The sequence below is a fragment of the Cupriavidus sp. HMR-1 genome (assembly GCF_000319775.1).
GTDB lineage: Bacteria > Pseudomonadota > Gammaproteobacteria > Burkholderiales > Burkholderiaceae > Cupriavidus > Cupriavidus metallidurans.
On record NZ_ANKP01000097.1, the window covers coordinates 1 to 49,970 of the forward strand.

General features: G+C 64.0%; 42 protein-coding genes and 4 pseudogenes. 25 read left to right on the forward strand and 21 right to left on the reverse strand.

The genetic code is table 11. The features are described 5' to 3' along the window. The 4 genes and pseudogenes from D769_RS13895 to D769_RS13910 form a co-directional block, all read right to left on the reverse strand. A pseudogene (locus tag D769_RS13895) lies at nt 1-1,402 on the reverse strand (hypothetical protein); the annotation flags it as partial. Between the two features lie 29 nt (nt 1,403-1,431). Further along, nucleotides 1,432-5,586 (reverse strand): hypothetical protein, encoded by a 4,155-nt coding sequence (locus D769_RS13900; RefSeq protein WP_008646069.1) that lies wholly within the window; start codon nt 5,584-5,586, stop codon nt 1,432-1,434. A gap of 168 nt (nt 5,587-5,754) precedes the next feature. Continuing rightward, a complete protein-coding gene (locus D769_RS13905) occupies nt 5,755-6,396 on the reverse strand; it encodes a DUF1109 domain-containing protein (RefSeq protein WP_008646070.1) in 642 nt (213 codons plus the stop codon). Continuing rightward, a complete protein-coding gene (locus tag D769_RS13910) occupies nt 6,393-6,950 on the reverse strand; it encodes a sigma-70 family RNA polymerase sigma factor (protein WP_234818967.1) in 558 nt (185 codons plus the stop codon). The genes D769_RS13905 and D769_RS13910 overlap by 4 nt, the downstream gene beginning before the upstream one ends. Before the next feature lie 353 nt (nt 6,951-7,303). On the opposite strand from D769_RS13910, the gene D769_RS13915 reads away from it, so the two are divergent. From D769_RS13915 to D769_RS31045, 11 genes are all read left to right on the forward strand, one after another. Then, on the forward strand, nt 7,304-7,588 hold the full coding sequence (locus tag D769_RS13915) for a DUF2282 domain-containing protein (protein WP_008646072.1): 285 nt from the start codon (nt 7,304-7,306) through the stop codon (nt 7,586-7,588). 31 nt (nt 7,589-7,619) lie between these two features. Next, nucleotides 7,620-8,456: a DUF692 domain-containing protein gene (locus D769_RS13920; protein WP_008646075.1), complete on the forward strand. Its 837-nt coding sequence runs from the start codon at nt 7,620-7,622 to the stop codon at nt 8,454-8,456. Beyond that, nucleotides 8,453-9,214 (forward strand): DNA-binding domain-containing protein, encoded by a 762-nt coding sequence (locus tag D769_RS13925; RefSeq protein ID WP_008646077.1) that lies wholly within the window; start codon nt 8,453-8,455, stop codon nt 9,212-9,214. Before D769_RS13920 ends, D769_RS13925 begins: the two co-directional genes overlap by 4 nt. Before the next feature lie 25 nt (nt 9,215-9,239). After that, nucleotides 9,240-9,710: a DoxX family protein gene (locus D769_RS13930; RefSeq protein WP_011519116.1), complete on the forward strand. Its 471-nt coding sequence runs from the start codon at nt 9,240-9,242 to the stop codon at nt 9,708-9,710. A 384-nt stretch (nt 9,711-10,094) separates the two neighbouring features. Beyond that, nucleotides 10,095-11,432 carry a TIGR00366 family protein gene (locus D769_RS13935; RefSeq protein WP_008646079.1) on the forward strand — a complete coding sequence of 446 codons (1,338 nt, stop codon included), beginning with the start codon at nt 10,095-10,097 and terminating at the stop codon, nt 11,430-11,432. 22 nt (nt 11,433-11,454) lie between these two features. Beyond that, the gene (locus D769_RS13940) at nt 11,455-11,751 is read left to right on the forward strand and encodes a YciI family protein (protein ID WP_008646080.1); all 297 of its coding nucleotides are present in this window, start codon (nt 11,455-11,457) and stop codon (nt 11,749-11,751) included. Between the two features lie 22 nt (nt 11,752-11,773). Beyond that, nucleotides 11,774-12,832, forward strand: a complete 1,059-nt coding sequence (locus tag D769_RS13945) for a cyclase family protein (RefSeq protein WP_008646081.1) — start codon at nt 11,774-11,776, stop codon at nt 12,830-12,832. A gap of 28 nt (nt 12,833-12,860) precedes the next feature. Beyond that, nucleotides 12,861-13,145 (forward strand): muconolactone Delta-isomerase, encoded by a 285-nt coding sequence (gene catC / locus D769_RS13950; RefSeq protein ID WP_008646082.1) that lies wholly within the window; start codon nt 12,861-12,863, stop codon nt 13,143-13,145. A 15-nt stretch (nt 13,146-13,160) separates the two neighbouring features. After that, nucleotides 13,161-13,940, forward strand: a complete 780-nt coding sequence (pcaD, locus tag D769_RS13955) for a 3-oxoadipate enol-lactonase (RefSeq protein WP_008646083.1) — start codon at nt 13,161-13,163, stop codon at nt 13,938-13,940. Between the two features lie 75 nt (nt 13,941-14,015). Then, a complete protein-coding gene (locus D769_RS13960; RefSeq protein ID WP_008646084.1) occupies nt 14,016-14,828 on the forward strand; it encodes a YdcF family protein in 813 nt (270 codons plus the stop codon). Between the two features lie 782 nt (nt 14,829-15,610). Beyond that, a complete protein-coding gene (locus D769_RS31045; RefSeq protein ID WP_040011044.1) occupies nt 15,611-16,993 on the forward strand; it encodes a beta-propeller fold lactonase family protein in 1,383 nt (460 codons plus the stop codon). A 475-nt stretch (nt 16,994-17,468) separates the two neighbouring features. Here D769_RS31045 and D769_RS13970 read toward each other — a convergent pair whose 3' ends face one another. The 4 genes from D769_RS13970 to D769_RS13985 form a co-directional block, all read right to left on the reverse strand. Continuing rightward, entirely contained in the window at nt 17,469-19,151 is a 1,683-nt protein-coding gene (locus D769_RS13970; RefSeq protein ID WP_008646086.1) for an amidohydrolase, read from the reverse strand. 285 nt (nt 19,152-19,436) lie between these two features. After that, nucleotides 19,437-21,074: a DHA2 family efflux MFS transporter permease subunit gene (locus D769_RS13975; RefSeq protein ID WP_080709806.1), complete on the reverse strand. Its 1,638-nt coding sequence runs from the start codon at nt 21,072-21,074 to the stop codon at nt 19,437-19,439. Further along, on the reverse strand, nt 21,071-22,213 hold the full coding sequence (locus tag D769_RS13980) for an HlyD family secretion protein (protein WP_008646088.1): 1,143 nt from the start codon (nt 22,211-22,213) through the stop codon (nt 21,071-21,073). The genes D769_RS13975 and D769_RS13980 overlap by 4 nt, the downstream gene beginning before the upstream one ends. Nucleotides 22,214-22,236: 23 nt before the next feature. Next, a complete protein-coding gene (locus D769_RS13985; RefSeq protein ID WP_035883637.1) occupies nt 22,237-22,770 on the reverse strand; it encodes a helix-turn-helix domain-containing protein in 534 nt (177 codons plus the stop codon). Nucleotides 22,771-22,892: 122 nt separating this feature from the next. Here D769_RS13985 and D769_RS13990 point away from each other — a divergent pair, with 122 nt between their 5' ends. Both D769_RS13990 and D769_RS13995 read left to right on the forward strand, forming a co-directional pair. Further along, complete coding sequence (locus tag D769_RS13990) at nt 22,893-24,380, forward strand: efflux transporter outer membrane subunit (protein ID WP_008646092.1); 1,488 nt, start codon at nt 22,893-22,895, stop codon at nt 24,378-24,380. A gap of 154 nt (nt 24,381-24,534) precedes the next feature. Then, the gene (locus D769_RS13995) at nt 24,535-25,671 is read left to right on the forward strand and encodes a Fic family protein (RefSeq protein ID WP_008646094.1); all 1,137 of its coding nucleotides are present in this window, start codon (nt 24,535-24,537) and stop codon (nt 25,669-25,671) included. A 35-nt stretch (nt 25,672-25,706) separates the two neighbouring features. Here D769_RS13995 and D769_RS14000 read toward each other — a convergent pair whose 3' ends face one another. Then, the gene (locus D769_RS14000) at nt 25,707-26,726 is read right to left on the reverse strand and encodes a LacI family DNA-binding transcriptional regulator (protein ID WP_008646096.1); all 1,020 of its coding nucleotides are present in this window, start codon (nt 26,724-26,726) and stop codon (nt 25,707-25,709) included. A 107-nt stretch (nt 26,727-26,833) separates the two neighbouring features. On the opposite strand from D769_RS14000, the gene D769_RS14005 reads away from it, so the two are divergent. The 4 genes from D769_RS14005 (at nt 26,834) to D769_RS14020 (ending at nt 29,874) form a co-directional block, all read left to right on the forward strand. After that, on the forward strand, nt 26,834-27,691 hold the full coding sequence (locus tag D769_RS14005) for an SDR family oxidoreductase (protein WP_008646097.1): 858 nt from the start codon (nt 26,834-26,836) through the stop codon (nt 27,689-27,691). 97 nt (nt 27,692-27,788) lie between these two features. Continuing rightward, nucleotides 27,789-28,748, forward strand: a complete 960-nt coding sequence (locus D769_RS14010; RefSeq protein WP_008646098.1) for a tripartite tricarboxylate transporter substrate binding protein — start codon at nt 27,789-27,791, stop codon at nt 28,746-28,748. An 18-nt stretch (nt 28,749-28,766) separates the two neighbouring features. Then, the gene (locus D769_RS14015; protein WP_008646099.1) at nt 28,767-29,300 is read left to right on the forward strand and encodes a carboxymuconolactone decarboxylase family protein; all 534 of its coding nucleotides are present in this window, start codon (nt 28,767-28,769) and stop codon (nt 29,298-29,300) included. Nucleotides 29,301-29,475: 175 nt separating this feature from the next. Next, nucleotides 29,476-29,874, forward strand: coding sequence for a hypothetical protein (locus D769_RS14020; RefSeq protein WP_008646100.1), 399 nt, complete (start codon nt 29,476-29,478; stop codon nt 29,872-29,874). A 574-nt stretch (nt 29,875-30,448) separates the two neighbouring features. On the opposite strand, the gene D769_RS14025 is transcribed toward D769_RS14020, so the two are convergent. The 4 genes and pseudogenes from D769_RS14025 to D769_RS31050 form a co-directional block, all read right to left on the reverse strand. Then, entirely contained in the window at nt 30,449-30,736 is a 288-nt protein-coding gene (locus tag D769_RS14025; protein ID WP_008646101.1) for a hypothetical protein, read from the reverse strand. 19 nt (nt 30,737-30,755) lie between these two features. After that, the gene (locus tag D769_RS14030; protein ID WP_008646103.1) at nt 30,756-31,199 is read right to left on the reverse strand and encodes a hypothetical protein; all 444 of its coding nucleotides are present in this window, start codon (nt 31,197-31,199) and stop codon (nt 30,756-30,758) included. Nucleotides 31,200-31,247: 48 nt separating this feature from the next. Then, nucleotides 31,248-31,634 (reverse strand): surface-adhesin E family protein, encoded by a 387-nt coding sequence (locus tag D769_RS31830; RefSeq protein ID WP_152414991.1) that lies wholly within the window; start codon nt 31,632-31,634, stop codon nt 31,248-31,250. Nucleotides 31,635-31,802: 168 nt separating this feature from the next. Further along, nucleotides 31,803-32,065 (reverse strand): annotated as a pseudogene (locus D769_RS31050) (IS110 family transposase); the annotation flags it as partial. A gap of 134 nt (nt 32,066-32,199) precedes the next feature. Here D769_RS31050 and D769_RS14035 point away from each other — a divergent pair. Then, on the forward strand, nt 32,200-32,658 hold the full coding sequence (locus tag D769_RS14035; protein ID WP_008646104.1) for a hypothetical protein: 459 nt from the start codon (nt 32,200-32,202) through the stop codon (nt 32,656-32,658). A 33-nt stretch (nt 32,659-32,691) separates the two neighbouring features. On the opposite strand, the gene D769_RS14040 is transcribed toward D769_RS14035, so the two are convergent. From D769_RS14040 to D769_RS14050, 3 genes are all read right to left on the reverse strand, one after another. Next, a complete protein-coding gene (locus D769_RS14040) occupies nt 32,692-33,003 on the reverse strand; it encodes a Glyoxalase/bleomycin family protein (RefSeq protein ID WP_008646105.1) in 312 nt (103 codons plus the stop codon). Nucleotides 33,004-33,087: 84 nt separating this feature from the next. Further along, nucleotides 33,088-34,221, reverse strand: coding sequence for a hypothetical protein (locus D769_RS14045; protein WP_008646107.1), 1,134 nt, complete (start codon nt 34,219-34,221; stop codon nt 33,088-33,090). Between the two features lie 34 nt (nt 34,222-34,255). Beyond that, nucleotides 34,256-34,525, reverse strand: a complete 270-nt coding sequence (locus D769_RS14050) for a MoaD/ThiS family protein (protein WP_008646108.1) — start codon at nt 34,523-34,525, stop codon at nt 34,256-34,258. A gap of 267 nt (nt 34,526-34,792) precedes the next feature. Between D769_RS14050 and D769_RS14055 the strand changes: the two genes are divergently transcribed. Both D769_RS14055 and D769_RS14060 read left to right on the forward strand, forming a co-directional pair. After that, nucleotides 34,793-35,665, forward strand: coding sequence for a cytochrome c (locus D769_RS14055; RefSeq protein ID WP_008646109.1), 873 nt, complete (start codon nt 34,793-34,795; stop codon nt 35,663-35,665). A gap of 90 nt (nt 35,666-35,755) precedes the next feature. After that, nucleotides 35,756-37,438, forward strand: coding sequence for a SulP family inorganic anion transporter (locus D769_RS14060; RefSeq protein WP_008646110.1), 1,683 nt, complete (start codon nt 35,756-35,758; stop codon nt 37,436-37,438). A 226-nt stretch (nt 37,439-37,664) separates the two neighbouring features. Here the strand turns inward: D769_RS14060 and D769_RS14065 are convergent. Continuing rightward, nucleotides 37,665-38,369: pseudogene (locus tag D769_RS14065) on the reverse strand (DNA/RNA non-specific endonuclease); the annotation flags it as partial. Nucleotides 38,370-38,681: 312 nt separating this feature from the next. On the opposite strand from D769_RS14065, the gene D769_RS14070 reads away from it, so the two are divergent. Next, the gene (locus tag D769_RS14070) at nt 38,682-39,524 is read left to right on the forward strand and encodes a TauD/TfdA family dioxygenase (RefSeq protein WP_008646112.1); all 843 of its coding nucleotides are present in this window, start codon (nt 38,682-38,684) and stop codon (nt 39,522-39,524) included. A gap of 44 nt (nt 39,525-39,568) precedes the next feature. On the opposite strand, the gene D769_RS14075 is transcribed toward D769_RS14070, so the two are convergent. Then, nucleotides 39,569-40,576 (reverse strand): AraC family transcriptional regulator, encoded by a 1,008-nt coding sequence (locus D769_RS14075; RefSeq protein WP_008646113.1) that lies wholly within the window; start codon nt 40,574-40,576, stop codon nt 39,569-39,571. 142 nt (nt 40,577-40,718) lie between these two features. Continuing rightward, complete coding sequence (locus D769_RS14080) at nt 40,719-41,777, reverse strand: 3-keto-5-aminohexanoate cleavage protein (RefSeq protein ID WP_008646114.1); 1,059 nt, start codon at nt 41,775-41,777, stop codon at nt 40,719-40,721. A 461-nt stretch (nt 41,778-42,238) separates the two neighbouring features. Between D769_RS14080 and D769_RS14085 the strand changes: the two genes are divergently transcribed. After that, nucleotides 42,239-43,192 (forward strand): tripartite tricarboxylate transporter substrate binding protein, encoded by a 954-nt coding sequence (locus tag D769_RS14085; RefSeq protein WP_008646116.1) that lies wholly within the window; start codon nt 42,239-42,241, stop codon nt 43,190-43,192. A 69-nt stretch (nt 43,193-43,261) separates the two neighbouring features. Here D769_RS14085 and D769_RS14090 read toward each other — a convergent pair whose 3' ends face one another. Further along, on the reverse strand, nt 43,262-44,353 hold the full coding sequence (locus tag D769_RS14090; protein ID WP_008646117.1) for an AraC family transcriptional regulator: 1,092 nt from the start codon (nt 44,351-44,353) through the stop codon (nt 43,262-43,264). A 117-nt stretch (nt 44,354-44,470) separates the two neighbouring features. Next, on the reverse strand, nt 44,471-45,442 hold the full coding sequence (locus D769_RS14095; RefSeq protein ID WP_008646118.1) for a quinone oxidoreductase: 972 nt from the start codon (nt 45,440-45,442) through the stop codon (nt 44,471-44,473). Nucleotides 45,443-45,777: 335 nt separating this feature from the next. Here D769_RS14095 and D769_RS14100 point away from each other — a divergent pair, with 335 nt between their 5' ends. From D769_RS14100 to D769_RS14110, 3 genes and pseudogenes are all read left to right on the forward strand, one after another. Then, a complete protein-coding gene (locus tag D769_RS14100; protein ID WP_008646119.1) occupies nt 45,778-46,428 on the forward strand; it encodes a response regulator transcription factor in 651 nt (216 codons plus the stop codon). Next, entirely contained in the window at nt 46,425-49,382 is a 2,958-nt protein-coding gene (locus D769_RS14105) for an ATP-binding protein (RefSeq protein ID WP_008646120.1), read from the forward strand. Before D769_RS14100 ends, D769_RS14105 begins: the two co-directional genes overlap by 4 nt. A 302-nt stretch (nt 49,383-49,684) precedes the next feature. Further along, a pseudogene (locus tag D769_RS14110) lies at nt 49,685-49,970 on the forward strand (hypothetical protein); the annotation flags it as partial.

The window sequence follows — 49,970 nt, forward strand, 5'->3', positions numbered from 1 at the left end:
CGGCCCCGAAGGCCAGCGCGGCGGCGCGCCCATGGCGGGAGACACCGATCCCCCCGGCACGCAACGCGGCAACGGGCTGGTCGTCCCCGGTGGTGTAGGTCACCGCGCCATCGGTGCCGCTCTTGCGGCTCTTGTCGATCAGCCGCTGCGCCGACAGCACGAAATCCACGGTCTTCAGCGCGGTGCCGTCCGGGTCTACCTGATAGACGTCGAACGGTATGCGCTTCGACTGGTCCCAGCGATCATTGGCGCCGCCCAGCCGCAGCATTCCCATGTGGTGATCGTTGGTGCGCGGGCGGGCCGTGAAGCGTTGCGAATCGGCCTGCCACGCGGTGGCCGGGCAGCCATCCACGCCGGGATCGTGATCATTGGCCCAGCGCAGATCGAGTTGCATCGTCCCCTGCGCGTTGCCTTGCTGGCGGACCTGCTGATCGATCGGGTTTTCGGCGGGCAGGACGAAGTCGAGCAGCACACCAAGTCTGCGCAGCAGGGCTGGGTAGTCGCTGTAGGACGCCAGACGCTTGTGGAAGTCGAGCGTCAGGCTCTCGGGCGGCGGGGGAATGTCCTTGCCGCTCGGCCGGCGCATGGCAAGCGCATCCGCCGAGAGGGGTTCTCGGCGATAGAAGCGGTCGGCCTGGTACAGCGTGTATTCGGCGGCGCTGGCCCAGTTGGCCATCAACTCGGTATCGGGCGTGCCGTTGGGGGGCTGCCAGTCCGGCGGCAGCACGCGCACCGGGAAACTTGCCCCGTTGACCGGGTTGCCGCTCCTGTCGACACCGATGCCGGCCGCGGTGCCCGAGTATTTCGACTTCGGGCCGAATACGCTATTGCGCAGCACCTGCTCGATGCCGCCATCGCCATCGTTGAAGAAGCGTGCGAAGCCACCCTGGCGCTCCGCGCCCACCTCGCGCGGTGCCCCCATGTCGATCAGCATGGCGCGTAGTGCCGGATTGGCCGATGACCAGGGCAACAACGTCGGGTGCCGGCTGGTGGCGCCCACGGCCAGTTGCGCGTAGTACTTGCGCGCCAGACCGAGCACGTTGCGCACGGCGTAGGAGCGCAGGTTGACCCGGCTCATGTCCTTGAAGACGAAGCCATCAACCGGCGTCTCCGGCGCGAAAAGCTGGCTCCAGAGATCGACGTCGGGCTGTGCCTGACCGGCAAGCGGCCCAAGTGGTTCGAGTGGCAGCAACGTGTTGCCGATGCGTAGCCCGAACTTTGCCTCGGCCACGGTCCTTGGCCAGAGCAGCCATTCAGGAAAGGCCCGGAGTTCTCGCTCGTTCGCGCGCTCGGGTGTCAGTCGCGGCGAAGCGACGACCGACACCTTGAGGCGCCCCTTCAAGGTCCCCTCGGTCACACGCCCGGCGGGCAGGACCGTCCAGAGAATCGTTTGCGTGGCCATGCGCAGCCCCCTGTTTGACCAACGTCGGGTCAGGCAAATGCCTCGGCGTACTGCCGCCAGGCGTACTCGGTGTCGTCGTGGATCAGCGCCAGTTCGTCCGTCAGCGGCAGGGCCGGCTGCAGCCCCATGAGTTCGCGGAAGGTCGGGTCGCCGTTCGCGCCGGCGAACTTTCGCTCGCAACTGATCGTGACGCTGGTGGAGAACAGGAATACCTCGACTTCGATCGTCAACTGCGCGCGCCCCACGCACTTGCCGCTTTGCGATTCGTACGCCAGCGCAAGGTACAGTTCGATCGACGCCGTGATCAACCCCAGCACGCTGACGCTGCCGCCAAGGCGGAAATAGCCGGTCAGGGCGCAGTTGTCCTGCTCCATGCGGAAATAGATGCCGGCCATGACATGGACACCACCAGATGCCACGCCGAGGTTGACCGAGATGCTGGCGCCAAACTCGAATGAGGCTTCCAGCAATTGGATGCCGCCCGGATCAAGCGTGATGCCGAAGAACCCGCCGCCGCCAAACATGCAGACCGACAGATTGAACGGCTGCTCGCGCGTGCAGAAGTTGAACCGCACCGCCAGCGGCTGACCAATGAACGGCACCGTGAACCCGGCGCCCAGCGCAAGGTTGCTGAGATTGAACATGCCCACCGAGATCGACGGCAGGGCCACGTTGAAGCCCGCATCGATCCCCTTGGTGGAAATGTCGAGGTAGGGCGGGTCGGAGAAGCCATCGAGCGGTATCAGGTCGCGCAGCGTCTCCACGAACGAGAGTGGGCCGATGAACTTGATGTCATTGAGCAGCACGTCGACGTTCATCTTGTCGGCGGTGCCGACGCGGAATTCGATCTTCTCGAAATTCAGTTCCAGGAAGCCGGCGGCGCCTATCAGGATCAGGTCGAAATGCTTGAGCGAACTGACGACCGTCAGCTTCGGCTGTCCGCCGCCTGATTTCTTGACCTTGGCCTCCACGGCTACCGAAAAGCCGGCGGGGTCGTTGGGGTGAAAGATTGGGCCGGAGGCCGGCCAACTGACGATGCGCGGGTTCCAGTTGAAGCGGATGGTCAGTTCATCGCCGAACAGCACCTGCAAAAGCGTGCGGAGCACTGGATCGCTTACTGCGAGCGCCTGCATCATCGCGTCGAGTACGTTCAACAGCGTCTGCCGCGCCGCGCCTTCGAGCAGCCGGAAGTTGGCGAGGGTATTCCGCAGGGGCGCCAGCGCGTTCTGCACGGCCTTGAGGTGGGCAAAAAGCGCATCCGAATCGCTCAGGAGGGCCTGGAACGCCTTCGAGTCGCCGAGGATCGCATCGAGCGCGGCGAACAGCGCCTTGCCTTCGGCCACCAGCGCGGCCACCGTGCCGAGGTCGCCAGCAAGCGCAGAGGCAACGTTGGCGGCCTGAACCAACGACTGACGCAGGCCAGAGGGTAGCGAGACACCAGCGACCGTCGCACCCGCGGTGGCGCGCAATTGATCCGAGGCGCTCTGCACAGCCGTGATCGCCGTGGCGAGATTGGGCAGAGCAGGCGCTGCGTCGATCGACGTGTTGACCAGTGGCGCGATAGCGTTGCTGAGCGCGGTCAGCGCGGCTTGCAGGGCGTCCAGTCGCGCCTGCGCATCGGCAACGAGCCCCGGTGCGTAGGTGGCGGCCTGCTGTTTCAGGTCTGCCACCGTCGAGCCGATGGCGCTCACCCCGCCCGTGGCGGCGCTGCCGGTCTGCCCGGCCAGCCCAGGCAAGGCGGCATAAAGCTGCGCCAGACCGTTCAGGAATAGTTCGGCCTGGCTGCCGCACTCCGAGACAAAGCGCGGCACCTGCTCGGGCGTGTCCACCAACGACGTCACTGTCTCGATGACCGCGCCAAGTGGAATGCATCCGAACAGCAACGGAAGGTTGGGCAGCCCGGCGCTGGGGAAGGCATCCGAGCCGGTCATGCTTCCGCCCACGAAATCGGCCACAGTGCCGGTGACCGGCCCCGTCAGGCGAGACACCGCGCTCGGATTGAGGTTCGGCTGGACGAAGCCGCCGGCGCGATCCCCCTGTGCGGAGAAATCGAGCCGGGCCTTGTTCTTCGGATCGTTTGGCACGATGTTGACGAACACCTGCCCCTTGTTATCCGCGCCGAACTCGCTGGCCAGGTAGGTGTTGTTCCATTCCACCACGTTGGCGTCGCCGCTGCCGGTAAGCTGCGCCAATGCCGGAATGCGCAGCGTGGCCCGAACCACCTTCGGATAGAAGGCGGGACGCTGCTGGGTCTGGCCGTACGCCTTCAGCGTTGGATTACCGGTGCCGGCTTCCGCGCCGAAGCGCAGCTCGCGCACCTCCAGCATCGTGTCACCAGGCTGCGCGCTGCGGGCCAGCGTCATGGATTGCGGCGCCATCGTCGCGCCACGTCCCGTGCCGGGGACCTCGCCGGGTGGCAGCCCCTGATCCCAAAGCGTCTGCGCTTTGGCGAACGTGCCGTTCGCAGTGCTCGGGTCCATGGCGATGGATTCATACATGAACACCATCGGCAGGTCGAAGCGGATAGCACGCCCGTCGAGATCCGTGCCTTCGCAGCGGAATGGAAACGGCACGCCGCCGACCAGGGGCCAGATCGGGGCCGTCGTCGGCGTTACCGGGCTCAGGTCCGGCGTCACCAGGCTCAGGATGCGCACGCTGGTCAGGGGCATCTGTAGATGCAGTTGCGTGCGGCCATCGGTACCGCGCAGATCGGTCTCCGTGAAGGCCCGCTCGCGTTCGCGCACGATGATGAACGTGCGCTTGCGAAGCACCGCCGCATTGCCGGGCACGCCGCCATGCTGGAATTTTCGCTCGGTGATTTCGACCAGCACCGCGCGGTGCCCGAAGGGCCATAGAAACCCGCGCTTGACCGTGCGCACGTAGTGGTCACGCCCCATGCTGCCGCGATGGGTCCAGGCGACGAGATCGATCGACTGGGGGCCGTCCCATATGCCACGCACGTTGATCCACGCGCCCAGCGCGGAGAGCATCAACTGATCGGCAGGAATCGCGGCGGGGGTGTAGCCCGAGCGCGAGAAGTTGGACGACAGATGGACAATGCTGTAGCGGTCCATGTCGTTGAGTGCTGCCTTGAACGGCATGTCCGCGGGATTGGGCAGTTCCCCGACGGCGGCCGGAAACTTGGCCTGGATCGGCTTCGACGTCCCTTCACCCGCCAGCGCCCAGACCGCGCGCACGATGCGGTTGGGATCGGGGTGAGGCGGCACGATGGTGCCCTGATCGGTGGGTGCCACGAGCTGGGTGTGCCATAGCTCCGTATGCCCGTCCGGCGTGGTGACCGGCGCCACCGCGTGATGCCAGCGCTCATCGGCATCGGGGCTCAGGATCAGGCGCCAGGGCACCTCCAGCGCGGTCTGCTGGGGGGTAGGCTCGGCGGGACGGGGCTTCAGGCCCGACAGGATCGGACCGAGCCCGACGTCCGTGGTAACGCCCCGGCGAACGTCGATGGCCGGCAGGGCCGCACGGCGCCGTGCCGTAGCCGGAGCCACCTGCCGCCGCTCAAGCGTCGACGTATCGCGCTGGACCGATGCGAGCTTCATGTTGCGTAGCGTGACGCTCGGCAGGGCGGCGCGCTGGGCCAGCGTCAGGCTGCCGGTTGCCTGCGCGATCAGCCCGCCGAGCCATTCGGGAAAAGACAGGGGCGGTTGCGCGGCCGTGGGCGGCAGGGCGTTGGCGCCCACGGCCAGCGGCAGATCGCGCACGGCCGTGAGCACGCCTTCGAGCGTGTAAGGGATATCGAAGCCATCAGGCACGGCAAACGCGATCCGCGATTCGCCCGCGATACGGGCGCGCGCCGGCAGCGTGACGGGGGGATCAACGGCTGGTGGGGAGGATTCGGCGAACGCCTGCTCGAAGATCGATTGAGGCGGAAAATGCAGGACCAGCGTGGCCACGCCGCTGCCGGTCTTGCGCAGCCGTGGCGGGCTGCCTCGCTGCACGGTCAGATTGTTCAGTTCCACCCGCAGCACGAGCAGGTCGTCCTGCCGGACCACCGGCTGACCGGGGCGGCCCGCGTCGAAGAAATTCTGATTGGGATCGGGCGCGACAGGGAGCGGGATCGGGATCGGAATCGGCCGGATTACCACGGGGCCATCGACACGCGTTTTGACTGAAGCTGTCTTGCCGGCGGCCGGCGTCGGCCTGCGCGGGACTCTGCTGACCATCGCAGCCCCCTTTCAGAGAATGTTCTGATTGTTTGCAAGAAACGGGGTCACGGGCAGCGTCCCGGGACACAGCCAATATATTCAGTCCGCGCGTTTGCGGAATTCGATATCTTGCAGATCAGATCTGAGACGGGCCAGGCGCGGGGGGCAGGGTGTGGCCGTGGCGTCTCACCAGCGCAACAGGCGCGGACCGAGCAGCCAGCCCAACGCCGCCGGAATCAGCATCCCGGCCAGATACCAGATTGCCCAGAACGGGACCTCCATTTCCGGGCAATGCAGGCAATAGACGATGGTTGCCACCGAACCGGCGAGCAGCCCCGCCAGGGTGCCGGCGGCGCGGAGGTTCGTTGGGGCCATCTGCCGAACCGCCCAGACCACCGCCACGCACAGCGGCAAGGACAGGAACACGATATTGAACGGGCAGGTCCTCCACGTCATGCCGAGCATCAGTGACAGCCGCTGGCTTGCCGGAACATTGGCCAGCACCGCCAGGGCGCCGATCCACACCGCCAGCACCGGCACGCCCGGCACCGCCCAGCGGGTACCCACCTGCGCGCCGGGCACCATCAGGCGTTTCAGCACAAGGAATGCGCCGATTGCCAGCGACAGCGGAAACGCCACCTTGAGCCAGAACACCGGCGTGACCAGCATCACGCGGATGTCTGGGCGCACCCCGTACGTCATGGTCAGCAGCAGGAGCGCGCCGGCGGCACCGGCGCAGAGCGCCTGGACGAACGCCCGGCGCATGATGTGCGGGTCCACCGGGCGGATGCCGGTGGCCAGCAGGGAGATGAGATCGTCTGTCTTCATGATGTGAACAGGCGCGCTTTGGCGGCCAATGCCTTAAGCCCGCGATGAATACCTACCTTGACCGCCGATTCGGACAGCCCCGTCAGCCGTGCGGTCTCCGCCACCGACAGGCCCTCAAGCTTCACATGCAGGATGGGTAACCGCTGTTTGTCCGGCAGTTGCTCGAGCAGGCCGCTCAGATCGAGTCGTGCATCGTGCGCCGGCGCATCGTCGCTATGGCAGAGGATGTCCGCGACATCGTCCAGCGACTCCGTCTCCCCGTGACGGGAACGGCTACGCAGGAAGTCCAGCAGCTTGTAGCGGGCAATCGCGTAAACCCACGCCGTCAGCGGTTCATCGGCGCGGTAGGTGTGCCGGGCGTTGTGCACCGCCAGAAGCGTTTCCTGGACGATGTCCTCGACTTCATCCTGCAACTGATAAAGCCGCCGCCGGACAAAGGCGCGCAGCCGGCCGGTCAGTTCGGTCAGGAATGCATGATAGGCGGCCTGATCGCCACCCAGGCCGGCCAGGAGCAGCGCGCGCAGGCGCTGCTCCACCGCATCCATGGCCTCCATGCCGGCGCGCTCGGGAGCGGGCTTCATGCAAGCGACGACTGCGCGGAGATTTGATCGATCAACATCGTCACGAGGTTCAGGGGTGATCGCTTCGAAATGATATGTGAGTGCACCCATGGCGACAATCCGCGTGCATGTGCTTCTCCGTTATTCGTCGGCAGGCGCCATCCGGTTACAGCGGACCACAAAAAAATATTCTCCCGGGCGGCTGTAACCGGTGACCGATCCCCCGCGAATTGACAGTCAGATCATCCGACCACCGGGCCCAACAACCTTGCGCTGCAAGGCAGGCCGGGCGGGACCACGGATATCTGACTTCCCTTCACATTGATCCGCTCTCAAGGAGTATCGCCATGAACACCATCAAGCTCGCCGCCGCCGTGACCCTGGCCGCCCTGACTTCGGGCGTCGCCCTGGCGCAGAACAGCACCATGCAGCAGTCCAAGGACAAGCCCGCGATGGAGAAGTGCTACGGCGTGGCCATGGCCGGCCAGAACGATTGCAAGGCGGGGGCGGGCACGACATGCGCCGGCACCCAGAAGACCGATTACGAGCGCGACCACTTCAAGTCCGTGCCCGTTGGTACCTGCGCGACGATCAAGACGCCGCACGGCATGGGCACGCTGAAGCCGATGTAAGCCGGATGGCAGCCCGTTGGAGACGTCAATCATGACAGCGACACCACGCGCGGGGCTTGGACTCAAGCCGCAACACTTCGAGCAGGCGCTGCAATGCGCCGAGCCGGGCCTGTGGTTCGAGGTCCACCCGGAGAACTACCTGATGGCCGGCGGTCCGCGCCTGGCGTGGCTGACGGCTATCAGTGAGCGCCATCCGGTGGCACTGCACGGCGTGTCGCTGTCATTGGCGGGCGATGCCCCGCCGGACGAGGCGCATCTCGATCGGCTTCACGCACTTTTGCGGCGGATCGAGCCGGTGCTGGTTTCCGAGCATCTGGCGTGGTCGACGCTGGACGGGCGCTACGTGCCCGATCTGCTGCCGGTGGCGCGGACCACGGCCCGACTGGCGCAGGTGGCGGCCAATATCTCCCGGGTTCAGGACCGCCTTGGATGTGCCATCGCGCTGGAGAACCCGTCGCACTACCTGCGCATGGACGAGCACGACTGGAGCGAGACCGATTTTCTGGCCGAACTGGTGCGGCGCACCGGCTGCGGGTTGCTGCTCGACATCAACAATGTTTACGTCAGCGCCCGAAACATGGGTTACGACGCGTGGGACTACCTGACACGCGTGCCGGCCGAAGCCGTGCGGGAGATTCATCTGGCCGGACACAGCTTCGACGACGAGTTCGGCGCGTCACTGCTGATCGATTCGCACGATGCGCCGGTGGCGGAGGCCGTCTGGTCGCTATATCGCCGCTTCGTGGCGCGGGTCGGTGAGCGTCCGACGCTGATCGAACGGGACGACAACATTCCCGAATTCGCCGACTTGCTCGACGAGCGCAATCACGCGCAGTCCATCCTGGACGCGGAGGTCGCCACATCATGAACGCCAACGGACATCGCTTTCAGGACGACTTCCTGCGCGCCATTCTGGCGCCGCCGGGCATCGCGCCGCCGTGGACCCCAATCACGCCGCTGACGCAGCAGCCTGGCTTCAAGGTCTATCGCAACACCGTGCTCAAGGGCTGTGTGGATGCGCTGGCCGCGAATTTCCCGACGGTCCTGCGGCTGGTAGGGGAGGACTGGTTTCGCGCGGCGGCACTGATCCACGTCTGCGCGGAGCCCCCGCGCAGCGTCTGCCTGATCGAGTATGGGCAGGAATTCGCGGACTTCCTGTCGGGATTCGAGCCTGCCGCGGCACTGCCATACCTGCCAGACGTGGCACGTCTGGATCGCCTCTGGACCGAGTCCCACCTGGCCGCCGATGACGAGGCGCTGGACGCGGCAGCGCTGGCCACGCTGAACGGGGGCGATCTCCTTGGCGCGGCGCTACGGCCATGCGCCAGCGTGCGCTGGCGCTGGTTCGAAACGCCTGCCTTCACGATCTGGCGGGTAAATCGGGAGCAGCGTGATCTCGAAGGCGAACTGGATTGGATCGGGGAGGGCGCCTTGCTGACGCGGCCAGAAGGTGCCGTGGTCTGGCAACACGCCACGCAGGGCATGTGCGCCTTTCTGGATGCCTGCGCCGCTGGCGCCAGCCTTCAGATTGCCTGCCAGTCCGCCACGATTGCCGAGCCCGGCATCGACATCGCCCGCCTGCTGGCCACGCTGCTTGGCGCGCGGGTTTTCGCAGACATTCACTGAGCCTATCCAGCTTGCCGAGGTAGCCATGTCAAACGTATCTCATACCGATTCCCCAGTGCGGGCCGATACCACGCTCTGGTCGAACCTTACAACGCGGGCCTCGCGGCTGATCAGCGACTCGTTTCTGGCATTGCTGGCACGGCTGGCAATTGCATCGGTGTTCTTCCTGTCGGGCCGCACCAAGGTCACCGGGCTGCTGACGATCAAGGACAGCACTTATTCGCTGTTCGAGCAGGAGTACAACCTGCCGCTGATCCCGCCCGAGCTCGCGGCCCATCTGGCCGCGTACGCCGAGCACCTGTTTCCGGTGCTGCTGGTGCTCGGCCTGTTCACGCGATTTTCGGCATTCGCGCTGCTGGGGATGACGCTGGTCATCGAAATCTTTGTCTATCCCGATGCCTGGCCCACGCACCTGACCTGGGCCGCGCTGCAACTCTTCCTGATTGGCCGGGGTGCGGGCGCCTTCTCGCTCGACCGGAGATTCGGCATCAAGTAGCCCTCAAGTGGACCTCAACCTGGCCCGAGAATCCTCTCGGGTCTTTTCCTTCCGCCCCGGCACGCTCGTTGGCCGGGGCATTCCCCTTTCTGCATAGCGGTTCTGTGCGGATATCGGCCAGATCGAGGCCGTCTGTCCGCACGTCAATGCTGCACTGCGCAATCGCATTCCCGGCGTATTCACAAGGCCGAAAGCCCCAGGCGTGGCCGACCATGTCGCGCTGCGATGCAGCATCGGATCATTGTGACTTCCGCACTAATTAAGCAATTCATTAACTTGACTTTGCGCATTCGGACTTTTACGCTCCCGATCTTCATACAAGACGTTCGCATGTAGAACGCGAGTTCGATATGCGTTCATTTCGGCTTTCGTAGGAGACAGATCTTGAGTAAGGTCGCCGGGTTCTTTACTGAACTGATGCGCCGGTATTTGCCGGACCCCTTTGTATTCGCCATCGGCCTGACGTTGCTGACGATGGTCATGGCAATGCTGGTAGAAGGACAGGCCGCCCAGGCGGTCATCACGAACTGGGGCAAGGGGTTCTGGAACCTGCTCTCGTTCACCACCCAGATGGCGGTGATTCTGGCGATGGGCTACGTGCTGGCCACCGCGCCGCTGGTCGACCGCTTCCTCAACGCCATCGTCGCCCGCGTGCAGACGCCGCGCGGCGCCATCATCGTGGCCACGCTGGTAGGCGGTATCGGCAGCTACCTGAACTGGGGCTTCGGCCTGGTGATCGGCGGCATCATCGCCCGCAAGCTGGCACTGAAGGTCAAGGGTGTGCATTACCCCCTGATCATCGCATCGGCCTACAGCGGCTTCACGATGTATGGCCTGGGCCTGTCCGCCAGCATCCCCGTACTGATCTCCACCCCGGGTCACCCGATGGAAAAGCTGATGGGCGTGATCGGTCTCAAGGAGACGATCTTCTCCACGCCGATGCTGCTGACGAGCCTTGCCGTCATCGTCACGCTGCCGCTGCTCAACGCAATGCTGCACCCGCGTGATGCCAAGGAAGTGGTGGAAATCCGCGAGGAGAACACCGCCGAGGACCACGCCGCCGGGCACGGCCACAGCATGGGCATCGAGAACACGCTTGCCACGCGCATGAACAACAGCCGCCTGCTGAGCCTGATCATCGGCCTGTGCGGGCTGGCCTACGCCGGTCTGCATTTCTCGCAGGGCGGTTCGCTGGACCTGAACCTGATCAACTTCCTGATCCTGTTCATCGGCGTGCTGCTGCTGGGCACCCCGGCCAACTACGTGGCCAAGCTGAACGAAGGCATCAAGACGATCTCCGGCATCATCCTGCAGTATCCGTTCTACGCAGGCATCATGGCGGTCATGGCCGGCTCCGGGCTGGTGGACAGCATCTCGCGCGTGTTCGTCGATATCGCCACGCCGCAGACGCTGCCGTTCTGGGGTCTGGTCAGCTCGTTCGTGATCAACTTCTTCGCGCCGTCCGGCGGTGGCCACTGGGTGATCCAGGGTCCGTTCATGATCGACGCGGCCAAGGCCATCAACAGCTCGGTGGCGCAGACGTCGATGTCGGTCATGCTCGGCAACGCCTGGAATGACCTGGTGCAGCCGTTCTGGATTCTGCCAGCGCTGGCGCTGTCGAAGCTGAAGCTCAAGGACGTGATGGGCTACACCGTGATCATGATGTTCTGGGTCGGCGCGATCTACATCGTCGCCATGCTGGCCTGGGGCGCGCAGATCTGACAACCGATACAGGAGACATTCGATGCCGTACCTCATTGAGACCTTCGACAAGCCCGAACACCAGCACGTACGCCAGGCCAACCGGCCCGCGCACCTGGAGTTCCTGGCGGAGAACAGCAAGCTGCTGCTGGCCTGCGGGGCCAAGCTCAATGATGACGGCAGCGATGGCGGCGGTGGCATCTACATCGTCGACGTGGATACACGCGAGGCCGCGCGAGCACTGATCGAGGCCGATCCGTTCTTCACGGCCGGCCTGTTCGCCGACATTCGGATCGTGCGCTGGCGCAAGGCGTATCTGGATGGCGTCTGCCATCTCTGAACGCCAGTCCGGAGCGCCAGCCATGAAACGATGGAAGCAACGTCCCGAAGGCGCCAACTGGGGCGACTTCGGCGATGACGACCAACTCGGCCGCCTGAACCTGATTACCGCGGACCGCGTGCGTGCCGCCGCGCGCGAAATCCGCAGCGGCAAGACGTTCTGCCTGTCCCTGCCGCTCGATCTGCCGGGCGGCAATGTTCTCAATCCACGCCGGCATCCGCCGGTGTTGCGCCCCACGTTTCGTGACGACGTGGCGTACGTCAACTTTCCGCTGGCCAAGGTCGACCCAAACGCGCTTGATGTCCTGAGCGACGACCAGGTACTGCTGTCGATGCAGTACTCGACGCAGTGGGATTCCCTGGCCCACGTCGGCGCGCTGTTCGATGCCGACGGCGACGGCGTGGCCGAGCGGGTCTACTACAACGGCTTTCGCCCCAATACCGACATCGTCGGGCCGGTCGACTACGCGGAAGGCGACGATTTCTCCGCGCACCCGTGCGGCCATGACCACAGCCACGCCGACGCGCTCGGCATCGAGACCTTCGCCGCGCACGGTATCCAGGCGCGTGGCGTGCTGGTCGATCTGGCCGCGCATTACGGGCGCGAGTGCCGCACGGTCGGATACGACGACCTGATGCGCGTGATCGAGGCCGATGGCATCGTGGTCGAACCCGGCGACATCCTTGTGCTGCGCACCGGGTTTGCCGAGATGGTGATGGAGATGGCCGGCCAACCCGACGCCGAGGTGCTGCACCACAGTTGCTGCGCGCTGGACGGCCGCGACGAACGCCTGCTGCAATGGATCACCGATTCCGGCATCGCCGCGATCGCCGCGGACAATTACGCCGTGGAGCGCTATCCGGCACGGCCCGCGCCGGAGGGAGCAGGGCCGGTGCCGATGCTGCCGCTGCATCATCATTGCCTGTTCAAGCTCGGCCTGCCGCTGGGCGAGCTGTGGTACCTGCGCGATCTCGCCGCATGGCTGCGTGCCGAGGGTCGCCATCACTTTTTCCTGTCGGCGCCGCCGCTGCGGCTGCCGGGTGCGATGGGGTCGCCGGTGACGCCCGTCGCCACCGTCTGATTTCGCCGGATTCACAAGGAGCCCCCACATGCTGTTCATGGTGGAAATGACCGTCCGCATCCCCCAATCGCTCGACCCGGAAGTGGCCGACGCAATCAAGGCCAAGGAAAAAGCCTATTCGCAGCAACTGCAGCGCGACGGCAAGTGGCGCCATCTGTGGCGCGTGGCTGGCCTTTATGCCAACGTCAGCATCTTCGACGTAAAGGATGCCGACGAACTGCACACGCTGCTGACCGGCCTGCCGCTGTATCCGTACATGGAAATGAAGGTCACCGCGCTGGCGCAGCACGGCTCGGCCATCGCGCAGAACTGAACCACGGGAGCCGTCATGCCTTTTGCCGACCTCTCCGACGTCCGGATCCATTACCGCCTGGATGGCGCCGAGCACCTGCCAGTGCTAGTGCTCTCCAACTCGCTCGGCACCACCGCCGACATGTGGCAGCCGCAGATCGCCGCGCTGTCCCAACACTTCCGCGTGCTGCGCTATGACACGCGCGGCCATGGCGAGTCGGGCGTCACACCCGGCCCGTACAGCATCGCGCAGCTTGGCGGCGATGTGATCGGGTTGCTCGACCATCTGGGTCTGCAGCGCGTGCATTTCTGCGGGTTGTCGATGGGCGGCATCACCGGCATGTGGCTGGCGCTGCATCACCCCGATCGCCTGAACCGCCTCGTGCTGTGCAACACCGCGGCCTATATCGGCCCGCCCGAGAACTGGACCAATCGCGCCGCGCTGGTGGAGCGCGAGGGCATGGCCGCGATCACGGCGGCCGTGGTCGACAAATGGCTGACGCCGGACTTCAGCGCGCAGCAGCCGGAACTGGTGCAGCGCCTGCAAGCCATGCTCGGCGCCACCAATCCGAGCGGCTATGCCGCCAACTGCCTGGCCGTGCGCGATTCCGATCTGCGCGCCGAGATCCAGCGCATCCAGACGCCGACGCTGGTGATCGCCGGCTCGGGCGATATCCCCACGCCACCCGCCGACGGCCGCTATCTGGCCGACACGATCCCCGGCGCCCGCTACACGGAGTTGTACGCCGCCCACCTGTCGAATCTGCAACAGGTGGAGGGCTTCACCCAGGCGGTGCTGACGTTTCTCGGCAGCTGAGCCGAGCGGTCATTTGCCCGTCGCCACGCGGTGCGGGTAGCATTGCCCGCCTGACGACAACTTCTCGGGCGGGTGATGATCGACAAGCAGTACGGCGGCAAGCCTGCATGGCGACTGGCCATGGCTGTGGTGGGAGCCTTGCTGGCGGGCGACGGCATCGCTCTGATGCTGATGGGCGTGTTCAACTTCGGCATCGTGCTGCCGTTTTCGCTGGGTGTCGCCCTGATGGGCCTGGCCTGGCGCTGGGCCGCCATCGCCCGGTGGCGCGCAGCGGTGCCATGGCGGCAATGGCTCTGGCGCGCCGGCTGGGCCGGGTTGATCGTGTGGCTGGCCAGCGTCGCCATGTTCTTCCAGCACATGCGCCACGGCATCGCCGACCTGGCGCCGAACGCATCGGCGGCGGGTGCCCCCGTGGCGATCGTCATTCTGGGTTCCGGCTCACCCAACTGCGAGGTATCACGCACGCTCGCGGCCCGGCTCGATGAAGGGCTGGAACAGGCCAGCCGTTTCCCGGCGGCATCGGTGGTCGTCAGCGGTGGGCAGGATTTCGGCCGGTTGCCCTGCACCGAGGCCGGCATCATGGGGGACTACCTGCTGGCGCACGGTCTGGCGCCGGATCGCCTGATCCGCGAGGACCGCAGCACCAGCACGGCGGAAAACATGCAGTTCAGCCGCGAGATACTGGCCCAACACGGCGTCCGTGCTACCGATCCCGTGATGGTGGTAACCAGCGACTTCCATCTGCTGCGCGCCGAGCGGATCGCCCGCAAAGCGGGCTTTACGACACTTTCCGGCGCAGCTGCCGCCACGCCGCTCTATATCCGCTACAACGCCTGGCTGCGCGAGTATTTCGCGTATATCAGCGGCTGGGTGCTTGGCGAGTACTAAAAGACATTCCGGACGGCGTCGGCAGACGCCGATAAGCAGAGCCGCCGGCCGTGCATATCCCCAGAATTAGCGATGTGCAACGGCAGGCGATCCGGTCATCATGCCGCCACAGGCGTTTGCCGCGACTCGCCTGCTACCACTTCCAGCCCTCATTCCTCCCGGCCTGAGGGCTTTTTCTTTTTTCTTGGTGATTGGGGGGGGTGTCGGGAAACCACCCGTTCCGGTCTTTCAGCTATCTCCAAAGCGGTCATTTCCCCGTTTGCGCTTCGGGTACACGCAGGGGTGCCGTTCTGTGCGAATGCTTTATTGACAGGCATGACCGCAGGGTATACCCGTCAAATATGCCAGTCAGGATATTCCAGATCGTGAGCCGGTGCTCCTCGAGCCAATTCCTTCAGACGATCAAGCTGCCTCACGGCATCAGCCCCGGCCTCAATGCGGTAATCATTGAGCTTGCGATTCTCCAAAGCATTACCGTTGAAAACGGTGTGACCGACATCGACTGACCGCAATTGGCCGAGGAGGGTAGTTTTCCCATGATTTTCGAAATAGAAATCTCTCTTATCATGGCCTTTGGGGGATCGGAACCTCTCAAGTGCTGGCGGCTTCGGCCGTTATTTATGGCGTTTGTAGAACCTCTCTTCTGCCGGGTCTTTCCCCCATGGGGAGCGGCTGACGCATATTTGCCCGCAAGGGTATGTCCCAATCCACGGGCCCCAACTGCCGCTGCCAATAAAGAAAGTGGCTCCTTCCCCAAACAAACAACACGAAAAGGATTCTCGATGTCTCGTGGCCTATCTCATCTTGTTCCTGCTCTGGTGATCAGCGTAACGGCAACGCTGGGGCTGTCGGCCTGTGGTGGAGGCGACTCGTCCTCCGCTCCGACGACACCCGGTACCGACACAGTAGGCGGTTCGTCCCCCGCTCCGACGACACCCAGTACCTACACAATAGGCGGAACGATCTCCGGGCTGGTCCGTGGCACCCAAGTCACGCTGCAGGATAACGGCGGTGACGCGCTGACGATCAATGCAAACGGTGCTTTCAGTTTTCCGACGCAAGTCACTTCGGGCGCGAGCTATGCAGTGACGGTCAATACTCAGCCGATGGGGCAAACCTGTGTGGTGGCCAGCGGCTCTGGTACGGTCGCCTCTGGTGCGGTGAGCGACATCTCAATTACCTGTTCGAGAAACGAGTATGCCTACGTGACGAATCAGACTGCCAACACTGTCTCGCAGTACACGATTGGTACCAACGGGGTGCTCATGGCGATGGCAACCCCCACGGTGCCAGCGGGAGGTCAGCCGATAGCCCTAACCGTAGACCCGACGGGCAAGTACGCTTATGCGGTGAATTTCAACGGGGGCACCGTCTCGCAGTACGCGATTGGAGCCAACGGCGCGCTCACGGAGATAACGGCCGCTGTGGGAGCGGGACATTCTCCGAATTTTGTAGCCGTCGACCCGACGAGCAAATACGCTTATGTAGCGAATTCGGGTAGCAACACCGTCTCGCAATACGCGATTGGTGCCAACGGCGCGCTCACGGAGATAACCGCTGCAGTGACCGCGGGAAATTCGCCGGCGTCCGTAACCATCGACCCGACGGGCAAATACGCTTATGTAGCGAATTTGGCTAGCAACACCGTCTCGCAATACGCGATTGGTGCCAACGGCGCGCTCGCGGAGATAACCGCCGCAGTGACAGCAGGAAATTGGCCGACATCCGTAACGACTGACCCGACGGGCAAATACGCCTATGTAGCGAATCTTTCTGATGGGACCGTCTCGCAATACGCGATTGGTGCCAACGGCGCGCTCGCGCAGATAACCGCCGCAGTGAACGCGGGAAATAGGCCGACGTCCGTAACCGTCGACCCGACGGGCAAATACGTCTATGTGGCGAATTTTTCTGGACGAACCGTCTCGCAGTACGCGATTGGCACCAACGGTGCGCTCACGGAGATAACCGCTGCAGTGACCGCGGGAACCAGTCCAACTTCCGTATCCGTCGACCCGACAGGCAAGTACGCCTATGTGGCGAATCGGGATAGCAATTCCATCTCGCAGTACGCGATTGGTGTCAATGGGGCCCTCACGGCAATGGCAATTGTGCCGAACACTTCGCCTTCAGGCATCGTCGTAACCTACGCGCCAACGCATTAAGTAAGCAGCGGTCATCCGGGATCTGGGGCGTGAATCGGACGAGAGAACTGGTGGATATCAGTGTTGATATCCATCAGTTCTCTCTTGTGCGTGGCCGTGGCGTCAAGATGATGACTTTACGAAAGTACTCCCGACAACTGGAATGGAGTTCTGTCAAAGTGACCGTTGAGTGGACAGGAACGGCCACCTGTTTGATCCAGGACGGTTGCAGATGAATGACCCTTGATGGCCGAACGCGGACGAACCCCTCCCGGTCGCCTCCCGGCAGCAGGGGATGAGTCTGTTTCTTCCCGGCCCATCCCAAATCCGCATCATCTTGGTTACCAGCAGGCTCCCCGCACTCTCGTCCACCTCAACGCGACGGCGTCAATCGCATTCAGGAAAGACGCAAAGAAAAAGCCCGCTCTTGCGAAGAGAGCGGGCTTTCTTGCCATGCGACGGCTATCACGCCATCACGGCACAGTCACGACTCGGTTCAGCGCTGCGCCGACTGCTCACCCTTCGCATACACGCGTTCGCCGGCCACCCACGTTTCCAGTACCTGGATCTTCCAGATATCGGCCGGGGCTACCTTGAACAGGTCGCGGTCCACCACGATGAAGTCGGCCCATTTGCCGGTCTCCAGCGAGCCCAGCGTCTTTTCCTGATGCTCGGCGTAGGCGGCGTCCAGCGTGAACGCGCGGAATGCCTGCGGCAGGGTCATCGCTTCCTCGGGGTGCCAGCCGTGGATCGGGCGGCCTTCATGGTCGGTACGCGTCACCGCTGCGTGCAGGCCGTAGAACGGGTTGGCCGATTCCACCGGGAAGTCCGAGCCGCCGGCAATCACGGTGCCTTGTTTCAGGAAGGTTTGCCAGGCATAGGCGCCCTTGATGCGTTCCTTGCCGATGCGGTCTTCCGCCATGTTCATGTCGCTGGTGGCGTGCGTGGGCTGCATCGACGCGATCAGGTCCAGCTTCTTGAAGCGCGGAATATCAGGCAGCGAGACCACCTGGGCGTGTTCGATCCGGTTGCGCAGGTCGCGGCCGCCCACATCCTTGTAGGCCACTTCCATGGCGTCGAGCACCTGGTGATTGGTCTTGTCGCCGATGGCGTGCACATTGACCTGGTAGCCAGCCTTGAGGGCGGTCTTCACGGCGGTCTGCATCGCGGTATCGCTCATGAAGAGCAGGCCGCTATGGGCGTGGTCGTCGGTGTAGGGCTCCATCAGCGCGGCGCCACGGCTGCCCAGCGCGCCATCGCCGTAGAGCTTCACGGCACGCAGGTAGTAGCGGTCATTACCGTAGCCGATCAGCGGCCCCTTGGCGGAAAGGGCCTTGAAGTCGTCGCCCGTGTCGCGAATCATCCCGTAGATGCGGGTGTTCAGCTTGCCCTGGTCGGCGAACTCACGATAGATGCGGTCGTCGGCCACGGTCACGCCGGCATCGCCCACGGCGGTCAGGCCCAGCGCGTTCATGTGTGCGACGGCGGCGGCCAGCGCGGCACGGCGATCGTTGTCGGTGTAGGGCGGAATCACATCGTTGACCAGCGCCATGGCCTTGTCGACCAGCACGCCGGTCGGGTTGCCGTCCGCGTCGCGCTCGATACGGCCACCGGCCGGGTCCTTGGTATCACGCGTGATGCCGGCCGCCTGCAGGGCCTTGGTGTTCAGCCACGCGGCATGGCCATCCACGCGTACCAGACGCACCGGGCGGTCCGACACTGCGGCATCGAGTTCAGCGGAGGTCGGGAAGCGGCCCAGCTTCCAGTTCACTTGATTCCAGCCATAGCCGAGCAGCCACTGTCGCTGAGGGTTCTTCTGACCGTAGGCGCGGATCAGGCCCTGAGCTTCCTGCAGGTCGCGCGTGCCGGAGAGCGAAATCTCGGTCGTCTTGAAGCCCAGGCGGAACACGTGGCCGTGGGCGTCGATCAGGCCCGGCAGCAATGTCTTGCCCTGACCGTCGATACGCTTGGCATCGGGGTACTTCGCGCGCAGGGCAGCGGCGTCACCGGTGGCCACGACCTTGCCCTGGTCGAACACGAGGCCGCTGAACTGCACGATCTGATCGTGCTGCAGCGTGTAGCCCTGCACGGACTCCACCAGCGTTGGGGCTGCGTGGGCGTGCATCATGGTCATGGCGGCTGCCAACGCTACCAGACTGGTACGGATGACTTTCTTCAAGAATCTCTCCCTTTCGTTGTGCTTTGTTTTTTAGTGTTGTGGCCGGCGATGGTAGTACCGGCCCACCTTCTTTGTATGTACTTGATCGGACATTGCAGACATTGGTCTGGCCGAAATCGGACGGCGCACGAGTAGTACAGTGCGCCGCATCATAAGAGAAAAAAGAAGGGGGCGATAGGCGGGGAAATGCCGAAACAAGGGCGTTCGGCGTGACCGTTACCAATGGACGTTCGATAGCCGCTCAGTAGAAGTTCATCGGACGGTCAATCGACATTCAGCTGGCGTTCAATGGGCATCCGCAGACGGCGCGCTCGGCGGTGCAACCTTTCGCATTAGCACGACCATTGGAACCGCGATGACAAAGCACACGAAGATCGCGAGGAACGCATCGGCGTAGGTCAGCGTGTGAGCCTCGCGCATGGTCAGCGCCCAGAGTTGCTTCAGGGCGGCCGCATTGCCATCGCTGATCTCGTTGTTCAACGTCATCGCGTGCGTGGTTGCCTCGTTGAGGAAAGCAGCCATGGACTCGTTGCGAATGTTCAGATGTTCCGCCAGACGCAGGAAGTGCAGGTTGGTCCGGTCGTTGAGGATCGTCGCGCAGGCGGCAATGCCGATGGCGCCGCCCAGGTTGCGCATCAGGTTGAATAGCCCGGATGCCAGCTTGAGCCGTGCCGGCGGTAAGCCGCCAAGCGTCAGCGTAACGGTGGGCGCCACGGCGAACTGCTGCGCCATACCCCGCAAGGCCTGCGGAAATAGCAGCTCCGCGCCGCCCCAGTCGTGCGTGATCGGTGCGAAATTCCACATCGATAGCGCAAACAGGGCGAGGCCGAACATCAGCAGCCAACGTAGATCTACGCGGTTCGCCAGGTAGGCGTAGAACGGTATCGATAGCACCTGGAACAGGCCCGTGGAGAAGATCGCCAGCCCGATCTGCAGGGCGCTGAAGCCGCGTACCTGACCTAGGAACAACGGTGTCAGATAGATCGTCGCGAAGATTCCGATGCCGACCACGAACGAGAAGAAACATCCGAGCGCGAAGTTGATGTCCTTCAGCGCGCGTAGATCTACCACCGGGTTCTTGTACGTAAGCGAACGCCACAGGAAACCGATGCCGGCCAGCCCCGAGATCCAGGCCGTGGTCAGGATCGTCCGGTCGCCCAGCCAGTCCCAGCGGGGGCCTTCCTCCAGGGTGTATTCGAGACAGCCAAGAAACAGCGCCATCAGTACGATGCCGAGGTAGTCCGCCCCCTTGAGCAGCGACCAGTCGGGCTCGTCGATCTTGACCAGCGCCGGCACCGCGATCGTCACGAAGATACCCGGCACCAGGTTGATGAAGAACAGCCAGTGCCACGAAAAATTGTCGGTGATCCAGCCGCCGATGGTCGGGCCAAGGGTGGGGGCCAGCGACGCCAGGCCACCGATGATCGCGGCAGCGGCCACACGCTGACGCCCCTGGAAGAACGCGAAAACGGTGGTGAAGACCATGGGGATCATCGACCCGCCGAGAAAGCCCTGCGCCGCGCGGAAGGCGATCATGCTCTGGATATTCCACGCGATGCCGCAGAGCAGGCTGGTAGCCGTGAACCCGGCGGCCGATGCGGCAAACAGCCAGCGTGTGGACATGACGCGCGCGAGCCAGCCGGATAACGGGATGACGATGATCTCCGCGATCAGGTAGGCGGTCTGGACCCACACCGTCTCGTCCGCGCCTGCGGACAGCCCACCACCAATATCGCGCAGCGACGCGGAGACGATCTGGATGTCCAGCAGGGCGATGAACATGCCCACGCACATCGAGGCAAAGGCGAACACCCGCGCACCCATCGGCAGTTCGCCGGGTGAGTGTATCGGGGTAACGGGTGGCGCTACGGGTGGAACCGATGACGCCTGCGCAGCGGAAGGCGTGCTGACGTCGGCGCTCATGACTTGCTCGCTGCCGTGTCTGCCGTCACCACCTTTGCGGCCTTCGTATCGACTTCCGCCACCACCGACAGGCCCGGGCGCAGGGTGCCGAGCCTGGCATCTTCGTCATCCAGCACGATCCGCACCGGCACGCGCTGCACGATCTTCGTGAAGTTGCCGGTGGCGTTCTCGGGAGGCAGCACGCTGAACTGCGCGCCCGTGGCCGGTGCCAGGCTTTCGACGCGGCCGTGGAAGACCTTGCCGGGCATCACGTCGGCCACGATCGTGGCACGCATGCCGGGCCGCATATGGGCAAGCTGGCCCTCCTTGAAATTGGCATCGACCCAGAGCCCGCGTGCCGGCACGATCGACAGCAACTGTCCGCCGTTGGGCGCGTAGACCCCGACGCGCGCGCGGCGGTTGCCCACGGTGCCGTCGACCGGCGCGCGAAGTTCGGTGTAGCCAAGATTGAGTCGGGCGATGTCGCGCTCGGCAATCGCCTGGGTCAGCGATGCCTGCGCCTGCTGCCTTTGCGTGGCGATCACATCGAGCTGGCGTAGGGCGGCTTCCGCGCCGGCCTTCGCCTTCTGGCCGTTGGCGACCGATTGCTTGTAGTCGGCATCGGCCTTCTGAGAGCTTTGGATCGAGACCGCCGATTTCTCGACCAGGCTGGCGTAGCGGGCCTGGTCGTCCCGCGCCCGCTTGGTTTCCGCATCCACCGCCGCCACACCGGCGCGGGCCTCGGCGATCACCGCCTGCTGCAGTTTTTCCCGTGCATCGAGATTGGCGATCAGCGCCTGCTCGGACGCGACCGCGCCCTCCGCTTTGGCCAGCGCTGCGCGATAGTCGCGGTCGTCGATGCGTGCCAGCAGATCTCCCGCGTGCACCTGCTGATTGTCGGTCACCAGAACCTCCGCGACATAGCCCGGCACCTTCGCGGCAATCAGCGTCACGTCACCGCCTACGTAGGCGTCGTCGGTCTCTTCGGTAAAGCGGGATTCGGTCCACCAGTGATAGCCGTATCCCGCGGCTGCCACGACGAGCAAGGCGCCCGCGCCACGTATCAGCAACGCCCGCCGGTTGGTGCCAAGCCTGGCCGGGGCTGCCTTGGAAGGAGCGGCCTCGGCGGGGGCGCGGCTCGCGGTGGTGGTGCTTGTCATGACTGTGCTCCGTGGTTCCATGGTTAGCACGCGCCCATCGTGGGCGCGGTGGTATTCGAATCGGATGGCTGATGCTGAGCGGCGCGTTCCAGGCGCGCGCGCAGGCCCGGACCCGCAGCGGGGCCCGGCGCGAGGTAGTGATCGGATGCGGTGATGGGGGTGCCGGTGGCCGTATCCACCAGGGCGAATTCCACCGGGCGGCCGGTGCGGCGATCCATGAGACGTACCAGTTCGCCCTCCTGCGAGAAGTGGCGGCTCCCCCATGCCAGCAGGGCCAGCAGCACGGGACGGAAATCGCGCCCGAGATCGGTCAGCAGGTATTCGTCGCGGGGTGGGTGGGCGCTGTACTGGCGCCGGGTCAGCAGCCCGTCGTCCACCAGACTGTTCAGTCGTCGCGTCAGCATGTTCGGCGCGATGCCAAGCACTTTCTGGAACTCGTCGAAGCGGGTCGTGCCGTAGAACGCCTCTCGCAGGATCAAAAAGGTCCAGGGGTCTCCGACGCGCTCGATGCCACGTGCCATCGGGCAGGGCGCATTGCGATGTGACTTTCTGAACATGGCAGTCCGTCCTCAAAAAAAGACGTTGCTATCAATATGAAAGTTAGTCTAGGCTAGTCACTAGCATCATGCAAGAAACAGTTTCAGGAACCGTTGCATGAGACCTGACGAAAGGAATCGAGATGGCACCGAAAGCACTTCCCGGCACCCATGCCCAAGGACTGGTTCAACGCACCGCGCGCGCCGTGGCCCTGGCTGCCGCCACACTCGCCGCACTGGGCATGGCCGCCTGCGCGGTTGGGCCGGACTACCGCACGCCGGATAGCGAGATGCCAAAGCAGTACCAGCACGCCGCCGACGTGGCAGGGATCAACGACGCGCGCGAACCAGTGGCGCTGGATACGTGGTGGGCCGGTTTCCAGGACCCCGTACTGACGAAGATCGTCGAGCGGGCCCTTGAACAGAATCTCGATATGGCGGCGTCGATTGCCCGCGTAGCGCAGGCCCGTGCCGCCGCCAACTTCGCTGGGGCCGAGTTGCTTCCGCAAGGCAATGCCTACGGCGACGTGACCAAGCTGCATCAGTCCGTACAAAGCCCGCTGGGCAAGATCGGCAGCACATTCCCCGGATATGACCGCAACCAGACGCTCTATTCGGTGGGCGCCGCGGCCACATGGGAAATCGACATCGCTGGCGGGCTGCGGCGCGGTGCCGAAGCGGCCAACGCCGAACTGCAGGCGGCAGAGGCGAACCACATGGGCGTTCGGATTCTCGTGGCAGCGGAGGCGGCGGACGCCTACTTCCGTGTGCGGGGTGCGCAGGCCCGCATCGCCATCGCGCAGCAGCAGGTCGAGACCAACCAGCGACTGCTTGATCTCGTGCGTTTGCGGCTGGCCGATGGCATCGGGGCGGAGCGTGAGCAGGCGCAGGCCGAAGCCCAACTCTCGCAGACGCGCGTCACGATTCCGCCGCTGCAGATCGAACTGGAAACTCAGCTCAATCGTCTCGACGTCCTGATGGGCGCGCAACCGGGCACCTACGCAGCCGAGTTGCGCGATTCGAAGCACGACACGCAGGCGGTGCCACAAGTCGCCTTGGCGCAGGGCCCGGCAAACCTGCTGGAACGTCGCCCGGACGTCATTGCCGCCGAACGCAGGCTGGCGGCGTCGAGTGCGCGCATTGGCGTGGCCACGGCGGAGTACTACCCGAAGGTTTCGCTATCGGCATTGCTTGGATTCGAAAGCCTGTCCGCCGGCAAGCTGTTCACCGCGCAGGCCTTCCAGCCTGCGGCGGCGGCTGGGCTGCGCTGGCGGCTGTTCGATTTCGGCCGGGTCAATGCGGAAGTCGCGCAGGCCAGGGGCGCCAATGCCGAAGCGCTGGCTACCTATCGCAAGTCGATGCTGCAGGCGACGGAGGACGTCGAGAATGCATTGATCTCGCTGGCGCAGCTCGAATCGCAAAACCGCGAACTCGCCGTAGAGATCCGTGCGCATGAGCGTGCGCGAAATGCATCCGAGGATGCCTACAAAGGCGGGGTGGTCAGCCTCTATGAAGTGCTGGACGAAGACCGGCAATTGCTGGCTGCACGCGACCAGCAGGCAAGGGTGCAGGCAGATAACGCGCGGGCGGCGGTATCGGCGTTCCGTGCGCTGGGAGGTGGATGGTCCTGAGCCATTGGACGTGCCTCTGTCTTACGCTTAAAAGCGCATTAATCGACGCATACACGCCTCACCCAAACGATTTGCGGGGAATCATGGCGATATTCACCGCAGATCATGCGGTAAATATCTTGCCCGTGCGGCGAATGCCGGCCATAATCTCCGCATGAATCGCGGCGAATACACCTACATCTGGCAAGCCCCCGACTGGCCCAACTGGCGCTACGACCTCGGCGCGCTAGCCTCGCAGATGGCCGAGGTCAGTCGCGCCCAAGGCATGTTGATGGGGCGACTGGCAGACCTCGGCATGGGGCTGCGGGATCAGGCGTGCCTGGCGGCGCTGACCGACGACGTAGTCAAGACCAGTGAAATCGAGGGCGAGCATCTCAGCGTGCATTCGGTGCGCTCGTCCATCGCACGACGGCTCGGTGTTGAAATCGGCGCGCTGGCGCCCGTCGATCGACATGTCGATGGCGTCGTCGAAATGGTGCTGGACGCCACCACCAACAGCCAGGCGCCGGTGACCCAGGCGCGGCTGTTCGGCTGGCACGCGGCGCTGTTTCCAACCGGCTATTCGGGCCTGTCGCGGATCAACGTCGCCCACTGGCGCGACGACTCGGCGGGGCCCATGCAGGTGGTTTCCGGCCCGATCGGCCGACAGCGCGTGCATTTCGAAGCGCCGCCCGCCGAACGTCTGCCAGCGGAGACGGACCGCTTCCTGGCATGGATCAACGCCGCGTCTGGCGAAGCCCCATTGATCCGCGCCGGGCTTGCTCACCTGTGGTTCGTGACACTGCACCCGTTCGACGATGGCAATGGCCGTATCGCGCGCGCCATCGGCGATCTGATGCTGGCGCGGGCCGACGGCAGCACGCAACGCTTCTACAGCCTGTCCGCCCAGATTCAGCGCGAACGCAACGCGTACTACGACATCCTCGAACGGACGCAGAAGGACGCGATGGACGTCACGCCGTGGTTGTCATGGTTCCTTGAGACGTTGCACCGCGCGGTGGATCAGGCGCAGGTCACGCTCGACGACGTCCTGGCCAAGTCACGCTTCTGGCAGCACTGGGGCACGCAGGCGCTCAACGCCCGGCAGATCAAGGTGTTGAACCGGTTGCTGGACGGATTCGACGGCAAGCTCACGAGCAGCAAATGGGCGGCCATCGCCAAATGCTCCAGCGATACTGCGCTGCGGGACCTTAACGATCTGGTCGAGCGGGGGATGCTGCGCAAGGCGGCGGCGGGCGGCCGAAGCACCAGCTACGAGTTGAACGACGTGGCAGGCGACGGCAATCGCTGAATTCGCGGACTGCCATACCGGGCGTTCTGGGCACGCTACCGCCCCGGACGCACCGGCGCGCACGATTCGCCCAACATAAGATCCATCGGTATCACCACGCGCCGCGCCTCGCCAGCGTAGTGGCCTTCGAGCCGGTCGAGCATCAGGTTCGCCGCGGTCTTTGCCGAAAGCGCGGTGTTGAAGCGGAGCATCGTCGGGGGCGGATACATCAGTTCGAGCGTTTCCGGCGTGCCAAGCGCGATGACGGACAGATCGTGCGGCACTTCAAGCCCGGCCTTGCGCGCCTCATAGAGCGCCCCTGAAAGCAGACGCGTGCCCAGCGCGATCACCGCCGTCGGCGGTTGCTTCAGCGCCAGCATCTGCTTCATCGCGGCGCGCGAGGAGTCCATCGAGGGCAGGGTGCACACCAGCGCGGGATCGAATGAAAGCCCGACCTCGGCCAGTCCTTCCTGATAGCCGAGCAGCTTCTCGCGGCCTGGACGGATGCTTTCCTTTGGCCCGAAGAACGCAATGCGCCGATGGCCGAGTTGCTTCAGGTAGCGCACCGCCAGGCTCAGTCCGGTTCGATGGTCGATCAGCACGCAATCCCTGGGCGATGCCGTTTCGCGATCCATGATGACGATCGGCAGGTCCGCCTTGGCGAACAGGTCTTCGGCCGGGTCCGAACTCTCCATGCTCAGTGACGCGATGATGCCCTCAAGCCGGCGCGTCTCGAATAGTTCGACCAGCAGGCGGTCGCGGTGGTGCTGGTTCCGCGTGGTGCCGATCAGCATCGAATAGCCGGCGGCGTGCATATGCGCCTCGACTTCGCTGAAATGGGCCGCCAGCAGCGGATTGCTGATATCGGTCGTCAGATAGCCGACCGTTCGACTGCGCCCGGTACGCAGATGGCGCGCGGCGAAGCTCGGCTCGTAGTCGAGTGCTTTCACCGCGGCCAGCACGCGGCCGCGCAGTTCCTGGCTCGCATAGCCGTTGCCGTTCAGGACGCGCGACACACTGCCGACCGATACCCCCGCCGCCTGCGCCACATCGCGCACCGAAGCCTTTCCCGTCATGGTCTTCCCTAATGAAAACGTTCCACAGTTGGACGCCGATTTCCTCGCTGGGTAAATTAATACCACACGGAAAACGATTCCACATCTGGAACTACAACGGAGACAACATGACCGCGACACGCCCGATCCATCCGGAAGTGCAATGTTTTGACGAGGCTCTGGGACAAACCCCGCCCGCTGGCGGCCGACTGGCGGGGCGTCGCATTCTCGTCGTCGGGGCCGGACAGCGCGTCATCGATGATCCGGACCCGCCCGTCGGCAACGGCCGCGCGATCTCGCTGCTGTTTGCGCGTGAAGGCGCCACGCTGACCTGCGTCGATATTTCCGAACCTGCCGTGGCGGAGACGTGCAGGCAGGTGAAGGACCTGGGCGCGACCGTCTTTGCCGAGGTGGCCGATGTCGAACGCGCCGAGACCATCGCGCCGCTAGTCGAGCGCGCGGCTCGTCAGATGGGAGGCCTCGACGGCCTGGTCATGGTGGTGGGCATCTCCAGCGCCTTGCCGATCGATAAGCAGGACGCCAACACGTGGGACCGCGAGTACGCCGTCAACGTGCGCAGCAACATGCTGTTCGCGCAGCAGGCCATGCGCCATATGGAGCCGGGTAGTTCCATCGTGCTGATGTCATCGCTGGCTGCCTTGCGCAACAGCAGCGGCAACCCGGCCTATGAGTCGTCAAAGGCCGCCCAGGTGGCGCTGGCGCGTTCCATTGCGATGGCCGGGCAGAAGCAGGGCATCCGCTGCAACAGCCTGTTGCCGGGGCTCATGGACACGCCAATGGGCCGTGCCGCCACCGCGCGACGGCCCGCGCGCGTCGGTGGGGCGCTGCCGTTCGGCCGGCAGGGCACCGGGTGGGAGGTGGCGTATGCGTGCCTGTTTCTGATGTCGCACGAATCGTCGTACGTCAACGCGCACGCGTTGCAGGTGGATGGCGGACTGGCCGCCGGTGTGGCCCTGACGGCCTGAGGAGCGCGGCATGGATGCATCCCTTGTTCGCGCCCGGCCGCGCGGGTTACGCCCATCATGCCCGTCATGCCGGTGGCGTGCCCTGCTGCCGACTGCCTTGTCCATCGCGACGGTATGCCTTGCAGCCGTGACGCCCGTGCCGGGCCATGCGGCTTCGGACTATCCGAACCGGCCCATCAAGCTGGTGCTCGGCTTTCCGCCCGGTGGCAGTACCGATGTAGGCGCCCGGCGGGTGGCTGACCAACTCGGCAAACGGCTCGGCCAGCCGGTGGTGGTGGAGAATCGTCCGGGCGCGTCGGGCAATATCGCGGCCGCCTATGTCGCCAAGACGCCGCCGGATGGCTACACGCTGTTCTATGGCACCAATACCACGCACGCGATGAACGTCAGCCTGTATCCGAAACTGGGCTACGACCCGGTGAAGGATTTCGTTCCGATCGTGCTGATGGGCAAGGTCTGGAATGTGCTGAGCGTGAATCCGTCGTACAAGGCCACCTCGCTGGCCGAGTTGATCGCGATGGCCAAGGCCGCGCCGGGACAGATCGACGTCGCGACACCGGGAAACTCGACCAGTCCGCATATGTCGCTTGTGCTGTTGGAGTCCAGAGCGGGCATCAAGGTCACGCACGTGCCGTACAAGGGCAGCGCCGCGGCGCTGAATGACGTAATGGGCGGCCAGACGTCCGTGCTCTTCGACAACCTGCCGGCCTCGCTTCCCTATATCAAGGCAGGCAAGCTGCGCGCGCTGGCGGTTTCGTCGCCCCAACGGCTGTCCATCCTGCCTGACGTTCCGACCTTCAACGAACTCGGCATCAAGGGCTACGAAGTTGCAGGGTGGGGCGCGCTGTGGGCGCCGGCCGGGACACCGCAGGCCATCGTGGACCGGCTCAATCGCGAGGCCAATGCAGTCCTGAAGGATCCCACCATGATTGCGCAAATGGAGGCGCTGGCATCTGACACTCAGGGCGGTACGGCGAAGTCGCTGGCAGCCTTTGCCGCAGCCGAAACGCAGCGCTGGGGCGAGGTCATCCGCTCCGCCGGACTCAAACTCGACTAGACAACGCAGGAGACAATCATGGCAAGACTTCCATACTTCGATCTGGAACAGGCATCGCCGACGTACAAGAAGATGATCGGCGCGCGTCCGCCGCTGAACCTCTACCGGATGCTGCCCCATGGCGGCGCCGTGGGGGAGGGATTCCTGGCGCTCGGTGGCGCGATCCTGCGCGAATCGGAACTGGACCCAACCTTGCGCGAGCTGGTGATCCTGCGCGTTGGAGCGCTATCGGGGGCATCCTATGAAATCCATCAGCATCGGCGCGTCGCCCGAAAGGCAGGGGTGCCGGAGAACAAGATCGAAAGCGTGCTCGACCATGGCGCCGCCGAGCCGGACCCAAAGGTGTTCACCGACCTCGAAATCCGGCTGATCCGATTCACTGATGCGGTCGTCCGGGACGTCAAGGCGCCGGCCCCGCTATACGAGGCCGTCGCATCGGTGCTATCCAACAAGCAGCTGATTGAGGTGCTGATGACGATCGGCTTCTATATGCTGGTCAGCCGCTTCCTGGAGAACCTTGAGATCGATATCGAGAATCCACCTGTGGTCTGACGGCCGCCCCCCAGCAGCGTGTTTTCCTCAGGAGGGCCCCCGGACGCGGTTGTGCCAAGGCAACGAGGTCTGTACGATGCCGGCACCGTGGCTGGCTCGGCGGAGAAAGCACGCTCGCCGCCCGGCCCGACTTCGGACCACCCACGCCCGCGGGGCGGGCGCCTCAGGAAAACACATGCAAAAAACCCGGGTTCTGCTGATTGCCGCCTTGGCGGCCCCTTTGCTTGCGGCCTGCGCGGGCGGCGGTAACACCCCCGACTACATCCAGTCGCAGGAACCCAAGCGCATCCACTCGAATGCCAGCGTAGGCGACCTGGTCCAGTGCCTGAAGAGCAAGCTGCAGGAAGAAGCGACCATCGTCCCCTATGCGGAACCGGGCAAGGTCGATATCCGCATCGGCCACGCGTCCGCCTCCGAGATGCGCTACTTCTACCTGATCTACCTCCGCGCCGCCGCCCAGGGCTCGGACGTGGAAATCCGCAGCGCGGGCGAGTGGCACCCGATCCTGCGACAAGGCCGTATCGAAGGCATCGTCGAAGACTGCAAGCCCGGCACCGCCAGCGCACGCGGGTAATCCCAGGCCATCGGCCAACTCACCATGTCGTACCGATTCGCGCGGGCGTTACGTAACACGTAACACCGGCGCGACGGCGACGTTCGCCACCAAGGGCCTTGCACCGGCCGTCTGAAACGCCCGTAAGTCATTGAAAGGATTGATTTTCAAGTTGTTCAATCGAGCGAATCCGACGTGGACGCCTTCAGCCGTGCCAGGGCTGGCACGCGGGTTGCGGATATGGAAGCGTCAAGGCTCAGGCCAAGGCTCAAGCAGTGGAGCCCCAGGCAGATCCCCGACCTACCACCCCAGGCTGATACCTGCACAGCCTGGGGTCTTTTTTTGGGGGAAGGGGGGATGGCTGGGTTTGGCCATGAAGGGACGCATCGTCCGATGCGTCGCCGAGACATTCAGGTGGCAGATCCAATCAGCAAGTGCTCGTTCGATCGTCGAGAGAGGCATTGCGTTAGCCGCGCGCGCCCAGCCCGTCCCGCCTGCATCCCGTATCCCATGTCGTTTGAGCGGAAGCGCGCGGGGTTGATGGAAAGGAGACTGCCTTAGCAGGGGAGCTCTTTCGCGCAATATCAAGCTCTGATCAAAGAAACTCCAGCGCCAAACTCTCAGGGTGCGATGTTCCCGTATAAATGAACCATTGCGCGCCGGACGCCAAAACGTAGACGTAGTGTCGATCAATTTCGCCGCGCCCCTGACCATGGGTCAGGGTGAACGTAGCGGGCTGACCGTCCACCGTCCCTTGCGTCGTGACAGAATTGGCAACGCGCCACCTCGCCGGATTCTCATACGCGAAGACGAGTTGACCATTGAGGACCGCTGGGACACGGCGGAGCGAGTTCCATTCAGTGGATTGATAGAACGGGACCATGGTGTTCGATATTCTTGATCTAGTTTCCGCCCAGCGTTGGTTCGGTCCTGTAACCGCCACGATGCCCGGCACTTTGGGCGATCCCCAGTTTGATCCGGGCGACAGACATGGCAGTCTCGTCGTCACTCAATTGCCATCCTGAAGTTAGCTGACGAGTCATGAACTGCTTGTTGTATAGAAACGGCATAACAATCTGAAAAAATCCAAATGTAAAAGCAGTCAAAATCAAGTGCATGATGCCTATGCCAATCTCGCCGCGAAATGTCGGGACAAGCCAGCCGAAGAAAAAGTAGGTCCAACAATAGCCGACGTACCCCTTTTTCACGAGCCCTGAGCTTTGATGTCTGATCAGAACAGATTTCTGCGGTCCCATTACGCTTAGACCAATAATGATCGGCAGAAAAAGCAGAAAAACGAAAAATATAAGCACTATTAACCAATGCCAAACAGAGAACGATCCCATTTTATCTTCTCACTCAATTAATGCCACACACAAGCAATTACAATTGCACTACCCGGCTCGTGCGCAGACCGACTGTGCAATATTCTCGGCAATTGTACCCGGATATATGGTTTCTTCATGCTGAGCGTATAGTGGAATTTCCGCACCATCAACCCGATTCCCTTGGCCATCAAAAAATGCTATTGAGGTAGAATGCCATGAAATCGACCGGCAATTAATTGTTTGCGAAGTGACAATCATAGTAAATCGCTTCCCATTGGGCGATTTACCAGGCTCCGTCTTTTTTAGGAAGACGGTGCGCTCATTTCCAATTATCCTCACGCTATCTGTATTCCACGAAAGCGTGTCGTCAATCGGCTCCCAGGCAGCATGCGAAGCTGAAACCGAGGTCGCCCCGATGGCAAATGCAGCAATAATCTTGGTGGCGAGTTTCATTTGTTGCTCCAACTTACTCACTATCAAGATAGGCATAACGCAAGGGCACTACTTTGCGACGGCTGCCGGTGAGTTTGCATTTGGTGCCATGTGAGGATAGGGGCGCTTATCAGCTTTCGCAAAACCACATGGGTTGACTTCAGTAAAACGGCAAGCGGGAGCGGCTAATCAGATAGCGCTGGTAGCCGATCCAGTATCGAAAGCAGTGTTGCGGGTTGCCAGTGCCCAGGCAGTGCGAGTCAGCTTGTTCCCGACGGCACAGGCCACGACGTCGGGGTGCCGTCGCTCCAGCATGGCACGGTCCCAATCTGCGAGCTGGCCGAGGCATGTAAGCCCCTGGCGCACTGAACGAGCAAGCGCCGGATGTTAGCTTTGCCGCCCTTGCTGTATTGGCGATGCACGAGTCAGAACGACGCCGCAAAGTCCCTGCTACCGTCAGGAACTGGTAGCTACCAACTCAGTTCAACACCGAAAGACTCCCAGGGCTATTAATCGCAAACAAATCGTGCCGTAATAGGATGCTGTGCACCTTTGCACCGATTTCTACATCAACACAAGAAGCGAGATGCATTACAACTTCAAAAAGCCGGCCGCTTGCCTTTTTCTGTCCGCTGTCGCACTTGGTGGACTTTTCGCCTGCGGAGATGGAAAGCCATCTGAATCCGACGCAAAGAAGGCTGTCGCAGCCAAATTTGATGGCTGTAAATACATCAGCCTGTCGGATTTCAAGCAGATCGGTGATGCCGCCCAAGGTAACAACGCTAACCTCTACTTCGTTCAGGCGACTTACCAACTCAGCTTGAGGCTGGACAATGAGCAGAGCGATCGTTTGAAGGACTCAAATCAGATGCTCAACGTGAGGAACGACATCAAGCGTGACTGCCCGCAGGTTCCGGATGACAAGATCTACACCCTGGTGACCAAGGGAGTGGATGGTGGTGGGAAGAATGCGGTGACGTTCGATCACCAGAACATGTGGCTCGTCAAAACGGACAACGGGTGGCAATTGAGAGATGGTCTCTGAGGCAAGCCTTCGGAAGCCTTCGGGAGACTTTCACTAGATCGAGGAGGATTCCACGCAAGACCGGGGTCCACCAGTTTCCACGATCATCATGAACAGCGTTTTCTGGGAATGCCCGGAATCGGCAAGCAAGGCAACCATTTGTCCGTTACCGCACCTGGCAGGGTTGCCGTCGTATGGCCCGCCAATCAGGAAGAGGGGCCGTGGCTTGCCTTCCGCCATCCAGCCGGCCCAAGGTTTGTCAGGCTCGTTGAACTTCAGTTTGTGCCCGAGATCGCCCATGATCACCGAATAGAACTTGAAAGCGCGGGCAAAATCGTTAACGCCGACAAAAACGTGCGAAATCATCTGGTTCTTCCCCGAAGCAGGCATTAGCGCTGTCTGACGATAGCATGGCGGCAGCGCGTATGGCGCCTGCGGTGGCCTCGGCTCCTATCCAAAGCGAACACAATAAATCGGTGGCAAATGAGCTGAAATCAATTGCCATTTTTCGCCACCGTTGTCAGACGCCCAAAGCGCGCCGGTGGTCGATCCCATCGCCAGGCGCGTGCCGGAGTCATCGACGGCGAGCCCGTGCCGATACACCAGGTCATAGGCCGGTGCGGTCGGCAAGCCAGCCGAGAAACGCTCGAACGTGCGCCCGCCATCGCGCGTGCGCGTGACGACGAACTGGCCGTCCACCGGGATCCGGCATTGGTCCTTCACGGCGGGTACGAACCACGCGGTGTCCGGGTCGCGCGGATGCACGGCAACGGCGAAGCCGAAGCTCGATGGCTGCGCTTCAATCCGTTGCCAGCGCATCGCCCCGTCGGTCGAGCGGAAGATGGCGCAATGATGCTGTGTCCACAACACATCCGGGTTGGACGCGCATTGCACGACGCGGTGCGGGTCCTGCGTGTTGGCGTCGCCGCGCTGTTCCGGTGGCATGTAGTCGGCCTCCATGCCATCGGCAGTCAATTGCCAGGTCGCGCCGCCGTCGCTGGTTTGCCAGACGCCACCGCACGACACACCGATCGTCACGTGCCGGCTGTCGCGCGGATCCACCATCACGGAATGGATGCCCGGCGCATCGTAGCCACCTCCAAACCACCCGCGACGCTCCGGACGATCCCATAGCGCGCGGTTGAGTACCCATGTGTCGCCGCCATCGTCGGAGCGGAAGAGTCCACCGGGAATCGTGCCGGCCCACAAGACGCCCGGCTCGTCCCCGCCGCCTGTCTCGAGCGACCAGATTTGCTGAAGCGACCACGGAGGAGAGGGTGGGCTGGGGGCGGTCGCGCTTGCATCGTTCGCGCCACTAGCGGTTTGCTCGTCGGCTGGCTGTGGCGGGTAGACAGGCACCGCGCATTCTTCCCACTCGTCCATGCCAGCGCGCCGGCGATGCAGTTTCACGCCGAAATGGCCGAGATTGAGCGCCGCATACAGCGATCCGTCTCGCCGGTCAGCCAGCACCATGTTCACGGGCTCACCGATGAAGTGGGGCTCGCCGAGCGTCCAGCCGCCTTTGCCGTCGGCCTGCAACACAAACAATCCCTTGCGAGTTGCAACAAGCAACCTGTCGCTCATGTCTAGTGCCTCCTCGCGTGTCAGTGGATTCCCGCTATCCGCCCGACAGCGCTTGTATGACGTGCACCTGGCTTTTCTCGCCGAGCGCATCGGACAGATGTTGCCGATCGAGCACCCGCCGGCCGTCCACAAACACGGCAAGATGCCTTCGCAGCGCCCCCTGATCGTCGAGGATATAGCCGCGCAGTTGGGGACGATCCGCGAAGACAGCCTCGAGCGCTTCGCCAAGCGTGCGCGCGTCGACCTCGCGCTCAGGTGTTGGAATATGGCGCTGAATCGAAGCGGCGAAGAAAATGTGCGCCATAACGGGGCTGCGCTGGAGCGGGGCCTGGGTGGTGGTTTTGTAGTTTAGGCGATCCGGAATGGGCGTTGAGGCATCTCGAAATGCCGCTGACACGCCAGCCGCAGCGGCGCGGTGACGATGGATTTGGACCTGAACGCTCGCCGCTCGATGCCCAACCCGGACCACCTTATGGCCTCCATTTGCTTGTGCGTGCACAGCACTCCAGCACGCCGCCATACGCTAGACTCCCGACACCGCCCCACTGACAATTCGCCCCCCGGAGACCCCATGCCCCCCTGGTTCGCCAAGCTCGCCGGCACACTCGGTTGCGCCCTGATGCTTCTGACCGGCCCAGCCGGAGCCGCAGGCGCAGCCGACCCCGCCACACTGACCATCGTGTCCGGCCCTCAGGAGCGAAGCTGGACGCGCCAGGAACTGCTCAAGGATCGCCGTCTTGTGTCGGTGACCGTGGAAGATGACAACCTCAAGCGGCGCCTGACCTTCAAGGCCATCCCGCTGGCGGCGCTGTTGCACGGCTTGCCGGTTGCCGCCGATGCCACGGCCACGACCGCAGCCAGCGACGGATATATTTCCCACCTGCCGGTGCGGCTGCTGGTTGCCGAAGGCGCAGATGCGCCGCGCGCGTGGCTGGCCGTGGAAAATCCGGCTGCACCGTGGCCGAAGCTCAAAGGGCAGGACATCGGGCCGTTCCGGCTGATCTGGACCGTGCCAAAGGGGCACGCCCATAACAAGATCAGCGAGAGCAGCGAGATCAACGAGAGTCTCTGGACCTACAGCATCGTCCGGATCGACGTGACCGTATCGCCAGCCGAGCGCTTCGCCGCCATCCGGCCGGCTGCGGACCTGCCAGCCGACAGCACGGTCGTGCGTGGCTTCGCCACCTTCCAGCGCGTCTGTTTTTCCTGCCACTCGATGAACCGGATGGGCGACGCCACGCTGGGTCCGGACCTGAACGTGCCGAACAGCGCCGTGGAATACCTGGGCGACGAAAAGTTGAGCGCGCTGATCCGCGATCCGCAATCGCTGCGCTGGTGGCCGGGCTCGCGCATGTCGTCGATCGACCAGAGAACCCTGTCCGATGCCGATCTGAAGGACCTGCTGGCCTATCTGCATCACATGGCCGGGCGAAAGGCGCCATGAGGAAGGAAAGAAGAGGGGCCTGACTTGCCGGGCGCATGGGGCTACCATGCGTCAGATACGCACCCGCGGGAAAAAACAACAAAGGGAATCGTGACCACGACCGATTCGACGCACCCGATCGACAGCACGCGCGACGGCAGCCGGCTGCGCGACTTGATTGCCGGCTGTTCGATAGCCGGTCTGCTGCTACCCGAAGCGGTAGCGTACGCGGGCATCGCCAATTTGCCACCGCAGGCCGGCCTGATCGGCCTGCTGGTGGGCCTGGTGGTCTACGGTCTGGCCGGCACCAGCCGGTTCGCGGTGGTTTCGGCCACGTCGTCGTCCGCCGCGGTGCTTGCTGCCATCACGCTTTCGATGTCCGGCGCCGACCCCGCGCAGCGGCTGTTGCTGGCCGCGGGGCTGGTGATCCTGAGCGGCTTCTTCCTGATGTTGGCCGGGCTGGCCAAGCTGGGCGGCGTCACCGAATTCATTGCCAAGCCGGTGCTGCGCGGATTTACGTTCGGCCTGGCCATCACCATCATCCTCAAGCAACTGGCCAGCGTGGTGGGCGTCCATCCCGCGCACAACGATCTGCCTCGCTTCACCTACGAAATGCTGGGGCAACTCTCGGCGTGGAACGTGAATGCGCTCATCGTCGCGCTGGTTGCGCTGGCGTTGCTGTTCGGCATGTCGCGCTGGAAGAACGTCCCCGGCCCGCTGGTGGTGATCGTGCTCGGCATTGCCGCCTCGCATGGGGTGGACCTGCATCACTTCGGGATTGGGCAGGTCGGCACGATCGATCTGGCGGATCTGTCGTTCTCGATTCCCGACCTGTCGCGCAGCCAGTGGCTCAGGCTCGGCGAACTGGCCTTCGCGCTGGTGCTGATCCTCTACGCGGAATCCTACAGTTCGATCCGGAGTTTCGCGCTGAAGCACGGCGACAGCACGTCTGCGGACCGCGACCTGCTCGCGCTCGGCTTCGCGAACCTCGGCTCCGGGCTGTTGCATGGTATGCCGGTGGGTGCCGGATACTCGGCCACTTCGGCCAACGAGGCGGCCGGGGCGACGTCCCGGCTGGCTGGATGGTGCGCGGCTGTGGTCGTCGCCGTGATCGTCGCGCTGTTGCTGCCGCAACTGGCGCTGACCCCGGAACCAGTGCTGGCCGCCATCGTGGCCTACGCAGTCAGCCATACGCTGCGGCTGAGTGTGTTCCGGCCCTATTGGTCCTGGCAGCGCGACCGCGTGCTGGTGGTGGCGGCGTGCGTGGCAGTGCTGCTGCTTGGCGTGCTGGATGGCCTGCTGGCCGGCATCGGGGTAAGCCTGCTGCTCACGCTCCGCAATTTTTCCGAACCTCGGGTCAGCCAGTTGGGCCGACTGGGCACGAGCCACAACTACGTGGATGTCTCCAAGCATCCCGAAGCCACGATTCCTCCCGGCTTGCTGATCGCGCGGCCCGAAGCGCCGCTGTTCTTCGCCAATGTGGAACGCATTCTGCTGCGCGTGCGGCACCTGGCCGAGGCGGAGCAGGGCGCGGTGCACACGGTGATCATCAGCCTGGAGGAAACGCCCGACCTGGATGGTTCGACGATCGAGGCCTTGCGCACGTTTGCCGCGGGGGTAGCCAGCCGTGGCCGCCGACTGTTGCTGGTCCGCCTGAAGCCGCCCGCGCTGGACGTACTGACGCGCTCGGCCGACGATACGCTGCCGCTCGGCGCCCTGCATGAACTCAGCGTGGACGAGGCGGTGCAGTCGCTGGCCCTGGAAACTATCGGCACCGATACGCCGGCAACATGAACGCCGCGACGATCCGACGATCGGACGATCAGGCCATGATGTGTCGTAGCTGAGCCCACCACCGCAGCAGGGTGTGCATGATCCGCTCGAAATCCTGCGCAATGGGCTGAATCAGCGATCTGAGCGCCTGGCCAAGATCCTCGCCCTCGCGCTTCGGCTCGTGCTTCGGCTCACGGTTGCCACGTGTGGTCGATTCCGCCCGCAGCTCCGGCGCGGTGGCATTCGTGTTTTCACCGGGCATCAGGCCTGGCAGGAATTCGATGCCGGTACGTTTCACCAGTTCGTGATAGCTGATCGGCTTCGACGGACGAGCCTCGTTGGTGTTCGCGATCCAGTGCGCCCAGGCGCGATTCGTGGTGGGGTCGTAGACCAGCTTGAAGTAGTAGCTGGGCACCCAGACGCGGCCCGCGCCGATGGTTTGGGGGCGATCGGAGAATACGGGGCCAGAGATCACGTAGACATCGCCCTTGGCCCGCATGGCGTACTTGCGCGTAGCCGATTCGATCGAACTCCACGCCTCGCGGTTGTTCTTTGGCGCCTGTGGCGTCATGTTGGCCAGGCTGAACGATTGCGCCATGGCCTGCGCAGTGGGCTGATCGCCTGCCGGCGCCAGGTGGCCACGATCCCATCCGCTGCCGCGGTAGTCGTCCAGCTCGGCGCGTTCGGCTCGCGGTAATCGCGCGTCGGCGAAGAACTGGTTGGTCCGCTTTTCATCGCGGGCATCGACAAGCTGGGATCTCGATAATCGCTCGGCGACGTAGACTGGCGTCTTGCTGCGGCCCGAGTGCATGACCGCGAACGCGTCGTAGCAGAGCGGCCGTAACTTCAGGTCGGACGTGACGGTGACTCGCGGTGGCGCGCTGTGGGCAAAGAACTGGCGGCATTGGGAAAAGTCCGCCATACCTGCGGCGCCAGCAAGCACGGGCGCCATCCCCAGGATCAGGGAAATCACTAACTTCTTCATTGTTCTGGTGTCACGAGTGGGACCAGATTGACTGCGCAAGCGCCAATACGTTCACTCGAAAAATCAAAATCCGACAGTCTTCGTTTCATTCCGGGCCGTGCGCGAACGCCGCGCCCGGGCGATTGGCATGGTCCGCCAAGTCATGGCGCGATGGGTCAAGCAGCAGGCATCGCGGTTGGCCACAATCATTTCCAGACGGCGCGCGGGTGTCTCCGGATTGCCCGCACCACGGTTTCTGGCGTGGCCGCCCTCAACCCACAACGCCCAAGGAATGAAATCATGCAAGTCAATCCCCTCACATGCTCGATCGGCGCCGAACTGGCGGGTGTGAGTATCGCCGATGTTGCGCGCGACGATACGCTCTTCGCTGAAATCAAGGCGCTCCTGCTCAAACATCGCGTGCTGTTTTTCCGCGACCAGGATATCTCGCGGGCCGACCACGTGGCGTTCGCCAAGCGCTTTGGCGATCTGGAAGATCACCCGGTCGCGAACTCGGTGCCCGAGCATCCGGGCCTGATCGAGATCTACAAGAGCGAGAAGCGGGATCACTTCGAGAACACGTACCACACCGATGCCTCGTGGCGCGCCTGTCCGCCCAAAGGTGCGGTGCTGCGCTGCATTTCCTGCCCCGATGTCGGTGGCGACACCATCTGGGTCAACATGGTAGAGGCCTACAAGCACCTGCCGGAGGACATCAAGGTAAAGATCGCCGGCCTGCGAGCCAAGCATGGCATCGAGCATTCCTTCGGCGCGATCATGACGACCGAAGAGCGCGAGGAGCTGGTGCGGAAGAACCCGCTGGTGGACCACCCCGTGGTGCGGACGCACCCCGAAACCGGCGAGAAGATCCTGTACGTCGGGCCGTTCTCGACGCACTTCATCAACTACCACACCCCGGAAAACGTGCGCTTCGGGCAGGACAAGACCCCCGGCGCGAGCCTGCTGCTCAACTACCTCATCAGCCAGGCGGCGATTCCCGAGTATCAGGTCCGCTTCCGCTGGAAGCCCAATAGCGTGGCGCTGTGGGACAACGTTTCCACACAGCACTATGCCGTGAGCGACTACTGGCCCGCGCCGCGCCGGATGGAGCGAGCCACGATCAAGGGCGATCGTCCGTTCTGATCCGCGCGCAACCGAGCCGAGCCGAACAGGGCAGGGACGGCCGCTTACGCGGGCTGGCCCGCCCTCCAGCGTGTCGGGGACACACCGAACTGCGCGGCAAACCAGCGCGAGAACGTGCTGACCTCGGAGAAACCGAGCAACGTGGCCACCTGCGACACCGGGTACCGCTGGTCTCCCAGGTAGCGGTTGGCCAGCCCGCGGCGCACCTCGCCGAGCAGCGTGGAGAACTCGATGCCTTCCTGCTCAAGCCGCCGCTGCAGCGTGCGCGAACTCATGCCGAGTTGCTGGCCGACCTGTTCGATGCCGCTGCGCCCACGCGGCAGCAGCAACTGAATAGCCCGGCGCACGTTGGACGCCGTGGACGCCTGCTTGCCGTGCGGACGCTCGTCGAGAAACTCCTTGGCATAGCGGGCCAGATTGACGTCGCCGAGCGGATTGGGCCGATCGAGGTCATGCCGGTCGATCGTAATGCCATCGAAGTCACAGCCGAACTCGACCCGCGTGCCGAACAGGCGCTGGTGCACATGCAGGCTCGCCGGCGCGGCATGAGAGAAATGAACGCTGCGCGGCTTCCAGTGACCACCGAGCATCGACTTCATCAGGCTCTGCAACGCGCCGACCGACAGTTCCACCGGCTGACGGCCAGGATTAGGCCGCTCGGTAATGACCTGCTGGTGGACGATGGCGATATCGTCGAATTCCTCCACATGGACCGCGACGGATTCGCTGAGCAGATGGCGGTAGGTCTCGAGCTGGCCCAGTGCGTGGCGCAGCGTGGGCTGATGCTGCAGTAGCAGACTGATCGGGCCGAAATCCGACATCCGCCAGGTTTCCGCCATCAGCAAGCCGATCGACGCCGATGCGCCCTGGCCGGTCTGCTCGCTGCTTTCCAGCATCCGGGCGAGCCACGGTTCCGGGACGTGCAGATCCGGCGAGAACATGCAGGCTCTGTCGCCACCGACATGCTGGATCAACCGGTCGGCGTCGATGCCAACGGTGCGGGACACTTCGGAAAATTTGACGAGGAGGGCGCTGCGAATCAGAGTACTCATGGCATCACGGGGGCGGAGAAGCGGCAAGTGTTATCTGATGATTTGGGGAGCCGGACAAGAGGGGATTGCCCTGATCCGGCTCCAGCCCCTGTGCCGGGGCTTCACGCGGTCGATGCGGGAAACAGTGACCGGCTCAGGCCGCTCAGGCCGTCTTGCGCAGGAAGCCCTGGTTTCCGCCGTTGCGGTTGGGGGCAAAACCGTTGGCCTGCAGCGATTCCTCGACGGTATCGTAGAACTCGCCGATGCGGCTGATCTGGCGCGCCTGCTTGGCCGTGGCGATCTCGCGGCCAAATTCGCGCGAGATCCGCACGAGCTGCTCGATCTGCTTTACGGTGCTCATCTTCTCGGTGCGCGACTGGTTCCACAGGCAGTCCTCGGTGCCACAGCGTACGTGCAGGCCCATCGAAATGCCCATCATGTTGACCGGCAGCACGTTGCGCACGTTGCTCTCCACCGTCACCACCGCGCCATCAGGCACGGCACGGATGAAATTGGCCAGGCTGTAGACGCTCGGCGTGTCCATGCCACCGGCGATGGCCACCCAGTTCATGACCAGCGGCCCCTTGTAGAAGCCCCGGCGCATCAATCGCTCCACCGACTCGAAGCTGTTGAGGTTGTAGCACTGGAAGGCACTCTGGATGCCCTTGGCGGTCAGGCGGCGCACGTGTTCTTCCACCCAGCCCGGCTGCGCGGGCACCGTCATCTCCTTGTAGGCGTTGAAGATGGCGGCCCGCTCACGCGACGTGCCCTTGAAATCGGCGTCTTCAGCCTGGTCGGTGACGTTCATCTGCGACGTGTTCACCGTCACCGTGACCTGGTCCGGCGTGGGTTCGAGATCGGCCAGCATGTGGCGCGTGTCGTCCGAGAGCCATTTTGCGGCCTGACCTTCGTCCTCTGGCGCGAACGAGATCGATCCGCCGACCTGGATGATCATCTCTGGCACTGCCTTGCGCACGCCCGCAATCAGCTCGTTGAACTTGGACAGGCGCTTGCTGCCCTTGCCGTCCAGTTCGCGCACGTGCAGATGCAGCACCGTGGCGCCCGCGTTGTAGCAATCCACCGCCTTCTGGATCTGCGCTTCCATGCTGACCGGGATCTCCTCGGGGAAGTCCTCGGGCAGCCAGCCCGGCGCGTAGGGCGCGGCGGTGATGATCAGGGGCGGCTGGTTCTCGGGGAAGAGGTGACCGTCGAGGAAGTTCATGGTGCGTCTCCAGGGTGTTGGTTTTGGTGGGGATGATTGCCGTGGTGGCTTTGCAAGCCTGCCCTTTGAGTATCTGGAGCATTCCCCGCCTGCGCTTGCTTATCTGGGACAGGCATTTGCTTTTATGGGACATGCGCAGGACATAGCCGGGACTGGCATGGCGGCAGGTTCCCGCCGGGTCGCCCCGACGTGCCGGTGGCGCGATCGGCATGACTCTGTCGCGCATTGCCAAGCACCCGGGGGAGTGACGCCACAGAATCCGTCCCAAGGCTGGCACGGGCTGCTCCGTGGCATCGAAGAATGCGATCCCGCCAACAACTCCACCCGACGTTTTCATCCATCCGGAGCGAGACATGCGTAACCCAGGCCCCCACCTGCATGCACCGAATCGTGCAGGCAAAACTCACGCCACCACCACGCCACCTGCAATCCGCCGCCGGCTAGTCATCGCGAGCGTCGCGATGGTGCTGGCGCCGATGCTCGCCTCCCATACAGCCCACGCGGCCCAGGCGGGAGAATGGCCTATCAAGCCCGTGCGCATCCTGGTAGGCGCGCCGCCCGGAGGCACGGCAGACATCCTGGCGCGCCTGTTCGCGCAGGAGCTGCAGAAGCCGCTCGGCCAGCCTGTCATCGTCGACTACAAGTCGGGCGCGGCCGGCACCATCGCCGTCCAGGGCATGCTGTCTTCGCCACGCGACGGCTACACGTTCCTGCTGATCCAGAAAGGTATTGCCGCCGAAGTACCGCAAGCCATCAAAGTGTCCTACGACCCGTTCAAGGACATCGTGCCGATTGCGCAGTTGTCGCGGCAGGGCCTGATCCTGGTCGGCAACCCGAGCCTACCCGCGAAGAATCTCGGCGAACTGGTCACGTACATCAAGGCCAACCCGGGCAAGGTCGACTACGCGAACTTCGGTATCGGCCTGCGCGGCCAGACCATCGGCGTGCAGTTCAATCGCCTGGCGGGGCTGCAGACGGGCACCGTGAGCTACAAGGGATCGCCGCCGGCGCTGCAGGACGTAATGGGCGGCCACGTGCCACTGATGTTCGATGCCCCCGCTACGTCTCTGCCGTTCATCCGGGCGGGCAAGCTGCGGGCCTTCGCGATTGCCTACCCACACCGGATCAGCACGTTGCCCGACGTGCCCACGTTCGCCGAACTGGGCTATCCCGACCTGCAGGAAGTCGGCTGGATGGGCCTCTGGTCCGCGCCGGGCGTGCCGGCGGCCGTGACGACAAAGCTCCGCGACGCCACGCTCAAGGCGCTGCAATCGCCCACGCTACGCAAGAAGATCGAGGAGCTCGGCATGGAACCCGGCTCGCAGGCGTCGATGGAAGAGCTTGCCAGCGACGTGCGCGAATCGTATGAACGGCAGGGCAAGCTGCTGCATTCGATTCACTTCGTGCCGGAGTAAGACGGACGGCGCGAAAGGGCAGGGCGGCCCTTTCGCGCGCTGGCGTACGTCACGTACGTCATGCGCGCATCAGGCGCGCGAAGGCGCCCGTCGGCCTGCCGCGGCAGCAAACTGCCCGGATCTCGCGGATTTCGCGGGCTGCAAGGATTGGGTCTTGCGCCAGTCGGTGGCACTGCACCCGAATACGGTCTGGAACCAGTGGCTGAAGCTGCTCTGTGCCGAGAAGCCTAGCAGGCCCGCCACTTCCCCCATCGGCAGATCGCTTTCCAGCAGGTGGCGCATGACCAGTTCGGACCGCACCTCGTGGAGCAGGGTCGAAAACGTCAGGCCTTCGGCGCTCAGGTAGCGGTGCAAGGTGCGGCGATCGACGCCCAGATGACGTGCCACCTGATCGGCGGTGCAGCGCCCGCCGGGAAGCAGCGCCTGGACCAGTTCGCGGCAGGAGTCGCGGATGCCGATCTCGCGGTGCCGGAGCGCCGCCTCCAGGTAATCGCGCGCGAAGCGTGCCACGCCGGGGTCATCGGGCATCCGTGACATGCTCAGATCGGCCGCCGCGCAGACCATGCCGTTGAACGGCTGGTTGAACATCGGGTTACGCCCGAAGAACGCACGGTATGGGGACAGATCGGCCGACGGGCGGTGCATGAAGCAGACTTGCTGCGGGCGCCACCGGGGGCCAATCAGCTCGCGCAACATGCGGAAGGTCACGCCCATCGCCAGTTCCAGCGCCTGACGAGACGACAGCCCGGGGGTGGGCAGCAGATCCTCGCGGATGATCACCGCGTCGCCAACGTCCTCCACGCGGGTGATCAGCGCGGCGCTAAGCAACTTCAGATAGCGGCAGAGCGTGTCCAGCGCCTCACGCGGCGTGGCGGCTTCCTTGAGCACCAGGCTGATTGGCCCGAGGTTGGAGAACGTGCGCCGCGCCGCCAGGCGCAATGCAAAGTCTTCCACGCCGGTGACCTGCGCGGTGACTTCGAGCAGCTCGCGCACGGCGGGGCTCGGGATCAATGTCTCGGGATTTTCGAGCAGCCGCGCCGACAGCCCCACGCCCCGCAGGAACGCGCGCGGATCGTACCCGAGCGACTTCACCAGTTCGATGTAGCCGTTCAGGCTGGCGCTGCGGACGAGTCTGAATTGCTGGATGGAGGGGGCTGTCATTGTTTGCATCCTGACCAGACAGGAAGGCTCGGGCATCCTGCCGCCCGAGCCTCAATTTGAGCACACCTGAAGGCCGTGTTGGGTGGCGTGGCAAACGCCGGACGCCACCCCGTACGGCTACGGCACCAGCACCGTGGCGCCGCTGGTCTGGCGCGATTCCAGCGCCTGGTGGGCCAGCGCAGCCTCTGCCAGAGCGAACGTCTGGCGGGGCTCGTTGTGGATCTTGCCCGCCATGACCATGTCGAACACCTCCGCCGCCATCGCCAGCATGTGGGAGCGCGGCGTGGCGTAGTGGATCATGGCCGGGCGCGTGACCCAGAGCGAACCCTTGCGGGCGATCACCCGGCTGTCGATCTCGACCGGGCCCGAGGTCGTGCCATTGCTCACCAGCGTGCCGCGCACCTGCAAGCTGTCAAGCGACGCTTCGAGCGTGGATTTGCCGATGGAATCGAACACCACGGGCACACCCTTGCCATCGGTGAGCGCCTTCACGCGCTCGGCGATGTTCTCCCGCGAGGTGACGATGGTATGCGTGCAGCCATTGGCCTTGGCGATCTCGGCCTTTTCGTCGGAGCTGACGGTGCCGATCATCGTCACGCCAAGCGCGCGCGCCCACTGGCAGGCAATCAGACCCACGCCGCCGGCCGCGGCGTGATAGAGGATCGTCTCACCACCCTTGAGGGGATAGACCTGGCGGAACAGGTACTGCGCGGTCATGCCTTTCATCATCAGCGTGGCGGCCGCGCGGTCTGCAATGCCATCCGGCAGCGGAATCAGCACGTCGGCGGGCATCACGCGCACGTCCGAGTAAGCGCCCTGCGGCCCGAGCAGGTATCCGACGCGGTCTCCCACGCGAATATCGGTCACGCCGGGACCCACCGCCTCGACCACGCCCACGGCGTCGGAGCCCAGCCCGTTCGGCAGTTCCAGCGGGTAGTGCCCGGTACGGAAGTAGATGTCGATGAAGTTCACGGCGATATAGGTGTGCCGCACCCGCGCCTGACCGGGACCCGGGTCTCCGACTTCGACGTTCTCGAACTTCAGGACTTCGGGACCACCGGTCTCGTAGAAACGAACAGCCTTTGCCATCTTGATGTCTCCTGTGAATCGCCCACCGCGCGGGACCTTAGTGGCCCATTACCGGCACATTGCCGGTGCCATCGAGCCGGCGGTTTGAACGCGATTGTCCCGCCCTGGCGGGCCCGCTGCCTGACAATGCGCGACAGAATCGTGCAAAACGTGCCAGCGCCAGGTGTGGGACGAATGGTCAAGCGACTGCCCCCATCCATCAAATGGGCGCGCCCGCCACTTGGTAAAATCGGGAGCCCCATGTGGGCGAGGTGCCGAACCGGACCGCGCGCCCGCATGTTGTAGACGCAGAAACCCTCCCGGATCTTGCCGGGGTGCGGAAAAACCCAACGTACATGCCACCAGACACCATCTCCGTCGTGATCGCGGATGATCACCCGGCGATTCAGCTAGCCGTCAAATCCACCCTTAGCGAGATTCCGACCGTCCAGATTGCCGCGATGTGCGCGTCCGGCGGAGAGCTTTTCGCGGCTGTGGAAGCACATCGGCCCGATCTCATTGTTACGGATTTCACAATGGGCCGTTCCGAAGGCAACGACGATGGCCTTCGCCTGATCCAGCGGCTGCGGCAGTCCGGCCCCGACACGCCGATCGTCGTCTTCACCATGCTGACCAACGGCGGCCTGCTCACGCGCATACAGGAATCAGGCGTCGCGGGCATCGTGGGGAAGGACGAGGAACCGGTCATCCTGAGGCAGATCTGCATGGATGCGGTTGCCGGAAACGGGCTGCGCCTGTCGCCAGGTATCTCGGCGAGGATGGCAAGTGCCGGCGCAATGGCCGGCGGCGCCATCAGCCAGCTCTCGCCCAAGGAAATCGAAGTGGTTCGGATGTTCGCCGCTGGCAGCCCACTGACCGAAATTGCCGGGTACCTCCATCGCACGCTGGCCACGGTGGCAACGCAGAAGCGTTCGGCCATGCGCAAGCTGAACATCACCAGTAACGCCGACCTCGTCACGTACGCGCGCGACAACGGCCTGACATGACACCGGACACCGTCGATCCGAATCCGAACCTGAATCCGGACGCGGACCCGACCCGACCTGCGCCGCCAGACCTCCGCGCCGTCAAACGCAATCTCCAGCGGGAACGCCGCGTATTCTCGATGGTGGTGCTGCTTCTGGGGCTGCTGGTCGTTGCCATCGCCTCGACAGCCGTGCTCGTGCGATTCAATGGCTCGCTGCGCGCCCAGGAGCAGATGACCCGCCTGTATGAGCAGGGCGTGGTCGATGCGGTGCTGGAGCGCCGGAGCACGCTGGCCGCGAGCAACCTGATTCTGGAACTGCGTGCCAACGGCACGCTTCCCGTTGCAACGGGAGGGCAAGCCGGTCTCTGCGCGAAGGTGGATGCGTCCGCGCCAACCGACGACGTGCTGCAGCAAAGCTGCGACCAGTCCGTCCGCGCATTGCTCGCCGCCAGCCAGCGGCCCTCGATCGAGATGATCTCGATCGGCAGCGGCGCCACGTATCGCTATGAAGCCCCCGATGCATCCGGCGCGGCATTGCAGACGGTGTTGCCACCGATGTCTCCGGGGGCCATCACGCAAACGGTCCTCACCAGTTTTCATGATCGCGATATCGACGTCCTGCAGGCGGCCCGCGAAAAGCGTGTCGAATGGTTCGGAGTACCCGGCAGTACGCCGGGCGCCGATCCGGAGATGGTTGGCGCATCGCTGGTGGCGAAGGGTAGCCAGCTTTACGCGATCGCGCTCACCCGCATCCCGCTGCACGTGCTGCTGCGCGATGCCGGGCCCAACCTTCCGATTCCGGAACCGATCGTGTTCGACGGCGTCGGTGCGCCGCTGGTGCCGGCCGCTGCCCGGACCAACGCGCAACGGCTCGACGCCCGGCTGGAGTCGAAGGCGGACGGCATGTTCCACTGGGTCCCCGGCTACGGCTGGGCGCTGCGCCGGCCGCCGCTCGTATCCGACGTCGGCCACCTGATCTTCGCGCTCCCGATCGGGCATCAGCTTCAGGGCATGGCCGACGAACTGATGGTGATCGGCGCGATCGCCGGCGCGCTGCTCGCCTTGCTGTTCGCGATGTACCGCTACTGGAACTATCGCTTCCTGACCGGCACCTATGCCGAAGCAGCGCGCGCCCAGCGGCTTCTGCACCAAGCCCGCCTTGCCAGCGACGCCGCCGCCAGCGCCCGGGTGGCGTTCTTCGCATCGATGAGCCACGAGATACGGACACCGCTTGCCTCGCTGCTGGGCAACATGGAACTCGTTGCCAGAGGCCCACTGCCGCCGGATCAACGGACACGGGTCGGCGCCATGCAGGTATCGGCCGAAGGGCTGCTGCAGATCGTCAACGACGTGCTCGATTTTTCCCGAATCGACGTGGGTGAACTGAGCATCGAGCCGCAACCGATAGCCGTGACCGATTTGCTCTCGCGTATCGCCGTCGCCCATGCGCCGCTGGCCGCTGGGCGCGGCTTGCGCTTCATCACGGTGTACGGCCGGGACATCCCCGCGCGGCTCGACCTCGATCCCGTGCGTCTGACCCAGATCGTCAACAACCTGCTTGGCAATGCGTTCAAGTTCACGCAGGCCGGCAAGGTAGTCCTGCGCGCGCGCTGGGCGGATGGAGCGTTGGAAATCATCGTCGCGGATACCGGCATAGGCATTCCGGACGAGTACAAGGACCGCCTGTTCCAGCCGTTCTCGCAGGTGGCTGACAACCGGCTCGCCCAGGCCCGTGGCACCGGGCTCGGACTGTCCATCTGCTCGCGGCTTGCGGAACGGATGGGTGGGCGTATCTCGCTCGACAGCATTCTGGGCGTGGGCACCCGTGTAACGGTTTGCGTGCCGCCACGCGTCGCCGACGCCGCGCCAATGGCACGGCCGGGCCTGCCACCGAACCGCACGCTGGTGCTATCGCGCGAACCCGAATGCCTGGAGGGGATGCTCAACCAGATCGACTGGGGCACCTGCCAGCCATCGGCCAGGATGGATCTGGACCGCCCGGTCGACGCGGAGAGCTATGACTGCCTGCTGGTCGCCGACGGCTTCGATCCGGATCGGGTGCTGGCCTGGTGGCCAAGGCCGGCTTCGATCGTCTGGCTGAAGCAGTTGGGCCCGATGGTGGCCACCGCGCGGCCCGATGGCGGGCGTGAGGTATCCGCCTACAGTCTTGTCGGTATCCATGCGGCCGCGTGCGCGGTCATCACTGGCGTCCACCCGGCCGCGTCTGACGATGACGGGGGTGCGGCTCAATGGCTGTCGCCGCTGGCTGGCCGACTGTTGCTGATTGCCGAGGACAATTTGCTGAACCGCGACCTGCTGCGGGACCAGCTTCTCGCGCTCGGCGCCAGGGTAATCGCCACCGGAGACGGTACCGAAGCCATGGCGGCGCTCGCGGAGCATCGGGTGGATACCGTGCTGACCGATATCGACATGCCCGGCATGAGCGGTTTCGATCTGTTGCGCGAGATACGGCAGGCCAGCATCGGCATTCCGGTCTATGCCGTCAGCGCAAGCGCGCGGCCAGAGGACGTTGCCGCCGGGCAGGCCAAGGGCTTCACGGGCTATCTGACCAAGCCTGTCTCGCTCGCCATGCTCGCCTCGGTTCTCGCAGGCGCCGAGTGGCCCCGCGATGACCAGGGCAACGAGGCGCCTAACGACGAGGGGCTCCCGGAATTGCCCCGGATCCCCGGGCCTCATGTCGAGGTCTTCCTCACACAGACCCAGGCTGATCTCGATGACTATGACGAAATCCTCGCGACGCAGGACCTGGCGGCGCTGGCGCGTCTGCTGCATCGGATCTCGGGAGGGCTGGCGGTGCTGGGTCGCTCGCAACTGGCCGAACTGTGCGAAGACCTGCGCGACTACGTTGCCGATGCGCCTGGCTGGAACGAAGAAATCGCGCTTCAGTCCGAGTACCTCGCCACGCAGATCAGGCTGATCCGGCAGAGGCACCAGCGCTTGCCTACCGGCTGACCCCACCGGCTGACCCCATCGGCTGATCACTTTCTAATTTCTATGATTGTGACCCCGTCCCCGCGACGCCACTATTAAGGGGACGGGTGACGGCCTCCTCTTGCTGCCACCCGTCTTGGGTATTTCCCCAAGCAAGACCTCGCAGTTTGCCCGCCCCCCGGCGGGCATTTTTTCTTTCAGCCTGGAACGGGCGTGGTGGATTGCCGCAGGATGGCGCGACTTTCGGATTTGAGGCGTGCAACGGCGAAACTCCCTCGACGCCCCCCCGACGGCCCGGACCCGGCACCTGATCAGGAGAGTTCATGAGCAATCGTCCAGACTTCGCGCTGGCCGCGTGTACGGCAATCGTTCTGATATCAGGCGCGCTACCCGGCATGGCGCGCGCGCAGATGATCCCGCAGAAACCCATCGCCTATCCGGCGAGAGGGCAATCGTCCTATCAGCAGAGCAACGACGATGGTGCGTGCTATAGCTGGGCAAGACAGCAGACCGGCATTGATCCGCTCCAGATCGCAAGCTCGCCGGTGCCGGTCATCGTGCCCGGTGGCGAGCGCGTGCGCGGCGCGGCCGGTGGCGCTGCTGCGGGTG

What these genes read in the sequence shown, in the direction of transcription:
- D769_RS13900 (WP_008646069.1), bottom strand. Translation starts at nt 5,586, where the DNA reads ATGGTCAGCAGAGTCCCGCGCAGGCCGACGCCGGCCGCCGGCAAGACA.
- D769_RS13905 (WP_008646070.1), bottom strand. Translation starts at nt 6,396, where the DNA reads ATGAAGACAGACGATCTCATCTCCCTGCTGGCCACCGGCATCCGCCCG.
- D769_RS13910 (WP_234818967.1), bottom strand. Translation starts at nt 6,950, where the DNA reads ATGGAGGCCATGGATGCGGTGGAGCAGCGCCTGCGCGCGCTGCTCCTG.
- D769_RS13915 (WP_008646072.1), top strand. Translation starts at nt 7,304, where the DNA reads ATGAACACCATCAAGCTCGCCGCCGCCGTGACCCTGGCCGCCCTGACT.
- D769_RS13920 (WP_008646075.1), top strand. Translation starts at nt 7,620, where the DNA reads ATGACAGCGACACCACGCGCGGGGCTTGGACTCAAGCCGCAACACTTC.
- D769_RS13925 (WP_008646077.1), top strand. Translation starts at nt 8,453, where the DNA reads ATGAACGCCAACGGACATCGCTTTCAGGACGACTTCCTGCGCGCCATT.
- D769_RS13930 (WP_011519116.1), top strand. Translation starts at nt 9,240, where the DNA reads ATGTCAAACGTATCTCATACCGATTCCCCAGTGCGGGCCGATACCACG.
- D769_RS13940 (WP_008646080.1), top strand. Translation starts at nt 11,455, where the DNA reads ATGCCGTACCTCATTGAGACCTTCGACAAGCCCGAACACCAGCACGTA.
- D769_RS13945 (WP_008646081.1), top strand. Translation starts at nt 11,774, where the DNA reads ATGAAACGATGGAAGCAACGTCCCGAAGGCGCCAACTGGGGCGACTTC.
- catC (WP_008646082.1), top strand. Translation starts at nt 12,861, where the DNA reads ATGCTGTTCATGGTGGAAATGACCGTCCGCATCCCCCAATCGCTCGAC.
- pcaD (WP_008646083.1), top strand. Translation starts at nt 13,161, where the DNA reads ATGCCTTTTGCCGACCTCTCCGACGTCCGGATCCATTACCGCCTGGAT.
- D769_RS13960 (WP_008646084.1), top strand. Translation starts at nt 14,016, where the DNA reads ATGATCGACAAGCAGTACGGCGGCAAGCCTGCATGGCGACTGGCCATG.
- D769_RS31045 (WP_040011044.1), top strand. Translation starts at nt 15,611, where the DNA reads ATGTCTCGTGGCCTATCTCATCTTGTTCCTGCTCTGGTGATCAGCGTA.
- D769_RS13975 (WP_080709806.1), bottom strand. Translation starts at nt 21,074, where the DNA reads ATGAGCGCCGACGTCAGCACGCCTTCCGCTGCGCAGGCGTCATCGGTT.
- D769_RS13980 (WP_008646088.1), bottom strand. Translation starts at nt 22,213, where the DNA reads ATGACAAGCACCACCACCGCGAGCCGCGCCCCCGCCGAGGCCGCTCCT.
- D769_RS13985 (WP_035883637.1), bottom strand. Translation starts at nt 22,770, where the DNA reads ATGTTCAGAAAGTCACATCGCAATGCGCCCTGCCCGATGGCACGTGGC.
- D769_RS13990 (WP_008646092.1), top strand. Translation starts at nt 22,893, where the DNA reads ATGGCACCGAAAGCACTTCCCGGCACCCATGCCCAAGGACTGGTTCAA.
- D769_RS13995 (WP_008646094.1), top strand. Translation starts at nt 24,535, where the DNA reads ATGAATCGCGGCGAATACACCTACATCTGGCAAGCCCCCGACTGGCCC.
- D769_RS14000 (WP_008646096.1), bottom strand. Translation starts at nt 26,726, where the DNA reads ATGACGGGAAAGGCTTCGGTGCGCGATGTGGCGCAGGCGGCGGGGGTA.
- D769_RS14005 (WP_008646097.1), top strand. Translation starts at nt 26,834, where the DNA reads ATGACCGCGACACGCCCGATCCATCCGGAAGTGCAATGTTTTGACGAG.
- D769_RS14015 (WP_008646099.1), top strand. Translation starts at nt 28,767, where the DNA reads ATGGCAAGACTTCCATACTTCGATCTGGAACAGGCATCGCCGACGTAC.
- D769_RS14020 (WP_008646100.1), top strand. Translation starts at nt 29,476, where the DNA reads ATGCAAAAAACCCGGGTTCTGCTGATTGCCGCCTTGGCGGCCCCTTTG.
- D769_RS14025 (WP_008646101.1), bottom strand. Translation starts at nt 30,736, where the DNA reads ATGGTCCCGTTCTATCAATCCACTGAATGGAACTCGCTCCGCCGTGTC.
- D769_RS14030 (WP_008646103.1), bottom strand. Translation starts at nt 31,199, where the DNA reads ATGGGATCGTTCTCTGTTTGGCATTGGTTAATAGTGCTTATATTTTTC.
- D769_RS31830 (WP_152414991.1), bottom strand. Translation starts at nt 31,634, where the DNA reads ATGAAACTCGCCACCAAGATTATTGCTGCATTTGCCATCGGGGCGACC.
- D769_RS14035 (WP_008646104.1), top strand. Translation starts at nt 32,200, where the DNA reads ATGCATTACAACTTCAAAAAGCCGGCCGCTTGCCTTTTTCTGTCCGCT.
- D769_RS14040 (WP_008646105.1), bottom strand. Translation starts at nt 33,003, where the DNA reads ATGATTTCGCACGTTTTTGTCGGCGTTAACGATTTTGCCCGCGCTTTC.
- D769_RS14045 (WP_008646107.1), bottom strand. Translation starts at nt 34,221, where the DNA reads ATGAGCGACAGGTTGCTTGTTGCAACTCGCAAGGGATTGTTTGTGTTG.
- D769_RS14050 (WP_008646108.1), bottom strand. Translation starts at nt 34,525, where the DNA reads ATGGCGCACATTTTCTTCGCCGCTTCGATTCAGCGCCATATTCCAACA.
- D769_RS14055 (WP_008646109.1), top strand. Translation starts at nt 34,793, where the DNA reads ATGCCCCCCTGGTTCGCCAAGCTCGCCGGCACACTCGGTTGCGCCCTG.
- D769_RS14070 (WP_008646112.1), top strand. Translation starts at nt 38,682, where the DNA reads ATGCAAGTCAATCCCCTCACATGCTCGATCGGCGCCGAACTGGCGGGT.
- D769_RS14075 (WP_008646113.1), bottom strand. Translation starts at nt 40,576, where the DNA reads ATGAGTACTCTGATTCGCAGCGCCCTCCTCGTCAAATTTTCCGAAGTG.
- D769_RS14080 (WP_008646114.1), bottom strand. Translation starts at nt 41,777, where the DNA reads ATGAACTTCCTCGACGGTCACCTCTTCCCCGAGAACCAGCCGCCCCTG.
- D769_RS14085 (WP_008646116.1), top strand. Translation starts at nt 42,239, where the DNA reads ATGGTGCTGGCGCCGATGCTCGCCTCCCATACAGCCCACGCGGCCCAG.
- D769_RS14090 (WP_008646117.1), bottom strand. Translation starts at nt 44,353, where the DNA reads ATGACAGCCCCCTCCATCCAGCAATTCAGACTCGTCCGCAGCGCCAGC.
- D769_RS14095 (WP_008646118.1), bottom strand. Translation starts at nt 45,442, where the DNA reads ATGGCAAAGGCTGTTCGTTTCTACGAGACCGGTGGTCCCGAAGTCCTG.
- D769_RS14100 (WP_008646119.1), top strand. Translation starts at nt 45,778, where the DNA reads ATGCCACCAGACACCATCTCCGTCGTGATCGCGGATGATCACCCGGCG.
- D769_RS14105 (WP_008646120.1), top strand. Translation starts at nt 46,425, where the DNA reads ATGACACCGGACACCGTCGATCCGAATCCGAACCTGAATCCGGACGCG.